Origin of the sequence: Shinella zoogloeoides (assembly GCF_033705735.1) — a bacterium.
Classification (GTDB): domain Bacteria; phylum Pseudomonadota; class Alphaproteobacteria; order Rhizobiales; family Rhizobiaceae; genus Shinella; species Shinella zoogloeoides_A.
Genome location: NZ_CP131130.1, coordinates 2796647 through 2851811 on the forward strand (window position 1 = coordinate 2796647; position 55165 = coordinate 2851811).

At 64.6% G+C, this 55165-nt stretch carries 56 protein-coding genes, 1 tRNA gene and 1 pseudogene (2 of these 58 cut by a window edge); 21 read left to right on the forward strand and 37 right to left on the reverse strand.

Going from position 1 to position 55165, the window contains the following annotated elements; translation table 11 throughout:
• Positions 1-169, forward strand: a pseudogene (locus tag ShzoTeo12_RS13810) (transporter associated domain-containing protein); its annotated part reaches 773 nt to the left of the window's first position; the annotation flags it as partial.
• Between the two features lie 3 nt (positions 170-172).
• Here the strand turns inward: ShzoTeo12_RS13810 and ShzoTeo12_RS13815 are convergent.
• Positions 173-454: a BolA family protein gene (locus ShzoTeo12_RS13815; RefSeq protein ID WP_318910106.1), complete on the reverse strand. Its 282-nt coding sequence runs from the start codon at positions 452-454 to the stop codon at positions 173-175.
• 113 nt (positions 455-567) lie between these two features.
• On the opposite strand from ShzoTeo12_RS13815, the gene ShzoTeo12_RS13820 reads away from it, so the two are divergent.
• The 4 genes from ShzoTeo12_RS13820 to ShzoTeo12_RS13835 all read left to right on the forward strand — a co-directional run bounded on the left by ShzoTeo12_RS13820 (position 568) and on the right by ShzoTeo12_RS13835 (position 5269).
• Positions 568-1200, forward strand: a complete 633-nt coding sequence (locus tag ShzoTeo12_RS13820) for a J domain-containing protein (protein WP_119259119.1) — start codon at positions 568-570, stop codon at positions 1198-1200.
• A 141-nt stretch (positions 1201-1341) separates the two neighbouring features.
• Positions 1342-2340, forward strand: a complete 999-nt coding sequence (gene cobS, locus ShzoTeo12_RS13825; protein ID WP_119259072.1) for a cobaltochelatase subunit CobS — start codon at positions 1342-1344, stop codon at positions 2338-2340.
• Positions 2341-2355: 15 nt separating this feature from the next.
• The gene (cobT, locus tag ShzoTeo12_RS13830) at positions 2356-4257 is read left to right on the forward strand and encodes a cobaltochelatase subunit CobT (RefSeq protein WP_318910107.1); all 1902 of its coding nucleotides are present in this window, start codon (positions 2356-2358) and stop codon (positions 4255-4257) included.
• On the forward strand, positions 4247-5269 hold the full coding sequence (locus tag ShzoTeo12_RS13835; protein WP_318910108.1) for an esterase-like activity of phytase family protein: 1023 nt from the start codon (positions 4247-4249) through the stop codon (positions 5267-5269). The genes cobT and ShzoTeo12_RS13835 overlap by 11 nt, the downstream gene beginning before the upstream one ends.
• 13 nt (positions 5270-5282) lie before the next feature.
• Here the strand turns inward: ShzoTeo12_RS13835 and ShzoTeo12_RS13840 are convergent, their stop codons facing one another.
• Together ShzoTeo12_RS13840 and rpmB are read right to left on the reverse strand one after the other, a co-directional pair.
• The gene (locus ShzoTeo12_RS13840; protein WP_318910109.1) at positions 5283-5921 is read right to left on the reverse strand and encodes a VUT family protein; all 639 of its coding nucleotides are present in this window, start codon (positions 5919-5921) and stop codon (positions 5283-5285) included.
• A gap of 114 nt (positions 5922-6035) precedes the next feature.
• On the reverse strand, positions 6036-6329 hold the full coding sequence (gene rpmB, locus ShzoTeo12_RS13845; protein WP_119259069.1) for a 50S ribosomal protein L28: 294 nt from the start codon (positions 6327-6329) through the stop codon (positions 6036-6038).
• Between the two features lie 342 nt (positions 6330-6671).
• On the opposite strand from rpmB, the gene ShzoTeo12_RS13850 reads away from it, so the two are divergent.
• The gene (locus ShzoTeo12_RS13850; RefSeq protein WP_119259068.1) at positions 6672-7448 is read left to right on the forward strand and encodes a DUF3108 domain-containing protein; all 777 of its coding nucleotides are present in this window, start codon (positions 6672-6674) and stop codon (positions 7446-7448) included.
• A gap of 36 nt (positions 7449-7484) precedes the next feature.
• A complete protein-coding gene (locus tag ShzoTeo12_RS13855) occupies positions 7485-8366 on the forward strand; it encodes a DMT family transporter (RefSeq protein WP_318910110.1) in 882 nt (293 codons plus the stop codon).
• A 2-nt stretch (positions 8367-8368) separates the two neighbouring features.
• Here ShzoTeo12_RS13855 and gloB read toward each other — a convergent pair whose 3' ends face one another.
• Entirely contained in the window at positions 8369-9133 is a 765-nt protein-coding gene (gloB, locus tag ShzoTeo12_RS13860) for a hydroxyacylglutathione hydrolase (protein WP_318910111.1), read from the reverse strand.
• Between the two features lie 91 nt (positions 9134-9224).
• Here gloB and ShzoTeo12_RS13865 point away from each other — a divergent pair, with 91 nt between their 5' ends.
• Together ShzoTeo12_RS13865 and ShzoTeo12_RS13870 are read left to right on the forward strand one after the other, a co-directional pair.
• Complete coding sequence (locus ShzoTeo12_RS13865; protein ID WP_318910112.1) at positions 9225-9992, forward strand: class I SAM-dependent methyltransferase; 768 nt, start codon at positions 9225-9227, stop codon at positions 9990-9992.
• A 32-nt stretch (positions 9993-10024) separates the two neighbouring features.
• Positions 10025-10957, forward strand: coding sequence for a prephenate/arogenate dehydrogenase family protein (locus ShzoTeo12_RS13870; protein WP_318910113.1), 933 nt, complete (start codon positions 10025-10027; stop codon positions 10955-10957).
• On the opposite strand, the gene ShzoTeo12_RS13875 is transcribed toward ShzoTeo12_RS13870, so the two are convergent.
• A complete protein-coding gene (locus tag ShzoTeo12_RS13875) occupies positions 10958-11968 on the reverse strand; it encodes a DUF2125 domain-containing protein (RefSeq protein ID WP_318910114.1) in 1011 nt (336 codons plus the stop codon).
• Positions 11969-12045: 77 nt separating this feature from the next.
• On the opposite strand from ShzoTeo12_RS13875, the gene ShzoTeo12_RS13880 reads away from it, so the two are divergent.
• On the forward strand, positions 12046-12597 hold the full coding sequence (locus tag ShzoTeo12_RS13880; protein WP_318910115.1) for a gamma-glutamylcyclotransferase: 552 nt from the start codon (positions 12046-12048) through the stop codon (positions 12595-12597).
• Here the strand turns inward: ShzoTeo12_RS13880 and ShzoTeo12_RS13885 are convergent.
• The 4 genes from ShzoTeo12_RS13885 to ftsE form a co-directional block, all read right to left on the reverse strand.
• Entirely contained in the window at positions 12576-13388 is an 813-nt protein-coding gene (locus tag ShzoTeo12_RS13885; RefSeq protein WP_318910116.1) for a 1-acyl-sn-glycerol-3-phosphate acyltransferase, read from the reverse strand. The genes ShzoTeo12_RS13880 and ShzoTeo12_RS13885 overlap by 22 nt on opposite strands.
• A 75-nt stretch (positions 13389-13463) precedes the next feature.
• Positions 13464-14171: a YdcF family protein gene (locus tag ShzoTeo12_RS13890; protein WP_313196303.1), complete on the reverse strand. Its 708-nt coding sequence runs from the start codon at positions 14169-14171 to the stop codon at positions 13464-13466.
• A gap of 71 nt (positions 14172-14242) precedes the next feature.
• A complete protein-coding gene (locus tag ShzoTeo12_RS13895) occupies positions 14243-15250 on the reverse strand; it encodes an ABC transporter permease (RefSeq protein WP_318910117.1) in 1008 nt (335 codons plus the stop codon).
• Entirely contained in the window at positions 15243-15902 is a 660-nt protein-coding gene (ftsE, locus tag ShzoTeo12_RS13900) for a cell division ATP-binding protein FtsE (protein ID WP_119259060.1), read from the reverse strand. Before ftsE ends, ShzoTeo12_RS13895 begins: the two co-directional genes overlap by 8 nt.
• 184 nt (positions 15903-16086) lie before the next feature.
• Here ftsE and ShzoTeo12_RS13905 point away from each other — a divergent pair, with 184 nt between their 5' ends.
• The 3 genes from ShzoTeo12_RS13905 (at position 16087) to ShzoTeo12_RS13915 (ending at position 17964) form a co-directional block, all read left to right on the forward strand.
• Entirely contained in the window at positions 16087-16755 is a 669-nt protein-coding gene (locus ShzoTeo12_RS13905) for a hypothetical protein (RefSeq protein WP_318910118.1), read from the forward strand.
• A gap of 101 nt (positions 16756-16856) precedes the next feature.
• The gene (gene hpt, locus ShzoTeo12_RS13910; protein WP_119259058.1) at positions 16857-17402 is read left to right on the forward strand and encodes a hypoxanthine phosphoribosyltransferase; all 546 of its coding nucleotides are present in this window, start codon (positions 16857-16859) and stop codon (positions 17400-17402) included.
• A 202-nt stretch (positions 17403-17604) separates the two neighbouring features.
• Positions 17605-17964, forward strand: a complete 360-nt coding sequence (locus ShzoTeo12_RS13915; protein ID WP_119259115.1) for a response regulator — start codon at positions 17605-17607, stop codon at positions 17962-17964.
• Between the two features lie 27 nt (positions 17965-17991).
• Here ShzoTeo12_RS13915 and ShzoTeo12_RS13920 read toward each other — a convergent pair whose 3' ends face one another.
• The 4 genes from ShzoTeo12_RS13920 to argH all read right to left on the reverse strand — a co-directional run bounded on the left by ShzoTeo12_RS13920 (position 17992) and on the right by argH (position 23751).
• Entirely contained in the window at positions 17992-20565 is a 2574-nt protein-coding gene (locus ShzoTeo12_RS13920; protein ID WP_318910119.1) for a TIGR02302 family protein, read from the reverse strand.
• A gap of 105 nt (positions 20566-20670) precedes the next feature.
• A complete protein-coding gene (gene lysA / locus ShzoTeo12_RS13925) occupies positions 20671-21939 on the reverse strand; it encodes a diaminopimelate decarboxylase (protein WP_318910120.1) in 1269 nt (422 codons plus the stop codon).
• A gap of 118 nt (positions 21940-22057) precedes the next feature.
• On the reverse strand, positions 22058-22243 hold the full coding sequence (gene lptM, locus ShzoTeo12_RS13930) for an LPS translocon maturation chaperone LptM (RefSeq protein ID WP_119259114.1): 186 nt from the start codon (positions 22241-22243) through the stop codon (positions 22058-22060).
• Positions 22244-22347: 104 nt separating this feature from the next.
• Positions 22348-23751, reverse strand: a complete 1404-nt coding sequence (argH, locus tag ShzoTeo12_RS13935; RefSeq protein WP_119259055.1) for an argininosuccinate lyase — start codon at positions 23749-23751, stop codon at positions 22348-22350.
• Positions 23752-23774: 23 nt separating this feature from the next.
• On the opposite strand from argH, the gene tlpA reads away from it, so the two are divergent.
• Positions 23775-24449, forward strand: coding sequence for a thiol:disulfide interchange protein TlpA (tlpA, locus tag ShzoTeo12_RS13940; RefSeq protein ID WP_318910121.1), 675 nt, complete (start codon positions 23775-23777; stop codon positions 24447-24449).
• A 4-nt stretch (positions 24450-24453) separates the two neighbouring features.
• Here the strand turns inward: tlpA and ShzoTeo12_RS13945 are convergent, their stop codons facing one another.
• The 11 genes from ShzoTeo12_RS13945 to ShzoTeo12_RS13995 all read right to left on the reverse strand — a co-directional run bounded on the left by ShzoTeo12_RS13945 (position 24454) and on the right by ShzoTeo12_RS13995 (position 33880).
• Positions 24454-25476, reverse strand: coding sequence for a sulfate/molybdate ABC transporter ATP-binding protein (locus ShzoTeo12_RS13945; protein WP_318910122.1), 1023 nt, complete (start codon positions 25474-25476; stop codon positions 24454-24456).
• Complete coding sequence (gene cysW, locus ShzoTeo12_RS13950; protein ID WP_318910123.1) at positions 25473-26369, reverse strand: sulfate ABC transporter permease subunit CysW; 897 nt, start codon at positions 26367-26369, stop codon at positions 25473-25475. The genes ShzoTeo12_RS13945 and cysW overlap by 4 nt, the downstream gene beginning before the upstream one ends.
• Before the next feature lies 1 nt (position 26370).
• Complete coding sequence (gene cysT / locus ShzoTeo12_RS13955) at positions 26371-27192, reverse strand: sulfate ABC transporter permease subunit CysT (protein ID WP_119259051.1); 822 nt, start codon at positions 27190-27192, stop codon at positions 26371-26373.
• Between the two features lie 76 nt (positions 27193-27268).
• Positions 27269-28252, reverse strand: a complete 984-nt coding sequence (locus tag ShzoTeo12_RS13960; RefSeq protein ID WP_119259050.1) for a sulfate ABC transporter substrate-binding protein — start codon at positions 28250-28252, stop codon at positions 27269-27271.
• A gap of 138 nt (positions 28253-28390) precedes the next feature.
• Positions 28391-29263 carry a 3-hydroxybutyryl-CoA dehydrogenase gene (locus ShzoTeo12_RS13965; protein WP_119259049.1) on the reverse strand — a complete coding sequence of 291 codons (873 nt, stop codon included), beginning with the start codon at positions 29261-29263 and terminating at the stop codon, positions 28391-28393.
• A gap of 147 nt (positions 29264-29410) precedes the next feature.
• Positions 29411-30340, reverse strand: coding sequence for an electron transfer flavoprotein subunit alpha/FixB family protein (locus ShzoTeo12_RS13970; RefSeq protein WP_318910124.1), 930 nt, complete (start codon positions 30338-30340; stop codon positions 29411-29413).
• 27 nt (positions 30341-30367) lie between these two features.
• Positions 30368-31117 carry an electron transfer flavoprotein subunit beta/FixA family protein gene (locus ShzoTeo12_RS13975; RefSeq protein ID WP_318910125.1) on the reverse strand — a complete coding sequence of 250 codons (750 nt, stop codon included), beginning with the start codon at positions 31115-31117 and terminating at the stop codon, positions 30368-30370.
• A gap of 182 nt (positions 31118-31299) precedes the next feature.
• Positions 31300-32085, reverse strand: a complete 786-nt coding sequence (locus ShzoTeo12_RS13980) for a rhomboid family intramembrane serine protease (RefSeq protein WP_318910126.1) — start codon at positions 32083-32085, stop codon at positions 31300-31302.
• Between the two features lie 67 nt (positions 32086-32152).
• The gene (locus ShzoTeo12_RS13985) at positions 32153-32731 is read right to left on the reverse strand and encodes a cob(I)yrinic acid a,c-diamide adenosyltransferase (protein WP_119258933.1); all 579 of its coding nucleotides are present in this window, start codon (positions 32729-32731) and stop codon (positions 32153-32155) included.
• Positions 32731-32931, reverse strand: a complete 201-nt coding sequence (locus tag ShzoTeo12_RS13990) for a twin transmembrane helix small protein (RefSeq protein WP_119258934.1) — start codon at positions 32929-32931, stop codon at positions 32731-32733. Before ShzoTeo12_RS13990 ends, ShzoTeo12_RS13985 begins: the two co-directional genes overlap by 1 nt.
• A gap of 100 nt (positions 32932-33031) precedes the next feature.
• The gene (locus ShzoTeo12_RS13995; RefSeq protein WP_318910127.1) at positions 33032-33880 is read right to left on the reverse strand and encodes an SDR family oxidoreductase; all 849 of its coding nucleotides are present in this window, start codon (positions 33878-33880) and stop codon (positions 33032-33034) included.
• Positions 33881-34072: 192 nt separating this feature from the next.
• Between ShzoTeo12_RS13995 and ShzoTeo12_RS14000 the strand changes: the two genes are divergently transcribed.
• Complete coding sequence (locus ShzoTeo12_RS14000) at positions 34073-35017, forward strand: YihY/virulence factor BrkB family protein (protein WP_318910128.1); 945 nt, start codon at positions 34073-34075, stop codon at positions 35015-35017.
• Here ShzoTeo12_RS14000 and gluQRS read toward each other — a convergent pair.
• Positions 34964-35887, reverse strand: a complete 924-nt coding sequence (gene gluQRS, locus ShzoTeo12_RS14005) for a tRNA glutamyl-Q(34) synthetase GluQRS (protein WP_318910129.1) — start codon at positions 35885-35887, stop codon at positions 34964-34966. The genes ShzoTeo12_RS14000 and gluQRS overlap by 54 nt on opposite strands.
• Positions 35888-36042: 155 nt before the next feature.
• Between gluQRS and ShzoTeo12_RS14010 the strand changes: the two genes are divergently transcribed.
• Positions 36043-36693 carry a DNA-3-methyladenine glycosylase gene (locus ShzoTeo12_RS14010; RefSeq protein ID WP_318912459.1) on the forward strand — a complete coding sequence of 217 codons (651 nt, stop codon included), beginning with the start codon at positions 36043-36045 and terminating at the stop codon, positions 36691-36693.
• Between the two features lie 104 nt (positions 36694-36797).
• On the forward strand, positions 36798-37355 hold the full coding sequence (locus tag ShzoTeo12_RS14015; protein WP_119258937.1) for an HNH endonuclease: 558 nt from the start codon (positions 36798-36800) through the stop codon (positions 37353-37355).
• Between the two features lie 63 nt (positions 37356-37418).
• On the opposite strand, the gene ShzoTeo12_RS14020 is transcribed toward ShzoTeo12_RS14015, so the two are convergent.
• The gene (locus tag ShzoTeo12_RS14020) at positions 37419-37922 is read right to left on the reverse strand and encodes a disulfide bond formation protein B (protein ID WP_318910130.1); all 504 of its coding nucleotides are present in this window, start codon (positions 37920-37922) and stop codon (positions 37419-37421) included.
• A 364-nt stretch (positions 37923-38286) separates the two neighbouring features.
• Here ShzoTeo12_RS14020 and ShzoTeo12_RS14025 point away from each other — a divergent pair.
• Positions 38287-38373, forward strand: a tRNA-Leu gene (locus tag ShzoTeo12_RS14025).
• Between the two features lie 48 nt (positions 38374-38421).
• On the opposite strand, the gene ShzoTeo12_RS28250 is transcribed toward ShzoTeo12_RS14025, so the two are convergent.
• The 7 genes from ShzoTeo12_RS28250 to ShzoTeo12_RS14055 all read right to left on the reverse strand — a co-directional run bounded on the left by ShzoTeo12_RS28250 (position 38422) and on the right by ShzoTeo12_RS14055 (position 48472).
• Positions 38422-38577 (reverse strand): 2-dehydro-3-deoxyphosphooctonate aldolase, encoded by a 156-nt coding sequence (locus ShzoTeo12_RS28250; RefSeq protein WP_080600489.1) that lies wholly within the window; start codon positions 38575-38577, stop codon positions 38422-38424.
• Positions 38578-38666: 89 nt separating this feature from the next.
• Entirely contained in the window at positions 38667-39860 is a 1194-nt protein-coding gene (locus ShzoTeo12_RS14030; protein ID WP_080692126.1) for an FAD-dependent oxidoreductase, read from the reverse strand.
• 92 nt (positions 39861-39952) lie between these two features.
• Positions 39953-40402 carry a MerR family transcriptional regulator gene (locus ShzoTeo12_RS14035; RefSeq protein WP_003500212.1) on the reverse strand — a complete coding sequence of 150 codons (450 nt, stop codon included), beginning with the start codon at positions 40400-40402 and terminating at the stop codon, positions 39953-39955.
• Positions 40403-40538: 136 nt separating this feature from the next.
• Positions 40539-43709 (reverse strand): efflux RND transporter permease subunit, encoded by a 3171-nt coding sequence (locus ShzoTeo12_RS14040; protein ID WP_318910131.1) that lies wholly within the window; start codon positions 43707-43709, stop codon positions 40539-40541.
• Positions 43706-44965, reverse strand: coding sequence for an efflux RND transporter periplasmic adaptor subunit (locus ShzoTeo12_RS14045; RefSeq protein WP_003500202.1), 1260 nt, complete (start codon positions 44963-44965; stop codon positions 43706-43708). Before ShzoTeo12_RS14045 ends, ShzoTeo12_RS14040 begins: the two co-directional genes overlap by 4 nt.
• A gap of 300 nt (positions 44966-45265) precedes the next feature.
• The gene (locus ShzoTeo12_RS14050; RefSeq protein WP_318910132.1) at positions 45266-48010 is read right to left on the reverse strand and encodes a heavy metal translocating P-type ATPase; all 2745 of its coding nucleotides are present in this window, start codon (positions 48008-48010) and stop codon (positions 45266-45268) included.
• A 132-nt stretch (positions 48011-48142) separates the two neighbouring features.
• The gene (locus ShzoTeo12_RS14055) at positions 48143-48472 is read right to left on the reverse strand and encodes an ArsR/SmtB family transcription factor (protein WP_003500195.1); all 330 of its coding nucleotides are present in this window, start codon (positions 48470-48472) and stop codon (positions 48143-48145) included.
• A 382-nt stretch (positions 48473-48854) separates the two neighbouring features.
• On the opposite strand from ShzoTeo12_RS14055, the gene ShzoTeo12_RS14060 reads away from it, so the two are divergent.
• Together ShzoTeo12_RS14060 and ShzoTeo12_RS14065 are read left to right on the forward strand one after the other, a co-directional pair.
• Positions 48855-49121, forward strand: a complete 267-nt coding sequence (locus ShzoTeo12_RS14060) for a glutaredoxin family protein (RefSeq protein ID WP_003500194.1) — start codon at positions 48855-48857, stop codon at positions 49119-49121.
• A gap of 10 nt (positions 49122-49131) precedes the next feature.
• Positions 49132-50148 (forward strand): 2Fe-2S iron-sulfur cluster-binding protein, encoded by a 1017-nt coding sequence (locus ShzoTeo12_RS14065; protein ID WP_003500193.1) that lies wholly within the window; start codon positions 49132-49134, stop codon positions 50146-50148.
• 322 nt (positions 50149-50470) lie between these two features.
• Here ShzoTeo12_RS14065 and ShzoTeo12_RS14070 read toward each other — a convergent pair whose 3' ends face one another.
• The 4 genes from ShzoTeo12_RS14070 to ShzoTeo12_RS14085 all read right to left on the reverse strand — a co-directional run bounded on the left by ShzoTeo12_RS14070 (position 50471) and on the right by ShzoTeo12_RS14085 (position 53097).
• Complete coding sequence (locus ShzoTeo12_RS14070) at positions 50471-51922, reverse strand: multicopper oxidase family protein (RefSeq protein ID WP_003500192.1); 1452 nt, start codon at positions 51920-51922, stop codon at positions 50471-50473.
• A 52-nt stretch (positions 51923-51974) separates the two neighbouring features.
• Positions 51975-52370, reverse strand: a complete 396-nt coding sequence (locus tag ShzoTeo12_RS14075; protein ID WP_035243490.1) for a hypothetical protein — start codon at positions 52368-52370, stop codon at positions 51975-51977.
• A gap of 122 nt (positions 52371-52492) precedes the next feature.
• Positions 52493-52888, reverse strand: coding sequence for a DUF305 domain-containing protein (locus ShzoTeo12_RS14080; RefSeq protein ID WP_003500191.1), 396 nt, complete (start codon positions 52886-52888; stop codon positions 52493-52495).
• Between the two features lie 14 nt (positions 52889-52902).
• On the reverse strand, positions 52903-53097 hold the full coding sequence (locus ShzoTeo12_RS14085; protein ID WP_003500190.1) for a heavy-metal-associated domain-containing protein: 195 nt from the start codon (positions 53095-53097) through the stop codon (positions 52903-52905).
• Positions 53098-53258: 161 nt separating this feature from the next.
• On the opposite strand from ShzoTeo12_RS14085, the gene ShzoTeo12_RS14090 reads away from it, so the two are divergent.
• Positions 53259-55165, forward strand: partial view of a heavy metal translocating P-type ATPase gene (locus ShzoTeo12_RS14090; protein ID WP_024899654.1) — the 5' portion only. 601 nt of this gene lie beyond the right edge of the window; only the first 1907 of its 2508 coding nucleotides appear in the window; its start codon is at positions 53259-53261; its stop codon lies off the right edge, out of view.

Here is a 55165-nt window from a genome sequence, read left to right on the forward strand (position 1 = left end):
GGAGGCGACGACCATCGCCGGCCTCGTCATCCACGAATCGAAATCGATCCCCGAGGAGCGGCAGGCCTTCACCTTCTACGGCAAGCGCTTCATCGTCATGAAGCGGGTGAAGAACCGCATCACCAAGCTGCGCATCCGCCCGGTCGAGCCCGGGCCGGCCGGCACGTAGCGACTACCAGCGCGTCGGCTCGCCCGGTGCGGCCGCCTCGACGGCGAGCGCATGAAGGCCCGCGTCGAGCTCCGCCTTCACCACCTCGTTGATCGCCCTGTGGCGCGCCACGCGGCTCATGCCGGCAAAGGCCGAAGAGACGATGCGGATACGCATATGCGTCTCGCCCTCGCCATCGAACCCCGGCTGGTGGCCGGCATGCAGGTGGCTTTCGTTGAGGACTTCGAGGCGCTCGGGCGAAAAGGCCGCTTCGAGCTTGCCGGTCATGCTGGATTTCATGGACATTGCGGAACCTTCGGCGGCCGGAAACGCCGGGCCGCGACGCAGAAAAATAGTCCCACAAAGCCAGCAACAATCCGCTTTGTCAATTCTTGTTGCGGGCCTTCCGGAGCCCCATAATTAGCGCCATGAAACTCGATTCCAAATACTTCGACCGCATCCGCACGAAGCGGCGCGTGGAGCGTCCCGAACGTTCCGCGCCGACCTGTCAGTGGGATGGCTGCGAGGAGAATGCCGTGCATCGCGCACCCGTCGGCCGCAATGCCGAAGGGCAGTATTTCATGTTCTGCTTCGAGCACGTCAAGGAATACAACAAAGGCTACAACTACTTCTCGGGCCTCTCCGACGGCGAGATCGCGCGCTACCAGAAGGAGGCCATCACCGGCCACCGCCCCACCTGGACGATCGGTGTCAACAAGGCCGCCAAGAACGGTCCGGCGCAGGGCACGGCGCGTTCCGGCACGGCCGGGGCAAATCAGCGCATCCGCGACCCCTTCGGCTTCTTCAACGAGGGCAAGGGCCGCAGGCCCCAGATGGAGCCGCGCGCGCGAAAACTGAAGACGCTGGAGGCCAAGGCCTTCGACACGCTCGGCCTTTCCGCCAGTGCGACGACGGAGGACATCAAGTCCGCCTATAAAACGCTTGTCAAAAAGCATCACCCGGATGCAAATGGCGGAGACAGGGGCTCGGAAGAGCGTTTTCGCGCGGTCATCCAAGCATATCAATTGTTAAAGCAGGCCGGCTTCTGCTAGAGCATTGGCGAAGTCGGGCGGAATCGCGCCCGGCCGCTTATAATGCGGTCAAGCACCCGCGTATAATGCGGTCTAGCAAAAGGCAAAGTTGGCGTGCAATAAATTTGGGGTGGAGGTAAGGCCGCCGCCCGCGGAGACGTGATGAGCAAGATGGATCTCGATATTTCCAACCTCCCGGATACCACTGTTTCCGTACGGGAGGTTTTCGGCATTGATACGGACCTTCGGGTTCCGGCCTATTCCAAGGCGGACGCCTACGTTCCGGACCTCGACCCGGACTACCTGTTCGACCGCGAAACGACCCTCGCCATCCTCGCAGGCTTTGCGCATAACCGCCGCGTCATGGTCTCCGGCTATCACGGCACCGGCAAGTCGACCCATATCGAGCAGGTCGCCGCCCGCCTCAACTGGCCGTGCGTGCGCGTCAACCTCGACAGCCATGTCAGCCGTATCGACCTCGTCGGCAAGGACGCCATCGTCGTCAAGGACGGTCTCCAGGTCACCGAATTCAAGGACGGCATCCTGCCCTGGGCCTACCAGCACAATGTCGCGCTCGTCTTCGACGAATACGACGCCGGCCGTCCGGACGTGATGTTCGTCATCCAGCGCGTTCTGGAATCCTCCGGCCGCCTGACCCTGCTCGACCAGAGCCGCGTCATCCGCCCGCACCCCGCTTTCCGCCTGTTCGCCACGGCCAACACCGTCGGCCTCGGCGATACGACCGGCCTCTACCACGGCACGCAGCAGATCAACCAGGCGCAGATGGACCGCTGGTCCATCGTCACCACGCTGAACTACCTGCCGCATGACAACGAAGTGAACATCGTCGCCGCCAAGGTGAAGCGCCTCGCTTCCGGCAAGGACGGCCGCGAGACGATCTCGCGCATGGTGCGCGTCGCCGATCTCACCCGCGCCGCCTTCATCAACGGCGACCTTTCGACCGTGATGAGCCCGCGTACGGTCATCACCTGGGCGGAAAACGCAGAAATCTTCGGCGACGTCGCCTTCGCCTTCCGCGTCACCTTCCTCAACAAGTGCGACGAACTGGAGCGCACGCTGGTAGCCGAACTCTACCAGCGCGCCTTCGGCATCGAGCTGAAGGAAAGCGCCGCCAACATCGTCCTGGAAGCGACGGCCTGACGGCAGGGTGAAGCAATGGCAGCCCGCGGAGACAATTCGAAGCCGAGACCCGGCGGCGTGGTGGACATGGAACCGTTCCGCCGCGCGGTGACCGGCTGCGTGCGCGCCGTCTCGGGCGATGCGGAGGTGGAGGTCGCCTTCGCCAACGAGCGCCCCGGCATGACCGGCGAGCGCATCCGCCTGCCCGAGCTTTCCAAGCGTCCCTCGCCGGCCGAAGTCGCGCTGACCCGCGGCCTCGGCGACTCGATGGCGCTGCGCAAGGCCTGTCACGACGCCCGCATCCACGCGACCATGTCGCCGCAGGGCGCCGATGCCCGCGCGATCTTCGACGCCGTCGAACAGGCGCGCGTCGAGGCGATCGGCTCCAACCGCATGCACGGCATGGCGCAGAACCTCAACGTCATGCTGACGGAGAAATACGCCAAGGCCAATTTCGGCGCGATCACCCGTCAGGCCGATGCCCCCCTTGAAGAGGCCGTCGCGCTCATCGTGCGCGAGAAGCTGACGGGCCAGGCCCCGCCGGCCTCGGCCGGCAAGGTGCTCGACCTCTGGCGCGATTTCATCGTGGACAAGGCCGGCAAGGACATGGAGGGCCTTTCCTCCGCCATCAACGACCAGCAAGCCTTCTCCCGCGTCGTGCGCAACATGCTCGCCTCGATGAACGTCGCCGAGCAATACGGCGAGGACGAAAACGAACCGGACGATTCGGAAACGCCCGAGGACGAAAACCAGCCGCGCAGCGACGAGCAGGAAGACAACGACAGCCAGGAAGACGCTGGCGACGATTCTGCCCCGGCCGACGAGAACGAGACGTCCGACGAGCAGATGGACGAAGGCGAGATGGACGGCGCGGAAATCTCCGACGACGATCTCGTCGAGGACGACGGCGACGAGGCGGAAAAGCCCGGCGAGGTCCGCCGCCCGAACCAGCCCTTCTCCGACTTCAACGAGAAGGTCGACTACGGCGTCTTCACGCAGGAATTCGACGAGACGATCACCGCCGAGGAACTCTGCGACGAGGCGGAACTCGACCGCCTGCGCGCCTTCCTCGACAAGCAGCTCGCCCACCTTCAAGGGGCTGTCGGCCGCCTCGCCAACCGGCTTCAGCGCCGCCTGATGGCGCAGCAGAACCGCGCCTGGGAATTCGACCTCGAAGAGGGCTATCTCGACAGCGCCCGCCTGCAGCGCATCATCATCGATCCGATGCAGCCGCTCTCCTTCAAGCGCGAGAAGGACACGACCTTCCGCGATACGGTCGTCACGCTCTTGATCGACAATTCCGGCTCCATGCGCGGCCGCCCGATCACCGTCGCCGCCACCTGCGCCGATATCCTCGCGCGCACGCTGGAGCGTTGCGGCGTGAAGGTGGAAATCCTCGGCTTCACCACCAAGGCCTGGAAAGGCGGGCAATCGCGCGAAAAATGGCTCGCCAGCGGCAAGCCGCAATCGCCCGGCCGCCTCAACGACCTGCGCCATATCGTCTACAAGGGCGCCGACGCCCCGTGGCGGCGCGCAAGGCGCAATCTCGGCCTGATGATGCGCGAGGGCCTGCTGAAGGAGAACATCGACGGCGAGGCGCTGATCTGGGCGCATGACCGCCTGCTGGCCCGCCCTGAACAGCGCCGTATCCTGATGATGATCTCGGACGGCGCCCCGGTCGACGATTCGACGCTCTCTGTGAACCCCGGCAACTATCTGGAACGGCACCTGCGCGCCGTCATCGAACAAATCGAGACGCGCTCGCCCGTCGAGCTGCTGGCCATCGGCATCGGCCATGACGTGACGCGCTATTATCGCCGCGCCGTCACCATCGTCGATGCGGACGAACTGGCCGGCGCCATGACCGAACAGCTCGCCTCGCTCTTCGCCGACGAAAGCACGGCCCGTCGCCCGGCCGGCCGGCGCCGTGCCGGCTAGGGCGCGGCACCGGGGACGGCCAGCCCTTCCCGCAATCGCTCTTTGCGCCCTGCTCTGCCTGCCGCTCACGCGGCCGGTATCTGCCGCGGATATTCCCGTCTCCAGCCGCACCATCACGCAATTTACGCCGGGCTCCGACCGGCGCATCTTCGGCAAGCTCGAATTCCTCGGGGGCATCGCCTATTCGTCGTCAAGCCCCCTGCTCGGCGCCGTCTCGGCAATCCGCTTCCGCGACGACCGTGAGCATTTCGTCTCGGTGCTCGATACCGGCCACTGGCTGACCGGCCGCATCGAGCGCGACAGCGAAGGCCGGTTGAGCGGCCTTGCGGGCATGAAGATCCGCTCGATGATCGACCGCGACGGACGCGACGGGAATCCCAAGGAGAAGATGGATGCCGAGGGCCTTGCGATAAGCAGGGGCGAACTCCTCGTCAGCTTCGAGGGACTTCACCGGATCGACGCCTATCCCGACCCCGGCTTCATGGACGCCGGTCCCAAGCGCCGCCTGCCGCTCCCCATCGAGCGGCGGGAAATCCGCCGAAACCGCGGCATGGAGACGCTTGCCATGTCCCCGGCCGAAGGCCCGCTCGGCAACATGCCGGTGGCCGTGACGGAGCGCAGCCTCGATGCAGCCGGCAATGTCTTCGCCGCCGTGCTCGCCGGCCCACGCGCCGGCCTCTTCGCGGTGAAACGCAGCGAACCCTGGGACATCACCGACGGCGCCTTCCTGCCGAACGGTGATCTCCTCCTTCTGGAGCGCCGCTTCCGCTTTTCGGACGGCATGGGCATGCGCATTCGCCGGATCGCCGGCGACACGATCCGCCCCGGCGCGGTCGTCGACGGCGAGGTGCTGATCGACGCGGACCTCCGTCAGCAGATCGACAATATGGAAGGGCTGGACGTGGTGGCGATGGCAAAGGACGATATCCGTATCATCGTCGTTTCCGACGACAACCACTCCATCCTCCAGCGCAACCTGATGCTGGAATTCCGCCTGCTTCCAGAAAAATAGGCGTTACGTCGTCTCAGGCCGTCTTCTCGACGCCCGGCATCGGCATCAGCCGGCTCATCAGGGCGCCATAGGGCAGCAGCATGACGAGGCCGACGAGAACCTTCACGGAAAGGTCACCCATCGCCCAGGAAATCCAGCGCGGCATCTCGGTCGTGAAGACGCCCAGCACCGGCGCCCATTCGATCGCGAAGGCGTCGTTGGGGCCGAAGATCGAGAAGGCCGGCGCGAAGGAGAAGGAAAAGAAGATCGCCGTATCGAGCACCGAGCCGATCAGCGAGGCGATCAGCGGCGCGCGCCACCAGGTCTGCCGCCGCAGCCTGTTGAAGACCGAGATGTCGAGCAACTGGCCGGCAAGGAAGGCCGAGCCGGAGGCGATGGCGATGCGCGGCGTGGATACGCCGATCGAGAACAGCACCGCCACGAGGAAGCCGACCGCCACGACGCGGCGCGCGACGCGCGGGCCGAACTGGCGGTTGGTGAGGTCGGTGATGAGGAAGGCGACCGGATAGGTGAAGGCGCCATAGGTCAGGAGATCGCCGAGCGCGATGCCGAACAGCTCGCCCGAAAGCGGGTACTGCACCAGCACGTTGGAGGCGACGACCACGGCCGTCATCAAGAGGACATAGATAAGGGTAACGCGGTTCGCGAGCATTTTTTTATCCTGGGTGATGCCACCAGTTGGAGTAACGATGTTGCGCGCAAAGCATTGAGGCCTGCCCGCAAAGCGGTCAAGCCTCAATGAGAATGCTTCGGCCTGTTGCCTGGATCAGGCGGCAGCAGCAGCCGTCTTCTTGGCGATCTGGCGGCGCAGCAGACGGGCGCGCATCGACAGTTCGTTCTCTTCAGCCTTCAGGAGGAAGGCATCGAGACCGCCGCGGTGCTCGACCGAGCGGAGAGCGGCTGCGGAAACGCGAAGACGGAAACGCTGGCCGAGGGCGTCGGAAATCAGCGTGACATTGCACAGGTTCGGCAGGAACTTGCGCTTCGTCTTGTTGTTTGCGTGGCTCACATTGTTGCCCGACTGGACGCCCTTGCCGGTCAATTCGCAACTACGGGACATGGTACACCTATTTTTTCTTGTTCAGGACAATACGTTTCCGGCACCGAAACCGGCCGCAGTCCGTCTGGCCTTTTTGGAAAGTTGCGGTTCTATAGTCACACTGGCCGACGACGTCAAGCCAAACCTGCCGTTCAGCGGGAATTCAGTTGCCAAGCGTCATGATTTGCAGGCAATAGCAGGCAAAGGCGCGATTTTCCACGGCGTAGAATCGCCGCAATGGCGGGCTAGGCGGGGCTTCTGCGGGACGTTTCCGGCACGGCTCGCGCGGTCTTGCCGGAACGGCCGGATCAGGACGGTACATTCGCCTTCCGAAGAAAACGGAAGGCTCCAGGAGTCGAGACGATGAACGGGCGGGGTTGGATTGCTGGCGCAGCGGCGTCGCTTGCGCTTCTGGGCGGTGTGGGCCCCCTGTCGGCTGCGGAAGTCCAACACCAGACGGACTACAGCATCCGCCTTTCCGGCCTGCCGGTCGCCACCGCCAGCTTCCGCTCGGCATTTTCCGGCAACCGCTATACCATTTCCGGCAGTCTGCATTCGGCGGGCCTTGTCGACATCTTCTCCCGCACGCAGGGCACGACCTCCGTTTCCGGCACCATCGGGCGCGACAACCTGCACGCCACCTCCTATTCGGTGACCTATCGCAGCGGCAAGCGCGGCCGCGCCATCGACGTGACCTTCCGCAACGGCAATGTCATCCATGCCAGCATGGTGCCGGCGCGCAAGAAGCCCGCCAACTGGGTGCCCGTCTCCAGCGCCGACATGCGCGCGGTGCTCGACCCGATCTCCGGCCTCATCATTCCTGCCGGCAAGCGCATCTGCCCCAAGACGCTGCCGATCTTCGACGGCGAATCCCGCATGGATTTCCAGCTGACATCGAAGGGCACGAAGCCCTACTCCACCAAGGGCTTCAAGGGCGAGGTCGTGGTCTGCGGCATCCGCTTCATCCCGAAATCAGGCTACAAGAAGGGCCGCGACGACGTCGAATACCTGCGCCGGCTGAAAACGATGGAAATCTGGTTTGCCAAGGCCGAGGAAGCGAATGTATATGCTCCGGTCTATGTGAGGATTCCGACCAAGCTCGGCCCCGTTACCGTCTCGGCCACGCGCTTCGGCGGTTGATGCGGCTGCCGGTCGGCAGACCGGCGGAGCGAACGCTTGAAGACACGTGCAACCCTGATCGGCTTTACGGCGATCCTGATGTGGGCGCTGCTGGCGCTCTTTACCGCGGCCTCCGGCAAGATGCCGCCCTTCCAGCTTTCCGCCATCTGCTTCCTGATCGGCAGCCTGCCGGGAATCGTCGCGCTCCTCGCGCGGCCGCAGCGCGCGCGCCTGCTGAGGCAGCCGGCGAAGGTCTGGGTCACCGGCATTCTCGGCCTCTTCGGCTATCACTTCCTCTACTTCACGGCCCTGCGCAACGCGCCGGCGGTCGAGGCGAGCCTGATCGCCTATCTCTGGCCGCTCCTCATCGTCACCGGCTCGGCGCTGCTGCCGGGCGAGACGCTGCGCTGGAACCATGTGGTCGGCACGCTGCTCGGCCTCGGCGGCACCGCGCTCATCGTCGGGCGCAACGGCGTCGCCTTTGAGAGCGCCTATCTCATCGGCTATGGCGCGGCCTTCCTCTGCGCCTTCACCTGGGCCGGCTATTCGCTGGCCACCCGCAGCTTCGAGGCCGTCTCGACGGATGTGGTGACCGGCTATTGCCTCGCCACCGCGATCCTGTCGCTCGTCTGCCACCTGCTGCTGGAAACGACGGTCTGGCCGCAGACGGGCTTCGAATGGCTCGCCGTCGCCGGTCTCGGCCTGCTGCCGGTGGGGGCCGCCTTCTACGTCTGGGATTTCGGGGTGAAGAACGGCGACATCCAGATCCTCGGCGCCGCGAGCTATGCCGCGCCGCTGCTCTCCACGCTGGTCCTCGTGCTTTCCGGCTTTGCCGAGCCAAGCTGGACCATCGCGCTGGCCTGCCTGCTGGTGACGGGCGGCGCGGTGCTCGCCGCCAAGGACATGATCTTCAGGCGGCGGGTCGCAAGCCCCGCCTGATCTCAGAACCGGTCCTTCCGCCCGCGGATTTCGGCGAAGACCTCGGCGTCGCTCGCCCCCTCCATGCCGAGATGGCGGCGGATCGCCGGATCGGCGGCACGCAGGAACGGATTGGTCGCCTTTTCGAGGCCGATGGTCGTCGGCGCGGTGAAGGCACCGGCGGCCCGCAACGCCTCGATCTCCTCGACACGGTGCGCGAGCGCCACGTTGTCCGGGTCCACCGTCTTGGCAAAGCGGGCATTCGACAGCGTGTATTCATGGCCGAAATAGACGGTCGTCTCCTCCGGCAGCGCCGCGAGCTTCGACAGCGAATCCCACATCTGCGCGGGCGTGCCCTCGAAGAGCCGGCCGCAGCCGAGCGCGAAGAGCGTGTCGGCGGCAAAGAGCAGCTTCTCCTCCGGCAGGTGGAAGCAGATGTGGCCGAGCGTATGGCCCGGCGTCGCGATGACCTCGACGCGCCGGCCGGCGAAATCGAAGCTGTCGCCGCCATCCACCTTGCGGTCGATGCCCGGAATGGTCTCGCGCGCCGGGCCGATGATCGTCGCGCCGAAGCGGTCCTTCAGCGCGAGATTGGCCTCCACATGGTCGCCATGGTGATGGGTGGTGAAGATATGGCTGAGGCGCCAGCCGCGGCGCTCCAGCGCCTCGAGGATCGGCTTTTCCTCCGGCGCATCGATGCTCGCCGTCGCGCCCGTCGCCGGATCGTGCAGGAGCACGCCGAAATTGTCGCTGCGGCAGGCAAACAGTTCGATTTCCAGCGGGGTCATGGTCCATTCCTCGTCATATCGGCAGGGCATCGCGGGCGAATGTAAGGCAATCGGCCTTGAAGTCCACCGGACCATCGCTAACATCTTGTCCATGCATGCAGATATCGTCGACCTCCGCGAATTCTACCACTCGCCCCTCGGCCGCCTTGCCGATCACTCGATCGCCATGGCGCTCGCCTCGCTCTGGGCGCGGCTGCCGGACGAGCGGCTGGTCGGGCTCGGCTATGCCGTGCCTTATCTCGACCGCTTCCGCGCCGATACGGAGCGCACCTTCGCCTTCATGCCCGCCGGCCAGGGCGCGGTGAACTGGCCGCCGGGCGAGCTTTCCTCGACGGCGCTGATCTTCGACGAGGAACTGCCCCTGCCGGACGCCTCGGTCGACCGGATATTGATGGTGCACTCGCTGGAATTCGCCGAGAACCCGCGCGAGACGATGAAGGAACTCTGGCGCGTGCTGGCGCCCGGTGGCCGCCTCGTCATCGTCGTGCCGAACCGGCGCGGCGTCTGGGCGCGCATGGAGCACACGCCCTTCGGCTCCGGCCGGCCCTATTCGCGCGGCCAGCTCACCGCGCTGCTGCGCGAGACCAATTTCACCCCCGGCGCCTCCGCCGAGGCGCTGTTCTTCCCGCCCTCCAAGCTGCGCGGCGTGCAGAAGCTGCGCGGCGCCTTCGAGCGACTCGGCCGCTCGCTCTGGCCGATGTTCTCGGGCGTCATCATCGTCGAGGCCCAGAAGCGGCTCTATCAGGGCCTGCCCGTCGCCGCCCGCGCCTCGCGCCGCGTCTTCGTTCCCGTGCTCGCCCCGCAGGGCATCCCCACGACGCGCGAGCGCACCCTCGACAAAAGCCGGCCCGCCCGCTAGAGCGGGCCCGAACGGCAAAAAGGGCAACGGGCATGACGGACGGACATTTCGACAAGATCGCGCTGATCGGCATCGGCCTCATCGGCTCCTCCATCGCTCGCGCCGTCAAGGCCAAGGGCCTTGCGAAGACCGTCACCATCTCCAGCCGCAGCATGGAGACGCTGGACCGCGCCCGCGCGCTGGAACTCGGCACCGACTATGTCCACGACGCCGGCAAGGCGGTCGAGGGCGCGGATATCGTCATCGTCTCGGTGCCCGTCGGCGCCTCCGGCAAGGTGGCGGAAGAGATCGCCCCGCACTTGAAGCCCGGCGCCATCGTCACCGATGTCGGCTCCACCAAGGCATCGGTCGTCGCGCAGATGCTGCCGCACATGCCGAAGAACGTGCATTTCATCCCCGGCCACCCGTTGGCCGGCACCGAGCATTCCGGCCCCGATGCCGGCTTTGCCGAGCTGTTCCAGGGCCGCTGGTGCATCCTGACCCCGGTGCACGGCACCGACAAGGACGCCAAGCGCAAGCTCGCCGCCTTCTGGGAAGCGCTCGGCTCGAAGGTCGACGAGATGGACACGGAGCACCACGACAAGGTGCTCGCCATCGTCTCGCACCTGCCGCACATCATCGCCTACAACATCGTCGGCACGGCGGACGACCTGGAAACGGTGACGGAATCGGAAGTCATCAAATATTCGGCCTCCGGCTTCCGCGACTTCACGCGCCTGGCCGCCTCGGACCCGACCATGTGGCGCGACGTCTGCCTGCACAACAAGGATGCGATCCTCGAAATGCTGGCGCGCTTTTCCGAGGACCTCGCCTATCTCCAGCGGGCGATCCGCTGGGGCGACGGGGACAAGCTGTTCGATCTCTTCACCCGCACCCGCGCCATCCGCCGCTCGATCATCGACGCCGGCCAGGACACCGCCGCGCCGAACTTCGGCCGCCCGGTCGACGACGACAAGAAGGGCTGATCAGAGGGGCGGGATTTCCGCGACGGGGAAGAGGCCGAGATAGACCGTCCCCTGCCGGATATTGACCTTCACGACGGCCCGCTCCTGCCCGCCCGAAAGGACCTTGACGGCCTCCGCGACACGCTTTGCCGTCTTCGCGGCTTGCGGAAACAGCTCCGAGACACGGTCGCGCCAGGCCGTGATGCCTTCGATGGTGAGGTCGAGCGCGCCGGAGACGGTGCCGTCATCGCCCACCGTCACGGGACCGGAAAGCGCCAGCGTCTGGCCTGCGCCGAGATCGAACGACAGGGTTCGCAATTCCGCGCTGGTGCCGAGCGGCAGGTTCGGCGGCGGGCCTTCGGCGGTCAGCCATTTGGCGGCATCGGCGATCGTCAGGTCGGCCGCGACGTTCATCGGCGGCAGCGCCTTGCCGTCAATATCCAGCGAAAGCGCATCGAGCGAGGCGGCAACATCGAGCGCGTCGCCGGACTGGCGGACATGCTTCTCGCCATGGGCCGCGGCAATGCCGACGGACAGTCCTTCCGAAGGCATGTTCAGCTTGCCCTTCAGCCCGTCATAGGCGGCGGAGAACCGGTCGAGCCCATCCGTCCAGGCGACGGCGCTGGCATGCATCAGGTCCCAGTCTGCATCGAAGACAAGGTCGGGCGTCACGCGCACCTGCGCCGGCCCGTCCAGCTCGAACACCGCGTGGCCAGGGCGATAGACCTGCGCCGCCGAGCGCAGCGCCCCGAAGGTCGCCGAAAGCCCGGAGGGACGGTCGTCGATCGCGACCGAATCGCAGAACACCCCGATACGGAACGGATAGCCGCGGACGGAAAGATCGCTGCACGCGGCCGAATGCATGCCCCGGGCGGAGGCAGCAAGCTCGCGCTCCACCCGGTCCTTGATCCAGCTTGCGGCATAGAACCAGACGCCCGTATAGAGCGCCACGAAGAGAACGACGGCGATGGCAAGCAGGATCAGCTTGCGCGTAACCCCGGAAGCGTCGGCGGCGCGGCTTGACGATGCCATAGTGTTCTCCAATGGTGACGAAGATGATTTGCGCGACAATGCCGGCAATTGCGGCGGCTTTTTGAGAGACGATCCAGGTGACGGTGGATATGAACGAATTCTGGGTCTTTGGCTACGGATCGCTGATGTGGAATCCGGGCTTCGAGTTCGAGGAGCGGCAGGCGGCCCACCTCTTCGGCTTCCGCCGGTCGCTCTGCGTGCGCTCCTGGGTGCATCGCGGGACGGAGGAGCGGCCCGGCCTCGTGCTCGGCCTCGACCGCGGCGGCTCCTGCCGCGGCGTCGCCTTCCGCGTCACGCCGGAAAAACGCGAGGCAGTGGTGGACTATCTGCGCGAGCGCGAACTGGTGACCCACGTCTACAAGGAACGCACGCTGCCCGCGACGTTGAGCGACGGCCGCCGCATCGCCACGCTCACCTATATCTGCGACCGCGCCCACCACCAGTTCGCCGGCTCGCTGACGGTGGCGGAAGCGGCCAGCACCGTCAGCGCCGCCACCGGAAAATCCGGTCACAACATGGATTACGTCCGCAACACGCTGGCGCATCTGCGCGAGATGGGCATCCGCGACCACTGGCTGGAGGATGTCGGCCGGACGGCGGAAGGCCTTTACGCCCGCGCCTCGGCCTGATCGCGCGCCTCTGTCTTCAGCTCCGCGAGACGCCGCTCGGCGGTGGGCGGCAGGATGAGATGCGGATTGGCCTCCACCGTCTCGACCAGCAGGCGGTCGCTCGCCGTCTCCATTACCTCTACGAGATGGGCGAGGAAGGCGTCGGGCTCCATGCCCGGCATGATCGCCTGCAGGATACGCACCTTGAAATGGCCGGGCTGGCGGATGAACTTGCGCCGCGGCCAGAACAGGCCGGGGTGCATGACGACCGGCACGACCGGCACCTGCAGGTCGCGGTAGAGGCGGGCGATGCCGTATTTGTATTCCGGCGGCGCGCCCGGCGGGCGGCGGGTGCCTTCCGGATAGATGATGAGCTCGCGGCCGGATTCCATCTCCGCCTTCGTGCGCTGCATGACGGCCGCCATGGCCTTGCCGCGCGCGCTGCGGTCCACCGGCACCATGCGCTGCTTCTTGATGTACCAGCCGAAGAGCGGGATCCAGGTCAATTCGCGCTTGAGGATGTAGAAGGGATCGTCGAGCCACGGCAGCAGCGCATAGGCATCCCAGAAGGACTGGTGCTTCGGCGCGAAGATGTAGCCGCCGCCCTTCGGAATGTTCTCCAGCCCCTCGATCTCGAAGGTGGTGCCGACGATCTTGTCGAAGAGCCAATGGTTGCTGCGCACCCAGTTCTTGGCGATGACATAGGCCTTCTTGCGCGGCAGCAGGAAGTAGACCGGCGTGAAGACGATCATCTGTAAGATGAGATTCACGTAGAAGACGGCATTGAAGAGCACGGAGCGGAAAGCGATCATCGGGCAGCCTGTAAGCGGGACGTGCTTTCGCCCTACACGATAATCCCCGGCGGGGAAACTCCCGTCACGGCGATCTCAACTGCCGGTCATGTCGGCCCGCAGCCCCGACCAGCTTCGCGCGCCGGCAAAGGCCCGCACATGCGCGAGGCAATATTTGAGATATTCGGAGAGCATGGCCTTCAGGATGCCCGGCTGGCGCAGCCAGTTGCCGTTCTTCAAGTCGGTGTTGACGACCGGATAGGCGATGAAGTCGGTCTCCGGATCGGCCGCCTTCAGTTCCAGCAGGCTGCGCGGCATGTGGTAGTTGTTGGTGACGACCAGCACGCGGCGGAACTGGTTGTCGCGGATCCAGCGCGCCGTCTCGTTGGCATTGCCTATCGTGTCCACCGCCTCGTAGCCCATGTCGACGCAGCATTCGAAGAGCGCGGAGGAGCTTTGCGTGAGCTTGCGGAGCTGATTGCCGCTCGTCGCAGGATTGACGCCCGAGATCAGCAGCCGCCCGCCGGCCCCCTTCTTCAGAAGCTCGATGGCGCGGTCGATGCGCTGGTAGCCGCCGGTCAGCACCACGATGGCGTCCGCCTTCGGCTCGGGCGGCGCCTCGAGCGCCGCGACGGTCTCGGCGAAATAGAGAAAGCCGCCGGCGCCGGCCATGGCGGCAAGCAGGATGAGCACCAGAAAGGCGCGCACGACCCGCCGCGCGGGCCGCCGGCGGCGCCGCCGCCTTGCCTCGCCACGCGAGATGCCCTCCGGCAATCCCTGCTTTGCCCGTTCCAGCGTGTTCATGATTCGACCCATAGAACCGGATTGCGGCAACGGATAGTCCGTTTCGGGGCGATGATCCACCCCGCGAGAGGTCATGAATCGGGCAATTGATCGGTGCGCGAGGGATCGGAGCGGATGAGATCGATTTCGTGGATCGTGCGCATGACGGTGAAGCGCGCCGTCAGCGTCGTCAGGAGCGCGATCACGACGATGGTGGCTGCAATGCCGAGATAGCCGGTGAGGCCCATGGAGAAGGAGCCGAAAAGCGCCGTCGCCTGGTCGCTCTGGGGCGTGGCGATGGACCGGCCCTGCCAGAAGCCCGCAATGGCGAAGAAGAGCGCCGCCAGGAACCCGCCGGCAAAGGAGCCCTTGAGGCTGATCATCAGGAAATGCTTCTGGAATTCCGAGGCGACGAAGCTCGCCTCGGCGCCGACGAAATGCAGCACCTCGACGATATGGCGGTTGCCGGAAAGCGCCCCGCGCGTGGCGAAGACCACGGTCAGCACCATGGCCGAGAAGACGAGGACGAGGACGCCCGTGCCGATGAAGGCTGTGGTGCGGGCCATGGCGACGAGACGGTCGACCCAGGTGCGGTGGTCGTCGAGCGAGGCCTGCGGGATCGCCTCCGACAGGGCCTTGCGCATCGCCGCGAAATCGGGCGGGCTCTGCTCGTCGATGGTGATGATGACGAGGCGCGGCACCGGCAGTTCGTCGATGTCCAGCCCCTCGCCGAGCCAGGGCTCGAGAAGGCGGGCGGTCGCCGTCTTGTCGACGATGGTGCCGCCGCGCGTGCCGGAGAAGGTGAGCGCGAGGTCGCGCGCATCCTTGAGCGCGGTCTCCATGTCGAGATTGTCGTCCGGCTTGATCTGGATGGTGATTTCGCGGGAGATCTGGCTCTGCCAGCTTGCCGCCGTCGCCCGCACCATGGTGACGGCGCCGAAGGTGAGGCAGGCGAGGAAGGCCATGATGGCGATGACGAACATCAGCGCCCGGCCGGAAACGTTGGCCGGCGGCACGATGGGCGCGGTGGGGCGCACGCGCATTTCCGGCCGGCGGGCGGCCGCGGCATTCTCGCTGGCTTCGCGGGGCGCGTCAGTCATAGATGTCGAGCCTGCCTTGCGAGAGGATCATGCGCCGCGCCTCCACCTGGTCCATCAGGGAAAGGTCGTGCGTGGCGATCACCACGGCGGTGCCGAGCCGGTTGAGCTCGAGGAAGAGGCTGAGCAGCCGGCGCGCCATCGGCGGATCGACATTACCGGTCGGCTCGTCGGCGAGCAGCAGCTCCGGCCGGTCGATGAGCGCGCGGGCGATCGCCGCGCGCTGCTTCTCCCCGCCCGAAAGCACCGGCGGCAGCACGTTGATCCGCTCACCGAGGCCGACCCATTTCAGGAGTTCGAGCACGTCGGCGCGGTAGCTGGATTCGTCCTTGCCGCGCACGCGCAACGGCAGCGCCACGTTCTCGTAGGTCGTCAGGTGATCGAGCAGGCGGAAATCCTGGAAGACGATGCCGATACGCCGGCGCAGCATCGGCAATTCATCGCGCGGAATGGTCGAGATTTCCCGGTCGAAGGTGCGGATGATGCCGCGCGTCGGCTGGAGCGACAGGAAAAGCAGGCGCAGAAGCGTCGTCTTGCCCGCGCCCGACGGACCCGTCAGGAACTGGAAGGACCGGCGCGGGATATCGAAGGTGAGGTCCCGGAGGATTTCCGGCCCCATTCCATAGCGCAGTCCGACATTCTCGAAGTGAATCAATGGCCAATCCGGTTCTAGAAACGGTCACCCCATCGGTACCGCGGCTGACGTCGCACAGGAAAGCGGCTCTTTCACGGTCGGGTTTCCGAAGCATTAACCAGTATGGTTTACGTTTCGTAAGGATTTCATTCAATGCCCGACTTTTCGCCATGGATTTTGCGAAGGGCGGCCAGCGGAGGTGGCGATGAACGCCTTCAGAGCGAAGCAGCAGGCAAGGGGCCGGATCGACCTCCTGCCCCCCGAGCCCAAGGCACCGGCCGCAAGGCAGCGCTTTACCAGGCGGCTCGAAGTGGTGGATGCCGACTTCGTGGTGATCCGCGCGTCCGGCGCGCGCACCTCGAACGACAACCACCGCCCCGCCCGTCCCGCGCGGACGCAGCCGCTTTCCCGGCATCTCCTCTTCCGCATCGCGGCCGCCTGCGCGCGGCTCGCGGAAACGGGATTGCAGCGTCTTCCCGGCCGCGCCTTCGCCGGCCTCGTCACGGCGTCCTTCCTCTTCGTCTTCGCCTATGCCGGCGGGCTCTCGGCGCTGAAGGCCGCCATGCCCGGGGCGGATGCGGCCGAACCGCTGCGTGTCGCCGGGCTCAGCGCCACGCTCGACGACCGCAACGGCATGAAGGTGCTCTCCGTCTACGGCCGCGTGGACAATGCCGGCGGCAAGGTGAAAATCCTGCCGCAGCTCGAAATCCGCGTCGACGGCGCCGGTACCGCGCTCCAGCGGCGCGTCGCGCTCGATGCCGCGACCATCGCCCCCGGCGGCAGCGAGCCCTTCGCCCTGCGCATCCCGCACAGCGGCGGAAAAGTGCCGAAAGTCTCGGTTTCCTTCGTCCGCGAGGGTGCGCCGGCCAATTGACTGTGCTAATCGGCTGCTTTGTTCCGGTGCGGTTCCGGGCGTCATTGCGCTCCGAATGGTGGCCGGAATTCTCTGTCACGACCCCAGGGAGCCGTCTCGCGATGCAGATTGTCCGCGGAAAGAAGATCGAAACGCTTTACGACGCCGCGCAGATCGCCAAGCGCAACGAAGAACTCGCGGCGCAGATCGCCGCCGGCCCGACGAAGGACCTCCTCGTCATCGCCGTGCTCAAGGGCTCGTTCATCTTCGCCGCCGACCTCACCCGCGCGCTGCACGCCGCCGGCCTTGCGCCGGAAGTGGAATTCATCACCCTTTCCAGCTACGGCGCCGGCACCGTCTCGCAGGGCGTGAAGGTGATCAAGGACATCGACAGCGACGTGCATGGCCGCGATATCCTGCTTATCGACGACATCCTCGAATCCGGCCGCACGCTCAGCTTCGCCAAGGAACTGATGTACGAACGCGGCGCGCGCAACGTCACGATCGCCGTGCTGCTCGACAAGCGCGAGAAGCGCAGGACCGATCTGGAGGCCGATTATGTCGGCTTCGAATGCCCGGACCATTTCGTCGTCGGCTACGGCATGGACGTCGCCTATGCCTTCCGCGAGCTGCCTTTCGTGGGCGTCGTCACCGGCGACGCGGAATAGAGCAATTCCAGCAAAAGTGCGCAGCGGTTTTGCGTCCGGAATTGCGCAGAACCAAGGAGCTGGAGCGTTTTCGCGATTCAGAGAAAGCGCAAACGTTCCAGCCAGCCCCACTTTCCTCCATCGGGCGTTTACGGATCGACAAGGAAAGTCTGGTCTTTTCGTTCCCATACCGGGGCCAATGAACAGGCCCGAAGGGGAAGCGATGGCGAAGATCCTGATCACCGAAGACGAAGACTCCCTGCGCCGTTTCGTGGCGCGGGCGCTGCGGATGGATGGTCACGAGACCGTCGAGGCACCGGACGGGGCCGCGGGCCTCGACGCGCTGACGGACGGAGGCTTCGACCTCCTGCTCTCCGATATCCGCATGCCCGTGATGGACGGCATCGAGCTCGCCCACAAGGCATCCGCCGCCCACCCGGCGCTGAAGATCCTGCTGATGACCGGCTATGCGGAGCAGCGCGAACGCGCCGACGACCTGACGACGAAAATCGTCGACGTCGTCAGCAAGCCGTTCAGCCTGCCGGATATCCGCCGGGCCGTCGCCATGGCGCTTGCCGCCTGATCGTTCGCTGCTGTGGAAGCCGCTGTTTCAGCGAATCCCGAGTAGTCGCTCCAGATAGTCCCGCTCAAGGGCCGGCGAACCGCCGGTGCCGAGGCGGCGGCGAATCTCGTCGAGGATCTCGCGGGCCCGCTGGATGTCGATCTCTTCCGGGACCCTGTTCCCGCCGGCCTCGCTGTTACCACCTTCGGCGTTGCGCTCGCGGCCGAGGGGATCGCGGCCGTTGCGTCCGGCCTGCGGCATGCCCTGCCCCTGTCCCTGGCCCATCGCCTGCATCTGGTTCATCATGTTCTGTGCACCCTGGCGCAGCGCCTCGAGCGCACGCCCCTGGCTACCGACGGCCGCTTCCCCCTCGCCCTCGCCGAGGGCCTTGCCGGCATCCTTCATCTCGCGGCCGGCCTGACCGAAGCCCTCGCCCGGCTCCATGCCCATGCCCTTGAGCGCCTGCTGCAATTCGCCGAGCTGCTTGCCGAGCCCGTCCTGCTGCTCGCGAAGCTTCTTCAGGGCATCGCGAAGCTGGTCGGCCGTCATCTTGTCGGACGGCTGTGGGTTGGCGCCGTCGTCGCCCGGCTGCGCCTCGTCCTCCTCGCCCGGCATCGGATCGCCGCGTTCCATGCGGTCGCGCAGCGCCTGATCGAGCTTGAAGGTCTCTTCCATCAGCTTCTGCTGCTTCAGCACCAGCTCGCCGAGCTTGTCCATCTGCTGGCGCATGGCGTCGTTCTGCTGGCCCTGCCCCTGCTGCGGCCGGCCGGCCTGAAGATTGTTCATCATGCGCTGCAATTCGGACAGCATCTGCTGCGCCTGGTCGCGCGCACCCGAGCGCGCCAGGTTCTCGATCTGGTCCATCATGCGCTGCAGATCCTGCTGGCGCAGGATGCGGCCCTGCTGCTGGGCATTCTGCTGCTGACCGTTCTTGGCCGCCTGCCGCGCCAGTTCCTCCATATAGGCCTGCATCGCATCGCGCAGCTCCTTCATGAGCCTGGCGATCTCCTCCTCGGAGGCATTGCGTTCAAGGGCCTCGGAAAGCGCCTTCTGCGCATCGCGCAGGCGCCGGTCGGCCAGCGAGAGGTTGCCGTCCTCGATGCCGAGCGCGATCTCCCAGAGATAATCCGCCGTATCGCGCATCTGGTCTTCACTGCGGGCAAGCCGCATGCGCGCACCGGCCGACTGGATCAACAGGAAATGCGTGAGGTTCGGAATCGTCTCCTCGGGACGGATCGTCAGCGCCTCATTGAGCGTGATGGCAAGCGGCAACTGCCTTGCATCGAGCGCGAAGACCTGCCGCTCCTCGGCGACGGCGGCGGCGAGCGGCTCGAAGAAGTTCTTCGCCGGCAGCACGATCTCGACGGGCTGGCTGCGCCCCTCCTGCCCCGCGGCATCCTTGGCGACGAGCGTGATCTTCACGCGCTTGCCGGAAAGCGGATGTTCGAAGAGGTTGCGGCTCGTCGTTCCCTTGGCCTCGCGCGCGGCGCGGCGCGGCAGGTCGAGCCTATATTCCGGCAGCGGATAGAGCGGGCGGGCGTCCTTCGGCTGGTCGACCGGCACGATCTCCGCATGAGCCTCCTGAAGCCCGTAATCGTCCCTCGCGATGAAGCTGATCTCGAGGGCCGAGGCAACCGTCGTCTTCGGAATGCCGTCGAAGGCGATTTCCGGCACGCGGTCCGGGATGACGGCGAAGGTCCAGCTGCGGCCGTCGACCGAGAGCGTGCCGTCCTTCAGGATCTTGTAATGCATGGTCCGCGCGCCGCCGACGGTCGCGGCCGGCGCCGTCCCGTCCTTCGGCTTTTCCACATCGGGACGGATGGCCGTGACGGCATTCTCGCCGGCCACCTGATAGCCGACCGTCTCATTCCCGCTGCCGCCGGTCACGCGCACCGTCAGGTCGCTGAATTGCGGAATGCGGATTCCGCCCTCCGCGACCTCGGCCGGCTGGCCCTGCGCGTTGCCGGTGAGGAACACGGGCGCCCGCGCGGTATGGGCCGGCGGCGTCACCCAGGCATCGATGCGCATGTCCGGCGCCGCCTCGGCGGGCGCCTGGAAGGAAACGACATCAACCAGCAGGCCGCCGCGGTTGGAATAGGAGAAGGCAAAGGCGATGGCGACGAGGAGCAGCGGCACCGCACGCAACGCATGGCGGTCGTGGCGGGCAATGTCGGGCTCGGGCGTGCCGGTGCGCAGCGCGCCGATCATGCGGGCCATGCGCGCCTGATGCTCGCGCCAGAGCGCTTCGCCGAAGGCGTCGCCGACCGCAGGCCTGTCGTCCTGCACGCGGATCGCCTGGTGCGTCAGCGCGTTGCGCGCTTCCAGCATGCGGTCGGCGCTGTCGACCGACGGCCAGGAAATGCCACGCAGCCGGGCGAGCAGAGCGACGAACCCGATCGTGAAGGCCGCGAGCGTTGCGACATGCAGCCACAACGGCGCATGGCGGAAATAGCCGAACCAGGTGAGCGCAAGGAAGGCGGCGACGAGGAGCAGGACCGGCAGCAAGCGCGGCGCGAGCGCTTCGAGATAGAGCACAGCCCTCGCGGCAAGGCGTTTGGCCGCAAGCCGGCGGGCCAGCGGATTGCCGGTCGCCCCCTTCTCGCGCTGCCTGTCAGATGCCATCGATCAACGCACTCCGCCGCTCTTTCTCACCATCCGAAAATAACATCCTTTGTGGCGAAGACGAGGGCGCGCGCAAAATCGTGAACGCTATTCCCCGCCTGCGGCTCAGGCGAGCCAATCCGGCAGCGAATCGAGGCCGATCAGGTCGTCATAGGAAAGCCGCGGGCGGATGACGTGGAACTCGGCCCCGTTGACCAGCACTTCCGGCACCAGCAGGCGGCTATTATAGGTGCCGGCCTGCACCGCGCCATAGGCGCCGGCAGAGCCGACGGCGATGAGATCGCCGGGCTTCGGCTGGGCCATCTCGCGGTCCTGCGCCAGATAGTCGCCCGTCTCGCAGACCGGGCCGACGACATCGGCACGGATGCGCGGCGCATTCGCCGCCGAGATGACCACCGGCTGGATCTCGTGCCAGGCCTCGTAGAGCGTCGGGCGGATGAGGTCGTTCATCGCCGCGTCGACGATGACGAAGGTCTTCTCGCCGCCGTCCTTCACATAGATGACCTCGGTGACGAGGATGCCGGCATTGCCGACGATCAGCCGGCCGGGCTCCGTGACGATCTTGCAGTTCAGGCCCTTGAGCTGGTTCTTGACGATCTCGGCATAGGCATCCGGCAGCGGCGGCGGCGCGTTGTCCGTCTTGTAGGGAATGCCGAGGCCGCCGCCGACATCGACATGGTCGATGGTGTGGCCGTCGGCGCGCAGCGTCTCGACCAGTTCGCGCAGCAGCCGGAAGGCGTCGTCGAAGGGTTGCAGCTCGGTGATCTGGCTGCCGATATGCATGTCGATGCCGGTGACCTCGATGCCTGGCAGGCTCGCGGCGCGGGCATAGACGGCGCGCGCGCGCTCCCAGGATATGCCGAACTTGTTTTCCTTCTTGCCGGTCGAGATTTTGGCATGCGTGCGGGCGTCGACATCGGGATTGATGCGGAAGGAGACATGGGCGACCTTGCCGGCCTTCACGGCACGGGCGTTCAGCACGTCCAGTTCCGGCTCGGATTCGACGTTGAAGCAGTAGATGCCGGCCTCCAGCGCAAGGTCCATCTCCCGCGGCGTCTTGCCGACGCCGGAGAACATGATGCGCGAGGCGGGAACGCCGGCGGCGAGCGCACGGCGGAGTTCCCCTTCCGAGACCACGTCGATGCCGGCACCCAGCCGGGCGAGCGTCTTCAGCACCGCCTGGTTGGAATTCGCCTTCATGGCATAGCAGACCAGCGCATCGACGCCCTCGAAGGCCTTGGAGAACACCTTGTAGTGCCGCTCCAGCGTGGCCGTCGAATAGACGTAGAAGGGGGTGCCGACCGCCTTGGCGATCTCCGGAACCGGCACGTCCTCCGCGTAGAGAATGCCGTCGCGATGCTCGAAATGGTTCACTGCCTGATCCGTAGAACTAGAGCAATTCCAGCAAAAGTGCGCAGCGGTTTTGCGTCCGGAATTGCGTAAAAACAAATGGATAGAGCGTTTTCGCGATTCGAAGAAAAGCGGAAATGCTCTAGAGAAGGGGGTCGAGGACGAAGGGCTTGTCTTCGACCTGCTCGACCTTCTTGCCCTTGATGGTCTTCACGACCGGCTGTCCGCCGCCCGGCAGGTCGAGATCGCCCTTGCGGCCACAAGCGGTCAGAACCGCTGCGGAAAGGCAGAGCACGAAAGCCAGCCTGCCGATATCGATGCGTGTCATGAAGCGTTCCCTGGAATTGCCGGTGATCGGGTGGGCATCATCCTTAGCGAATTCGCCCGCCCTGTGCACCCTTAATCTCTTGATGATTCCTGCAAGCGGTTTGATCAGTTCCGCTGCCGCCACCAGGCGATCTGCCGGCGGACTTCCGAGGGCGCGGTGCCGCCATAGCTCTTGCGGCTGGCGACCGAGGCTTCCACCGTCAGGACGTTGAAGATATCGGCCGTGATCGCGGCATGGATTGCCTGCAGCTCTTCGAGCGAGAGCTCGGCAAGGTCGCAGCCCTTGCTCTCGGCGAGCGCCACGGCCCGGCCGGTCACGTGATGGGCGTCGCGGAAGGGCAGGCCCGCCTCGCGCACCAGCCAGTCGGCAAGGTCCGTCGCAGTGGAATAGCCGGAGCCGGCCGCCGCCTTCATGCGGTCCGCGCGGATCGTCATGTCGCGCACCATGCCGGTCATGGCGGCGATGGCGAGTTCCAGGCTCTCGGCGGCGTCGAAGACCTGTTCCTTGTCTTCCTGCATGTCCTTGGAATAGGCGAGCGGCAGGCCTTTCATCACCGTCAGCAGCGCAATCAGCGAGCCGTTGATGCGGCCCGTCTTGGCGCGCACGAGCTCCGCGGCGTCGGGGTTCTTCTTCTGCGGCATGATCGAGGAGCCGGTCGAGAAGGCGTCCGACAGGCGGATGAAGCCGAATTGCGGCGTCGACCAGATGACGATCTCCTCGGCAAGGCGCGAGAGGTGAACGGAGGCGATGGCGGCGATGGAGAGAAACTCCAGCGCGAAGTCGCGGTCCGAGACCGTGTCGATGGAATTACGCGTCGGCTCGCGGAAGCCGAGGGCCTTGGCCGTCATGTGGCGGTCGATATTATAGCCGGTGCCGGCAAGGGCGGCGGCGCCGATCGGGCTTTCGTCGAGATGCTCGATGGCATGGCGCACGCGCTGGCGGTCGCGGCCGAACATTTCCACATAGGCCATGCAATGGTGGCCGAAGGTCACCGGCTGGGCCGTCTGGAGATGGGTGAAGCCGGGCATGACCGTCTCGGCGTGCTCTTCCGCGCGGTCGAGGAAGGCGGCGATGAGGCTCGTCAGCATCCTTTCTGTCTTCTGCAGCTCTTCCTTGACCCAGAGGCGAAAATCGAGCGCCACCTGGTCGTTACGCGAGCGGGCGGTGTGCAGGCGCCCGGCGGCGGGGCCGATCAGCGTCGCCAGCCGCGCCTCGACATTCATGTGGATGTCTTCCAGCTTGCGCGAGAACTCGAAGGTGCCCGCCTCGATCTCTGACAATATCGTGTCGAGACCGTGAACGATCTTTTCCTTATCGTCCGCCGAAATGATGCCCTGGTGGCTAAGCATTTCGGCATGCGCCTTTGAGCCGCGGATGTCCTGGGCATAAAGCTTCTTGTCGAAGCCGATGGAGGCATTTATCTCCTCCATGATCGCATCCGGTCCCGAGGCGAAGCGGCCGCCCCACATCTGGTTCGAGGATTTCGTCTCGGAAGTGCCGTCAGCCATGGGTGCCTATCCTGGAGAATGAAATGTCAGTGAAGAAGAAACTCGGCCTGCCGGCAGGAAAGCTGATCGCCATTGCCGGGCTCGCCGGACTTCTTGCCGGTGGTGCAGCGATATACGTGAAGGAAAGCCTGTCTGGCAATGGCGCGGTCGCGTCCGCCGGTTCCGCCGCCTGCCCGCTCGCCGCCGAAAAGGCCGCCGCGATCACGCCCTTCTCCAAGGGTCAGGTCGCCGCCATGCGCACGGTCGACGAGCACCGCCCCCTCCCCGACCTCGTCTTCGACGGCCCGGACGGCAAGAAGAAGACCATTGCCGACTTTGCCGGCAAGACGCTGCTGGTCAATCTCTGGGCAACCTGGTGCGTGCCCTGCCGCGAGGAAATGCCGGCGCTCAATGCGCTGCAGAAGAACCTCGGCAGCGACAAATTCGAGGTCGTGGCGATCAACATCGATACCGGCGACGACGAAAAGCCAAAGACCTTCCTCGACGAGACGAAGGTCCACGACCTCGGCTATTACCGCGACGCCTCCATGGGCGTCTTCAACACGTTGAAGAAGGAGGGCCTGGCCTTCGGCCTGCCCGTCACGCTGCTGATGGACGACAAGGGCTGCCTGATCTCCGCCATAAACGGCCCCGCCGCCTGGGACGGCGAGGACGCCAAGGCACTGATCAACGCCGCGCTGGCCGCGCCGAAGATCTGAGATATCATGCCGCCGCGTAGATCCGCGGCCGGCGGATCTCGATAAAGCCCGCCTCGCCCTTGCGGTGCGGAAATTCCGGCGCGGTATCGAATTCCACCGCTTGTCCGCTGCCGGTCATCGCCAGCACGCGCCGCGAATCCGGCCGGTCGATGACGCGGACGATCTTCGCGGCGATCCCCTCGCCGTCCTCGCGCCAGGTGACGTCGGCCGGGCGGAACAGGATCTGCCCGCCGCCATCGGCGACGCCCTCGGCCTCGAAGGCGACGTCCTCGACATAGGCCCTGCCGCCGCGGATATCCGCGTCGAGCCGGTTGGCATCGCCCAGAAAATTCATCACGAAGGCATCGGCCGGGTTGCGGCAGACAGCCTCGGGCGTGCCCTCCTGCACGATCCGCCCCTTGTTGAGGATGACGACGCGGTCGGCAAGGTCGAGCGCCTCTTCCTGGTCGTGCGTCACGAAGAGCGTGGTGATGCCGAGCTCGTCGTGGATCTTGCGCAGCCAGCGGCGCAGGTCCCGCCGCACATTGGCGTCGAGCGCGCCGAAGGGCTCGTCGAGCAGCAGCACGCGCGGATCGACGGCGAGCGCCCGGGCAAGCGCCACGCGCTGGCGCTGGCCGCCGGAGATCTGGCCAGGGAAGCGGTCCTTCAGCCCGCCAAGCTGCACGAGGTCGAGCAATTCCTTCACGCGCGCCTCGATCGCCTGCGGCGTGCGCTTCACCCTGGAAACCTTCATGCCGAAGGCGATGTTCTCGCCGACCGTCATGTGCGGGAAGAGCGCGTAATGCTGGAAGACGAAGCCGACGCCGCGCTCGCGCACCGGAATGTCCGTCGCGTTCTCCTCACCGAAATAGATCGCCCCGGCATCGGCATATTCGAGGCCCGCCACCATGCGCAGGATCGTCGTCTTACCGGAGCCCGAGGGGCCGAGCAGCGCGACCAGCTCGCCGCTTTCGATATCGAGCGAGACGCCGTGCACGGCGCGGAAGGTCTCGAACTCCTTGACCACATTATCGAGACGGATCTTCAAGGCTTGACCTCCGGAGTGATGCTGTCGGCCCCCACAAGGGCGGCGGGGCGCTGCACGCGGCCCGCGCCCTGCCGCTCCAGCGCCACCTTGGCAAGGAGCGTGACGATGGCGAGACCAGCAAGGATGGATGCGGCGGCAAAGGAGCCGGCCGCGTTATAGTCGTGATAGAGCAGCTCGATATGGAGCGGCAGCGTATTGGTCTGGCCGCGGATATTGCCCGAGACGACCGAGACGGCGCCGAACTCGCCCATGACACGCGAATTGCAGAGCACCACGCCATAGAGCATCGCCCATTTGATATTGGGCAGCGTGACCGAGAGGAAGGTCCGCCAGCCGCTCGCCCCGAGCGACGTCGCCGCCTCTTCGAGATCGCGGCCCTGCGCCTGCATCAGCGGGATCAGCTCGCGCGCCACGAAGGGCGCGGTCACGAACATGCTGGCAAGCACGATGCCGGGCAGCGCGAAGAGAATCTTGATCCCCGCCGCCTCCAGCGCATGGCCGAAGAGACCCTGCAGGCCGAAGACGAAGAGATAGGAGACGCCCGCGACGATGGGCGAGACCGAGAAGGGAATCTCGATGACGACGGTGAGCAACCGCTTGCCGGGGAAATCATGCTTGGTGATGGCCCAAGCCGCCGCGACGCCGAAGGCCGTGTTGATCGGCACGGCGATGAGCGCCGTGACCACCGTCAGCAGGATGGCGTGCCGCGTGTCGGGATCGGCGATGGATTTCGCAAAATAGCCGATCCCGCGCGAAAAGGCCTCGACGGCGATGACGACGAGCGGCGCGATGATCATCAGCGCCACAAGCAGGAGAACCACCGTCAGCAGGATACGGCGAAAGAGGGGATTGTCGCCGACGCGCGGCGGCTTGCCCTTTGCGTGATGCGTCATGTCAGCCCCTCACCGTGTAGCGCAGGGCGCGGGCCTGCATGAGATTGGTGATCGCCAGCATGACGAAGGCCGTCAGCAGCATGACGGAGGCGATGGCGGCGGAGGCCGGATAGTCGTATTCCTCCAGCCGGATGAAGGCGAGCAGCGCCGTGATCTCAGTCGAGAAGGGCTGGTTGCCGGCGATGAAGATGATCGCCCCGAACTCGCCGAGGCTGCGCGCGAAGGAAAGCGAGACGCCCGCCAGCAGCGCCGGCGCCAGAAGCGGCAGGATGACCTTGGCGAAGATGGAAAGATCGCTCGCGCCGAGCGTCTGCCCCGCCTCCTCCAGCGCCGGATCGAGCTCCTCCAGCACCGGCTGCACCGTGCGCACGATGAAGGGAATGCTGGTGAAGCTCATGGCGACGATGATGCCGAGCGGCGTATAGGCGACCTTGATGCCGAGATGGGAAAGCGGGCCGCCGAACCAGCCGTTGGTGGCAAAAAGCGTGGTGAGCGCGATGCCCGCGACCGCCGTCGGCAGCGCGAAGGGCAGGTCCACCAGCGCATCGACCAGCCGGCGGCCGGGAAAGCGGTAGCGCACCAGCACCCAGGCGAGCGCCATGCCGAAGAGGAGATTGAAGACCGTCGCCGCCAGCGCGCAGAGCACCGTCACGCGGTAGCTCGCAAGGGCGCGGTCGGAGGAGACGATGCGCCAGTAATCCGCAGGCCCAAGGCTTGCCGCCTTGAAGACGAGCGCCGCCAGCGGCAGCACCACGATGATGGCCACATAGACAAGGGTGATGCCGAGCGCGAGCGGCAATCCGGGCAGTACACGCCGTTTCAAACGGACGTTCCTTTCTCATACCACAACCGGCGGGTTTTGCGCCCGCCGGCTGCCTTGAAGGACGAAGGGGAGTGGATCAGCGGCTGCCGTAGATCTTATCCAGCGTGCCGCCTTCGGAGAAATGCTCCTTGGAGACCTTGTCCCAGCCGCCGAAGACGTCGTCGACATTGACGAGGCGGATGTCCGGGAACTGGTCCTTGAACTCGGCGGCAACCTTTTCGTCATGGACGCGGTGGCCGAATTCAGCGGCGATCTTCTGGCCTTCCGGCGCATAGAGGAAGTCGAGATAGGACTTGGCCAGATCCCGGCTGCCATGGGCGTCGGCCACCTTGTCGACCACCGCGACCGGGAATTCGGCGAGCAGCGAGACGGAAGGCACGACACTTTCGAACTTGTCCTCGCCATACTGCTTGGCGATCGACTTGGTCTCGGCCTCGAAGGTGATGATGACGTCGCCGATCTCGCGCTCGACGAAGGTCGTCGTCGCCGCGCGACCACCCGTGTCGAAGACCGGCACGTTGTCGAAGATCTTCTTGACGAATTCCTCGACCTTCGCCGGGTCGTCCTTGAAGGCTTCCTTGGCATAGGCCGTGGCGGCAAGATAGGTGTAGCGCGCATTGCCCGAGGTTTTCGGGTTCGGGAAGATGACCTTCACGTCATCGCGGGCAAGGTCGGACCAGTCCTTGATGTTCTTCGGATTGCCGGCACGCACGAGGAAGGACGGGAAGGAATAGAAGGGCGAGGCGTTGTTCGGGAACGCCTTCTGCCAGCCTTCGGCGACGAAGCCGTTCTTCACGAGGAAGTCGATATCCGTCACCTGGTTGAAGGTCACGACGTCGGCCTCGAGGCCTTCGACGATGGCGCGCGCCTGCTTGGAGGTGCCGCCATGCGACTGGTCGATGGTGACGCCCGGATGCGCCTTCACGAAGGCCTCGTTCTCGGCGGCGAAAAGCTCGCGCGCCACGTCATAGGAGGCGTTGAGCAGCTTGTCGGCGGCGTTGGCGGAGAGCGGAGCGGCAAGGCCGAGAAGGGCCACGCCGAGAAGGAGCAAACGTTTCATCTGAAAAACCCCGATGCGAGAGAATGGGGCAGACAATAACGAGCGGCCGGGCGGTCTCCGAGGCACGGGCCTGTCGCGCACGCGGCGACAGGCGGAACATTTTTCCCTGAAAGGGAAGGTTCGCGGATTCTCCGCCCGTCAGCGGGTCGGGACCGGAACCTCGCCGCGATAGTCGTAGAAGCCGCGGCCGGACTTGCGGCCGAGCCAGCCGGCCTCGACATATTTCACCAGCAGCGGGCACGGGCGATACTTGGAATCGGCGAGCCCGTCATGCAGCACCTGCATGATCGAAAGGCAGGTATCGAGGCCGATGAAATCGGCAAGCTGGAGCGGCCCCATCGGATGGTTTGCGCCGAGCTTCATGGCCGTGTCGATGGCCTCCACCGAGCCGACGCCCTCATAGAGCGTGTAGATCGCCTCGTTGATCATCGGCAGCAGGATGCGGTTGACGATGAAGGCCGGGAAATCCTCCGCAACCGTGATCGTCTTGTCGAGCTTGGTGACGAATTCCTTGGCGGCGGCAAAGGTGCCTTCCTCAGTCGCGATGCCGCGCACGAGCTCCACCAGCTTCATCACCGGCACCGGGTTCATGAAGTGGATGCCCATGAAGCGCTCCGGCCGGTCGGTGGCCGAGGCGAGGCGGGTGATCGACAGCGAGGACGTATTGGTGGCGAGGATCGCCTCCGGCTTCAGCACGGAACAGACCAGACCATAGATCTTGCGCTTGACGGTCTCGTCCTCCGTCGCCGCCTCGATGACGAGATCGGCGTCGGAAAGGTCGTTGATGTCCGAGGAGCCCTTGATCAGCGCGAGCGCCTTCTTGCGGTCCTCGTCGCTCATCTTGCCGGAGGAGACCTGGCGGGCGAGGTTGCCGTTGATCGTGGCAAGCCCTGTCTCGATACGCTCGGGCGACAGGTCGTAGATATGGACCTTGTAGCCGGCTAGCGCAGAAACATGCGCGATCCCGCACCCCATCTGGCCCGCACCCACAATACCGACGTTCTTGATCATAGCGCCAATCGCCCCGTCACTTCATTCCGCGCCCTCGGCGCAGGCAAAAAAATACCGGGCCGGTCGAGCCGGCCCGGTGAAGTGATAAAGCCCTGCGACGCATTTTTCCAGTGAAATCATCGTCGCAAAAAGAGGCATGAAACCGGCTCAGAGCGCCTTCTCGAGCTCCGGGAGGATTTCGAAGAGGTCTCCGACGAGGCCGTAGTCTGCGACCTGGAAGATCGGCGCCTCCTCGTCCTTGTTGATGGCGACGATGACCTTGCTGTCCTTCATGCCGGCGAGATGCTGGATGGCGCCCGAGATGCCGCAGGCGATGTAGAGCTGCGGGGCGACCACCTTGCCCGTCTGCCCGACCTGCCAGTCGTTCGGCGCATAGCCGGCATCGACGGCCGCACGGGAAGCACCGACGGCGGCGCCGAGCTTGTCGGCGACCGGAAGGATCACTTCCTGGAATTTTTCAGACGAGCCGAGCGCACGACCGCCCGAGATGATGATCTTCGCCGACGTCAGCTCCGGACGGTCGGACGACGACAGCGCATCCTTGACGTGGGTGGACAGGCCCGGGTTCGCTGCAGCGGAGATGGCCTCGATGGCTGCGCTTCCGCCTTCGCCGGCTGCGGCGAAGGACGCCGTGCGTACGGTGATCACCTTCTTCGCATCGGTGGACTGAACCGTCTGGATGGCATTGCCCGCATAGATCGGACGCTTGAACGTGTCGGCCGACACGACCTCGACGATCTCCGAGACCTGCGCGACATCGAGCAGGGCGGCAACGCGCGGCAGCACGTTCTTGCCGACCGAGGTGGCAGCCGAGACAATGGCATCGTAATTGCCGGCGAGCGACACGATGAGCGCGGCCAGCGGTTCTGCGAGATTGTTGCCGAGGCTGGCGTCGTCGGCGAGCAGGACCTTGGAGACGCCCGAGAGCTTTGCGGCTGCATCGGCCGCAGCCTTAGCGCCCGAGCCGGCGACGAGCACATGCACGTCGGAGCCGATCTTGCTCGCTGCCGTCAGCGCCTTGGCGGTCTGGTCGGAAAGGGTGGCGTTGTCGTGGTCTGCCAGAAGAAGAATGGCCATGTTCGTAATCTCCTCAAATCTCGCCGATCAAAGCACGCCGGCTTCGGTCTTGAGCTTTTCGACCAGCTCGGCAACCGACTTGACCTTGACGCCCGCCTTGCGGCCCGACGGCTCCTCGGTCTTCAGCACCTTCAGGCGCGGGCTCGTATCGACGCCGAAGTCGGCCGGGGCCTTCTTGTCGAGCGGCTTCTTCTTCGCCTTCATGATATTCGGCAGCGAGGCATAACGCGGCTCGTTGAGGCGAAGGTCGGTGGTGACCACTGCCGGAAGCTTGACCTCGATGGTCTGCAGACCGCCGTCGACTTCGCGCGTGACCTGGGCCGAGCCGGAACCGATCTCGACCTTGGAGGCGAAGGTGGCCTGCGCCCAGCCGAGCAGGGCCGAGAGCATCTGGCCGGTCTGGTTCGAGTCGTCGTCGATCGCCTGCTTGCCGACGATGACGAGGCCGGGCTGTTCTGCCTCGGCAACACCCTTGAGGATCTTGGCGACGGCAAGCGGTTCGACGGCGTCGTCCGTCTCGACCAGCACGGCGCGGTCGGCGCCCATGGCGAGCGCGGTGCGCAGCGTCTCTTCGGCCTTGGCAGGGCCGATCGACACCACCACCACTTCCTCGGCCTTGCCCGCCTCCTTCAGACGCAGCGCCTCCTCGACCGAAATCTCGTCGAACGGGTTCATCGACATCTTCACATTGGCAAGCTCGACACCCGAGCCATCAGACTTCACACGGATCTTTACGTTGTAGTCAACAACACGCTTGACTGGGACCAGGATCTTCATGGCTTCCTTCCTTCAAATGCCCGCGAGGGAAAATGCGCCTTTCAGAGGCGACCTGATTGCCGGTTGGCGACATCGATACGCGTTTTTTCCCCAATTACAATGCATCATCCGCCCTCCCAGGTGAAAACGGAAGGCTTATAAATTACCTTTACGTTCACGTCAATTTTCGCCGTATGCCGCCATCATCGACCCCAATGGCGCGGCGGCACCGGGGTGGGGTCCGGCACCGCCTCGGCGGGAACCGGCCCCGCTTCCACATGCCTGACGGCCTTCGGCGTCACGATGGTCCGGTCGAACAGCGGCACGCCGCGCCGGCGCAGGACGAGCACGAGAACCGCCCCCGCCAGGATGCCGCCGACATGCGCGCCCCAGGAGACGCCGCTGTCGCCGTCGGCCAGCAGCATGTAGAATTGCTGGGCGATCCAGAAGGCAAGCGGGATGACCGCCGGCAGCGGCAGCGGGATGCGGAAAAACACCAGAACCCAGACCCGCACCTTCGGATGCAGCAGGAAATAGGCCGCGACCACGCCCGAGATCGCCCCCGACGCGCCAATCAGCGGCGCTTCCGAATCCGGTTGCACCAGCCCGTGCACCAAGGCGCCCGCCGCCGCGCAGAGAAGGTAGAAGACGAGGAAGCGGAAATGCCCCAGCGCATCCTCGACATTGTCGCCGAACACCCAGAGGAACAGCATGTTCGAGGCGAGATGCATGAAGTCGCCATGCAGGAAGGCATAGGTGATGTAGGTCGCATCCTCCGGCACCAGGACGAGCCCCGGCTCCAGATCGGCGAAGTCGAAGACGACCGCAGGAATATAGCCGAGCCCCACCACCGCGGCATCGGAAAAGGCCTGCGTGGAGGCAAGGCCCGTCACCAGCCAGACGGCGACATTCGCCACGATCAGGCCGATCGTGACATATTGCACCTTGATGTATTTCAGGGCGTTCGCGTCATGCAGCGGTATGAACATGGATCCCCTTCCGGCCCGCGGCCCCTTGCGCGATTTCCGATGCGCTCGCAGGACCTTGCCGGAGAGCTTACCTGTTCTGCCCCGGCACCCACAATATGTCCGCACGCCCCTTGTCGTTCACCCAGCGCGCCGCGACGAAGAGGAAATCGGAAAGCCGGTTGATATAGGCGACCGCCGCCGCCGACACGGTCTCGCCTTCGCTGTCCTGCAGCGCGACGATGCGGCGCTCGGCCCGGCGCGCGACGGTGCGCGCAAGATGCAGCGCCGCCGCCGCGGGCGTGCCGCCCGGCAGCACGAAGGAGCGCAGCGGCTCGAGATCGGCGTTGAGCGCATCGATCTCCTTTTCCAGCCGGTCCACCTGCGCCTGCGCGATGCGCAGCGGCTCGTAGTCGAGCTTCCTGCCGGTCTCGGGGGTGGCAAGATCCGCGCCGAGGTCGAAGAGGTCGTTCTGGACGCGCATCAGCATCCGGTCGAGCGCCGGGAAATCGGCAAGATGCTGGCGGGCGAGACCGATAACGGAATTGGCCTCGTCCACCTCGCCGTAGGATTCCACGCGCAGGTCGTGCTTCTTGCGGCGCGGGCCAACGACGAGGCCCGTCGTGCCGTTGTCGCCCGTGCGGGTATAGATCTTGTTGAGCTTGACCATCAGCCGCGCCCACCGCCGGTGATCCACAAGGTCAGCATGATGAGGATGATGGCGATGGCCTGCAGCAGCACGCGCGCCTGCATCAGCTTGTTCGAGGTGTTGCCGCTGCCGCCCCTGGCCATGTTGACGAGACCGCGCACGAGCACGATGGCGACGAGGCCCATGACGAGCATGGTCAGGAAGGTGAGGAAGGAAGACATGCCAACGATCCGGTTTGATTTCTGTCAGCCCTATTCAAATAGGGCATTTCGCGCAAAGTGCACGCATTTTGCGGCGTGAAGCCTGCGACGCCGCGCCGCGTCAGCCGAGCCGCCCGATGATACGGTAGAAGAGCGCCGCCGGCAGCAGCTTCTTGAGAAGGACGCCCTGCCGCGCCGGCGCGGTCACGACATAGTGCGGACGGGGCGACCTTGCCGTCAACGCATGGCGCAGCACCGCATGCACTGCCTCCGGTCCGAGCTTGCCGCGCGCCGGCTTCGCCTCCCCGCGCAGCCGCCGCAACTGCCGGCAATATTCCTCCGCATGTACCGAATTCTCCAGATCGATGGTCTTCTCGATCTGCACGAGCGCATTGGCGGTGAAGCGCGAGGCGATGGGGCCCGGCTCGATGAGGCTGACATGGATGCCCGAGCCGGCAAGCTCCATGCGCAGCGTCAGCGACAGGCCCTCCAGCGCGAATTTCGAGGCATTGTAGGCGCCGCGCCAGCGATAGGGCACGATGCCGAGGATCGACGAGCATTGTACGATGCGCCCGTGCCCCTGCCGGCGCATCACCGGGATCACCCGCCGCGTCAGGTCGTGCCAGCCGAAGACATTCGTCTCGAACTGCGCGCGCAGCGCCTCGACCGGGAGGTCCTCCACCGCGCCGGCCTGGCCATAGGCGCCGTTGTTGAAGAGCGCATCGAGCCGGCCGCCGGTGCGCGCCAGCACGGTCTCCACCAGGGCGGCGATGGTTTCGGGCCTGGTATAGTCCATGAGCAGCGCCTCGATGCCGTCCGCCGCGAGCCCCGCAAGGTCCTCCTCCCGCCGCACCGTCGCGAAGACGCGCCAGCCCTCGGCCTTCAGCGCGCGGGCGCAATGGGCGCCGATGCCGGAGGAACAACCCGTGACGACGATGCTCGGCGGCACGGACGCATTCTCAGAAGACATGGCGGTTTCCTGTACAAATCCGCGCCGGTTTCCCATATTCACCGCCAGGCCCCGCGTTGCTTGCGCAACGCAAGGCGGCCTTCGAATGGTAAATCCGCGCGTAACCTTTAAACAAAAGCCGATGTAAGGGGTTATGACCGGAGAGACAATGAAAGAGGCGGCCGTGCGGCCGCAAGGGACTGGGATACGCCGATGCCGACCGCCATCCGTTGCGCCTACAAGGTCATTTTCGATGCGATCTGGCATTTTTCCGAGGACGATGGCTGGGCAATGGCGAGCCATGTGGCGCTTTCCACGCTGCTCGCCGTCTTTCCCTTCCTGATCTTCGGCACAGCGCTCGGCTCCTTCCTCGGCGCCGACCAGTTCGCCGAGACCGCCGTCCACCTCATCTTCGATACCTGGCCGGAATCGATCGCCGCGCCGATTTCCCGCGAGGTCGTCGCGGTGCTGACCATTCCGCGCGGCGGGCTGCTGACCGTCTCCGTGCTCGCCGCCGCCTATTTCGCCTCCAATGGGGTGGAGGCGTTGCGTATTTCCCTCAACCGCGCCTATCGCGTGGCCGAAACGCGCTACTGGTACATGACGCGCCTTGCCAGCCTCGGCTTCGTCATCGCGGGCGTGCTGGCGCTTGCCGTCATCAGCATCGTACTCGTCGCCGCGCCCCTTGCGGTGCGCGCCACCGGCGACTGGCTGCCCTGGCTTTCCTATGTCTATTCCTGGGTGGAAAGCTGGGGGCTCGTCGGCACCGTGCTGGTGCTGCTGATCGGCCTGCTGATCGCCCATCTCTGGCTTCCCGCCGGCCGGCGCAAGATCGCCGACGTGCTGCCCGGCATCCTGCTGACGCTGCTCTTCTGGGCGGTCGGCGCCTATGCCTTCGCTTCCTACCTCACCGCCTTCGCCAACTATGTATCGACCTATGCGGGCCTCGCCTCGATCATGATCGCGCTGGTCTTCCTCTACATGATCGGGGCGATCTTCATCATGGGCGCAGAGATCAACGCCGCGCTGCTGAAATACCGCGTCAAGCACCTGATCCTCGACCGCATCCGCGGCGTCAGGAAAGCGCAGCAAGCCGACGAGGAATCAATGGAGGACGAAGCCATAGCCCGCGAGCAGGGCGCGAATGCCGGCCGGTGAGACGCCCTTGTCGCGATAGGCCGCGATCCCCGTATCCTGATTGCTCTTGGAGAGTTTTCGCCCGTCCGGGCCCGGCACCAGCCCGTGATGGGTATAGCGCGGCGCGGGCAGGCCGAGCAGGCATTGCAGCAGACGGTGGACGGCCGTCGCATGGAAGAGATCCTGTCCGCGCACCACGTCGGTGACGCCCTGCGCCGCATCGTCGAGCACGACGGCAAGGTGGTAGCTTGCCGGCGCATCCGGCCGCGAGAGGATGACGTCGCCCCAGCGCTCCGGAAGGGCCGCGACCGTCCCCGTCTCGCCCTCCGGCCCCTCGCCGCTCTCCGACCAGTCCAGCGCCGCCGGCGCGAGCGCCCGGGCCCGCTCCATGTCGAGCCGCCAGGCGTGCTGCCGGCCTTCCGCGATGAGGGCGAGCGCCTGCGCCCGATCGAGACCGCGCTCCTCCGTCGGATAGAGCGGCGCGCCGTCCGGATCGCGCGGCCAAACACCGCCCGCCGCCTCATGCGCCTCGACGCGCGCCTTCACCTCGCCCCGGCTGAGAAAGCCGGGATAGAGCACGCCCATCGCCTTCAGCCGCTCCAGCGCCTCGGCGTAGAAGACGAGATGCTCCGACTGGCGCCGCACCGGCCTTTCCCAATCGAGCCCGAGCCAGGCGAGGTCGCGATAAATCGCCGCCTCGAATTTAGGCCGCGAGCGCGCCGGATCGATATCCTCGATGCGCAGCAGGAAGCGCCCGCCGCAGGCCGCGGCAAGGTCGTGGTTGAGGATCGCCGACAATGCGTGGCCGAGATGCAGCAGGCCGTTGGGGCTCGGCGCGAAACGGAAGACGCGATTTTTTGACAAAGGGCTTTGCATGAGGTCTTCTGGCATGAAGAGGCGTGTCGCGCCACCACCGCGCTAAAGCGCGTCGCGATCTTTCAGATTCGCTCCTTGCGCTTTAGCTCCTTGTTTTTACGCATGTCTTTGTCCCGAAACCGGTTCCCACTTTCGGCACACATGCTTTAGGACCGCTTGAAGCCATGCAACTGCACATGATCAGAACGGAGGCGGATGTCGCCGCGGGGCTCGTCGACCTCGCTCTGCTCGACGCGCGCCTTTTCACCGTCATCGACAAGGCAGGCCCGGTGCCGCTGCGCCGGCTTGCGCCGGGCTACCGCGGCCTTGCCGGCATTATCGTGGCGCAGATGGTCTCGCGGGCGAGCGCCGATGCGATCTGGCGGCGGCTGGAGGAGACGGCCGGCGACATCACACCCCACCACATGCTCGGCCTTTCCGACGAGGCTTGCCGCGCCGTCGGCCTGTCGCGCGCCAAGGCGGACACCCTGCGCCGGGCAGCCGAGGCCGTCGACCGCGGCGACCTCGATCTCGACGCCGTCTGCACGATGGAGGCGGTTGCCGCGACGCGCAAGCTCACCGCCATCAAGGGCATCGGCCGCTGGACGGCGGATGTCTACCTGCTCTTCTGCGGCGGGCATCCGGATATCTTCCCCTCGGGCGACATCGCCCTTCAGAACGCCGTCGCCCATGCGCTCGGCCTTGCCGTCCGCCCGAGCCCGCAGGAGCTCGACCGGATCGCGGAAAACTGGTCGCCCTGGCGCGGCGTCTCGGCCCGGCTTTTCTGGGCCTATTACGCGCGGGAAATGCGCCGCGAAGTGGCGCCGGTGCTGGAGGGCTGAGCCCTCAAAATACCTTGTTTTCGCTTTTTCTTTCTTGCTTCACAATGCTGTAACAACAGGCCTAATATAGAAAGGCAGATGCCGAATCGCGCGAGGAGACGCCCTTGACGATTTCTGTTTCACCACAGGCCCTGCCAGCCCTTGTATTGAATGCTGACTACAGGCCGCTGAGTTATTATCCCTTGTCGCTGTGGTCCTGGCAGGACGCGATCAAGGCCGTGTTTCTTGACCGCGTAAACATCATCGCCGAATACGAACATTCGGTCTCCTCTCCCAGCTTCACGATGCGCCTGCCGAGCGTCGTGTGCCTGAAAACCTACGTGCAGCCGTCACGCCACCCGGCCTTCACCCGGTTCAACGTGTTCCTGCGCGACAAGTTCGAATGCCAGTACTGCGGGTCGCCGGACGACCTGACCTTCGACCATGTCATCCCCCGCGCCCATGGCGGCGAGACGACGTGGCACAATGTGGTCGCGGCCTGCTCCCCGTGCAATTTGAGAAAAGGCAGCAAGCTGCCGAAGCAGGCGGGCATGCACCCGCATCAGAAGCCCTACCACCCCACGGTTCAGGATCTGCACAACAACGGGCGACTGTTTCCACCCAACTATCTGCATGAAAGCTGGATGGACTATCTCTACTGGGACGTCGAACTGCAACCCTGAGGCCTGCCGCGCGGGAGCGCTTTCGCGCACCTGCGGCATGCATCCGATATCAGGTTGCGGGCATCAAGCTTTCGCCGACCGCGCGCCCGAAAAGGCGATCGCGGCAAGGATCAGGCTTGCGATCACGTTCCAGCCGGCGAACGACAGGCCGAGGAGCCGGAAGGACGCTTCCGTGCAGGACGGGCCGTGCTTGGCATTGAGGTCGGAGAGGAGGTCACCGGCATTCTGCGTAACGCCCTGCGCGGAGGTGGCGCAGGTCGCAGGTCCCTCCCAGAAGCCCCATTCCACGCCCGCATGATAAACGCCCATGCCGGCACCGACGAGCATCATGATGCCCGCGACGGCGAGCAGCAGCCGCGTCAGCCAGGCCGGGCCGCCGAAGAGGGCGGAAAGCAGGGCCACGACGGCCACCGGAATGCCGTAGTAATAGGGATCGCGCTGGAGAAGGCAGAGCGCGCAGGGAATATAGCCGCCGATATGCTCGAAGGCGAGCGCCCCGCCCACGGTCGCGGCCATGCCGAGCGAAAGGAGGCCTGCGGATGTCTTGCGGGAAAGGGATACGGTCATCGGGCTCGTCCAGAAAGACCGGCGGACATGCCGGCGAAACGGCGCCGAGTTCTATCAGGTGGGCCGGCTTTGTAAATGCACCGCACGCATAAGTGATCGCACCCGCCCGCCGTTTTGCCGGTTGCCGCCCGCAGGCGCTTCGTGTAAACGCGGTTGCTGCAAGTGCCGTGCCCCATTGGCGGAACTGGTAGACGCGCTCGACTCAAAAAGGGATTTGTCTACCAATCCACAGAAAATCACGGTGAAGTGAAAGCGTCGTGTTTTCAACGGACTGGCGGTATGGAAGTGAAGTGAGAGGTTTCCGTCGAAATGGCGCTAGGGGTCGGCTAGGAGCCGAGACCTAGAGTAAGATCGGCGGCAAAGTGCGGGCGTGGCGGAATTGGTAGACGCAGCGGATTCAAAATCCGCCGTCCTTACGGATATGTCGGTTCGAGTCCGACCGCCCGCACCATTGTCTCATTCACTGCAAAAGGCGCTTCTTGATAACGCGAAGTTCGCACTACCTGTCGAAGGACTTCACCAGATCATCGACGGCCTTCTCCTGCGAAAGGGACGCGGGGAGTGCAGCGAGACACAAGGGGCTTGGACCGTCGCACAATGCGTGGTCAGGATCGGGATGGGCTTCAAGGAATAGTCCAGCCAGCGACAAGGCCATTGCCGAACGGACGAGTGAAGCCGGTGGCGCGTGTAAAAGACTTCGGGGTATCGCCCTCAATGGCTTCCCGGCGCTTCATCGCGTAGCATCTACCTAGCCGGGGCTCTCAATGAACACGTCCAATCGACGAGCCGCGTGCGCACATGTTCCGGTCGGAAGCCGATCCCAATGAGGCGGCCGGTCAGCCGCGGCAGTAGGTGTGACTGGGCAATCAGGCGCATGAAAAGCGGAGGTCTTCGAATTTGCGTGTTGCCCGCTTCACCGGCACGCTTCCGGCTGCGCATCATCAATTGCAGTTTCTGGGTTGCCTTGGTCGGGAAGTTGCGACGGCGCTGTACGGCTTCGAGCATGCGCGTTTGCAGCCGCCCCTCGCGAAGAGCCTCCGCCAGCGTGTTGGCGGTGGCGATCGCGTCCTGGATCGCGAGATTCACACCGACCCCGCCAATGGGCGACATGGCATGGGCCGCGTCCCCAATGCAAAGCACGCCGGGTTTCCACCACGACTTGAGACGGTCGATGCGAACACTGAGCAGATGGATGTCATCCCAGGAACGGATTTCTTCAAATCGATCCGCCGACAATGGTGCTACGTCGGCAATCCTGGCGCGAAGCGCCTCAAGCCCTTGCTCTTTCAGCGAATCAACGGTTCCCTTCGTGATTACATAACCGCATTGCCAGTAAACGCCACGATCGATCAAGACCAGCCCTTGGCTCGGACCGGCGTGGCCCATTGCCTGCTGCGGATCGCCTGCTTTTTTGGAGATCTTCATCCAGAGAATGTCGGTAGCGATACCGAAGCTCTGAACCTCAAGTCCAGCCGCCTTGCGGATGATCGAATTGCGTCCGTCCGCCCCGATGACGAGAGCGGCTTCCATGGCGAGTTCACGTTCGCCCTGGCGAGCATTCAGGCCGACAACCCGGCAATTGTCCCAACGGAGCGAAGTTGCCTCAGTGGACATGATCAACCGAAAGCGCGGAAACTCGCCTGCCTTTCGCGCAAGAAAATTCAGGAAGTCCCATTGCGGCATGAAGGCGATGAACTTAGCGCGCGTCGGTAGTCTGGAGAAATCGGCGATCGTGGCCTTGCGGCCGGCGATCTCAGCGTGGAGATGGTAGGCTCTCTGATGGGGGAGAGAAAGAAGCTCATCGAGCAAGCCAAGCTCATGAATCGCTTCGAGGGTCGATGGATGGATGGTGTCCCCGCGAAAATCGCGCAGAAAGTCTTGATGTTTTTCGATGACCGTAACATCGACGCCCGAGCGGGCCAGCAAGAGCCCGAGCATCAGGCCCGCCGGTCCCGCACCGACCACGACGCAGCTCTGGCTCCTTTTCACATGGGAATAGTATCTCAACGTCGTCGGTCCTTGGGATGAGGCTAGTGAATCGATTCGCGGCCTTTGCTTGAAGTTTTCACCTCAGCATCGCCATCGCGGCTGGTGTCTTTCAAGGGCAAAATATCGAGCGGGATCAGATCCCCGTCATTCTCGCTTTCGGCAACGAGCTGGATCATCTTTTCGAGTGTTTCCAGTTGAGCGATTTTTTCCTCGACCGCAGCGAGTTGCTCCTTTGCGATGCGGAGCGCTTCGGCCGGACTTGAGAACGAGACGTCGGCAAGTCGAAACAGGTCCTTGATCGCCTCGATGCTGAAGCCGAGATCGCGGGCGCGGCGGATGAAGAGAAGGCGATGGACCGCGCCGTGGTCATAGCGTCGCTGGTTTCCCTTGCTCCGCAAGCGCTCGCGCAGCAACCCAATCTGCTCGTAGTAGCGGATCGTCGGAATTTTGACGCCGGTGAGCTGAGAGAGTTCGCCGATGCCGATATCCATGTTTGAAGTCCCTTCCGGATAGCCGCGTGTTTATGATTTGCTGCGTGTTCGATCGCTGAGGCCCTGACGGCCCGACCGCGCCGGGGTGCGGCAGCAGCCATGGGCCGCCCCGGCGTGGAATTGTGTGTCGGCCTGCTCAGGTATGGACTTCGGTCGCCTGTTGGGGCGACGCGCTCCGCCTGATCGCGAGCCGCCGCACGACCACATAGAAGATCGGCGTCAGAAGCAGGCCGAATAGCGTCACGCCGAGCATGCCGGCAAAGACGGCGATGCCCATGGCGTGCCGCATTTCGGCGCCCGCTCCGGTGGCGATGACGAGCGGAATCACGCCGGCAATGAAGGCGAGCGACGTCATCAGGATCGGCCGAAGGCGCAGGCGGGCCGCTTCGAGAACGGCGGCCAACGGATCGACGCCTTCATCCTCCTTCGCTCGGGCGAACTCGACGATTAGGATTGCGTTCTTCGCGGCAAGTCCGACCAGAACGACAAAGCCGATCTGCGTGAAGATGTTGTTGTCGCCGCCAGTGAACCACACCCCGGCGATCGCCGAGAGGAGCGCCATTGGAGCGATCAGCAGCACCGCGAAGGGAAGCGACCAACTGTTGTACTGCGCCGCGAGGATCAGGAACGCGAGCAAGACGGACAGCGGGAAGACATACATCGCTGTGTCGCCGGCCTGCTTCTCCTGATAGGCGAGATCGGTCCATTCGAAGGCCATGCCCGCTGGCAAGGTTTCGGATGCGATGCGCTCCATGGCGGCGGTGGCCTGCCCGAACGAGTATCCGGGCGCGGGACTGCCGCTGATGTCCGCAGAGGGGAAGCCGTTATAGTGCATGACACGATCGGGGCCTGAGCTGTGCTTGATGGTCAGCAGAGCCGAAAGCGGAATCATGTTGCCGGTCGCGTTGCGGACCTTCAGGCGGCCGATGTCCTCGGGCTGCATGCGGAACGGCGCGTCCGCCTGCACCATCACGCGGTAGGTGCGGCCGAAGCGATTGAAGTCGTTCGCGTAGAGCGAGCCGAGGTTGACCTGCAACGTCTCGAAGATGGTATTGAGCGGCACGCCTTGCGACTTCGCTTTCACCCTGTCGATATCGACCTGCACCTGCGGCGCGTTCACCTGGAAACTTGCCAGCATGCCGGCCAGCTCGGGCGTCTGCATCGCTCTGCCCATGACCGCGCCTTGAGCCTGCGCGAGCGCCTCGAAGCCGAGGCCCGCTCGATCCTCGATCTGGATCTTGAAGCCGCCGGTCGAACCAAGTCCCGGAACGGGCGGCGGCGGGAAGATGCCGGCGAAGCCATCGGGAATCTGGCTGAACTTGCCCATGAGCTTGCCGGCGATGGCAAAGGCCGAAAGAGACGGGTCCTTTCGTTCGTCGAACGGCTTGAGCATCGTGAACATGACGGCCGCATTGGGGATGTTGACCATGCCGTTGACCGAAAGCCCTGGATACGCGACGACACTCTCCACGCCCGGCTCGGCCAGCGCGATCTCCGACATTTTCTTGACGACGGCCTCGGTGCGGTCGAGCGAAGCGCCAGTCGGGAGCTGGGCGATGCCGACGAGATAGTATTTGTCCTGGGCCGGCACGAAGCCGCCCGGCACCGTCTGGAAGCCGACCCACGTCATGCCGACCAGGCCGGCATAGACGAGCAGGACGAGAACACTGAGCCTCGCGGCACGGCGCACCGACCAGACGTAGGCGGTCGAAGCGCCGTCGAAGAAGCGATTGAACAGCCGGAAGAACCAGCCGAACAGGAAGTCGATCACGCGGGTCAGGAGATCGCGCTTCACGTCGCCGTGGTGGGGTTTCAGGAGCACGCCAGCAAGCGCGGGAGAGAGCGTGAGGGAGTTGATCGCCGACAGGATGGTCGAGATCGCAATCGTCAGCGCAAACTGGCGGTAGAATTCGCCCTGCAAGCCCGAGAGGAACGCCGATGGAATGAACACGGCCGACAGGACAGAGGTGATGGCTACGATCGGCCCCGTCACCTCGTCCATGGCCTTGCGCGCCGCCTCTTTCGGCGTTTCCCCAAGCGCGATGTGGCGCTCGACGTTCTCGACCACGACGATCGCGTCGTCGACCACGATGCCGATCGAGAGAACGAGGCCGAAGAGGGACAACGTGTTCAGCGAGAAACCGAACATATACATCAGCGCAAATGTGCCGACCAAGGAGACGGGAACGGCGACAAGGGGAATAATCGACGCCCGCCACGTCTGGAGGAACAGAACCACGACGATAACGACCAGCACGACGGCTTCGAGCAGCGTCATGACCACAGCTTCGAGAGACGCCTTGACGAACACCGTTGGATCGTAGGCGATCCGATATTCGATGCCTTCCGGAAAGCCCTTCTGAAGTTCGGCCATGGTGGTGCGGACGGCGCTCGATACGTCGAGCGCATTCGCGCCGGGGCTTTGGATGATCTGCATCGCGAGCGCCGGCTTGCCGTTGAGGAGGCTACGAAGGGCATAGGAGTCTGCGCCAAGCTCGATGCGGGCAACGTCGCGCAAGCGGGTGACCTGACCGTCGGTGCCTGTCTTTACGACGATCTCGCCGAACTGCTGCTCACTGGACAGCCTTCCGAGCGTGTTGACCGTCACCTGAAACGCGGCCGAGGCTTCGGGCTGCTGGCCGACCGAGCCGGCGGCCACCTGAACGTTCTGTTCCTGAATCGCCCCAACGACGTCGCTGGCGGTCAGCCCCCTCGCGGCCACCTTGGCCGGATCGAGCCACACGCGCATGGAATACTCGCCAGCCCCCCAGACGAGTACGTCACCCACACCTGACAGGCGCGCAAGCTGGTCGCGTACCTGCAAGGTGGCGAAGTTCGACAGGTAGACGGGATCGTAGCGATTGTCGGGCGAGACGAGATGGACGACCATCAGGATGTCTGGGGACGTCTTCTGCGTCACGACCCCGATGCGCTGCACTTCCTGCGGAAGCCTGGGCAATGCGCGCGAAACGCGGTTCTGCACCTGAATCTGCGCCATGTCGGGATCGGTGCCCTGCTTGAACGCAATGGTCAGGGTCATGCGTCCGTCGGTCGCCGCCTGTGAACTCATGTAGAGCATATTCTCGACGCCGTTGATCGCCTGCTCCAGAGGGGCGGCGACGGTTTCGGCGATCACGGCGGGATTTGCGCCGGGATAGCTGGCGGTGACCTGCACCGTCGGCGGCGTGACCTGGGGATATTCGCTGAGCGGGAGCTTCAGGAGCGTGAGGCCGCCAGCGATCAGCATCAGGACGGACAGAACGACCGCGAAGATCGGGCGGTCGACGAAAAAGCGCGGGATATTCATTGACGCGCCTCCTGCGAGTCTGCCGCAGCCCGGTCATCTGTAGCGGTGTCGCCGGGCGCCATGGAGATCATCTGCGGAACTACCTGCATGCCTGGGCGGACGAGTCCTTTTACGATGATCTTGTCGGCCGGCTTGAGACCCGCCGCGACGACGCGCAGGCCATCGATCATGGGTCCGATTTCGACCGGGCGGTATTCCGCCTTGTTGTCGGCGCCGAGAGCGAGAACGTAGCGCCGCCCCTGGTCGATACCGATCGCCTGATCGTCGATGAGCACGGTCTGGGCTGGTTCGGCCGTGACGAGCTTGACCCGCGCGAACAGGCCGGGCGTCAGCCTGCCGTCCGGGTTCTTGACGATGGCTCTTGCGCGGATCGTCCCGGTGCTCCGGTCCACGCGGTTGCCGAGGAAGTCGAGTTCGCCGGCATGCGGAAAACCCGTATCGGTCATCAAGCCCAGATGCACCGGGAGCTTGCCGGCAACCGTTCCCGTCTCGGGTGCGCGGGCATTGGCTACGAAGCCGAGATAGGTGGCTTCGTCGATGTCGAAATAGACGTAGAGCGGATCGGTCGCGACAATCGTGGTGAGGAGCGTCGCAGCGCCTGCATTGCCGCCGGTGACGAGATTGCCTTCCGTGACGAGGACCCGGTCGATGCGCCCAGCAATCGGCGCGGTGACGCGGGCAAAGGAGAGATCGAGTTCGGCGGCCGAGACGGCAACCTTGGCGATGTCGACTTGCGCCTGGCGTTGACGCCGCATGGCCAGCGCGTCATCGAAAGCCTTGCGCGGCGCGTTGCCGTTCGAAGCGAGCGCCTCGGTGCGCCCGAAGTCGATCTCGGCCTGATCGAGCAGGACGTTTGCCTGCTGCAACTGCGCTTTGGCCGCGTTCAGGACCACCTCGAACGGTCGCGGATCGATCTGGAAGAGAAGCTCGCCGGGCCGCACGAGACCGCCTTCGGGAACGCTGGCGGCGACGATCGCGCCGCCGACGCGCGGACGCAGCTCGATAGCCTTGGTCGCTTCCAGATGGCCGGTAAACTCAACGGATGGCGCGACCTTGCGCGTGATGACCTCGGCAACCGGCACCTGCGGAACAGGCATCTGTGCCGGCTGCGCGACAGCCTCCGACGCAGCGGTCGAGGAAGCAAGCGCCAGAACGCTTTTGGCGTAGGGTCCGATCTCGTCGCGATAGACGATGGCAAGCGTGCCACCGGCGATGACGGCGCCGGCTAAAAACAGGGCGGCGGCTTTATTACTCATTCTCGTTCACCTTCAAAAGGCGCGCGCCCCCGGCCAGCCGGATGCGGCGACGTTCATTTTCTGCGAAGGTGCGGTTTCCAACGATGGAAAGGTCAAGGGCCTTGCAGGATGTTTCCGAACAGACCCTTGACGCTGCCGCCTAGCCATGTCGTGGCCAACCGCATGTCTCGCTTCGCCGACGTCTTGGAAGAAGCGGAGTCCGTCCCCGAATGAGCGCGATGGATCAGCGTTACCTCGACGGGCTCCAGTTGTGTGAAGCCGCCAGACCGATCCGGTTGGCGGCTCCTTGAGTGCGAGCGACTAGTGGCTTTCGGCCGGGACGAGAGGGTGAGAACGCATGCCCTCATCGCGACCGTCATCGGCAGACTTCGCACCCTTGAAGCGCAAGAGCCGCAACGCATTCAGCGTGACGATCGCCGTTGCGCCCGTATCGGCAAGGACCGCGATCCAGAGGCCGGTGATGCCGAGGACGCTGGTAACGAGGAACAGGCCCTTCAACGCGAGAGCGAAGACGACGTTCTGGTGGATGTTCGCCATGGTGGCGCGGGACAGCGCGACGAGATGGGCGACGTCCGTGACACGGCTCTTGAGCAGGGCGGCGTCCGCAGTCTCGATCGCCACATCGGTTCCGCCGCCCATGGCGATCCCGACGTCGGCCGTCGCCAGTGCCGGAGCATCGTTGATGCCGTCGCCGACCATGGCCACCTTGGACTTCCGCTTCATCTCGTTGACGAGATCGAGCTTGTCCTGCGGAAGCAGCTCGGCGCTCCACTCGATACCGAGACCCTTGGCAATGGCCTGGGCGGTGCGCCGGTTGTCGCCGGTTAGCATGACGGAGCGGACCCCCATAGCTTTGAGCTGGGCGACACCCTCCCGCGCGTCACGGCGCGGTTCGTCGCGCAGGGCGATGAGGCCGAGGACTTCCTTCGCCTGCTCGTCGAAAAAGACGGCAACGGTATTGCCGCGATCTTCGAGCTTCTCGATGGCGCTGCGCTCAAGCACCCCGAGCGTCACCATCTGTGCGGCATGGGTCGGGGAGCTGACGGCGAGGCGACGTCCGGCAACGGTCGCATGTACGGCCTTACCCGCCGTCGCCGATGCATCCTGTGCAAGGGGAACGGCGATGCCATCGGTTTCGGCACGGCCGATGATCGCCTTCGCAAGCGGATGGCTCGAACCTGTTTCGACCGCCGCTGCCAAAGCGAGAACGTCGCTCTCCTCGTTCTTGCCAAAGGCGAAGACTTCGGTGACGCGCGGCTTGCCCTCGGTGAGCGTACCCGTCTTATCGAAGGCGATGGCGCTCACCTTGCCAATGGTTTCGAGCGCATTACCGCCCTTGATCAGGAGGCCGCGGCGCGTGCCGACGGCGAGGCCCGAGGCAATCGCAGCAGGCGTCGAGAGGACAAGCGCACAGGGACATGCGATCAGCAGCAGCGCGAGGCCGCGGTAGATCCATGTGTCCCAATCACCGCCCATCGCGAGCGGCGGGACGACGACGATCAGCGCGGCGATCAGCATCACCGCCGGGGTATAGTAGCAGCTAAAATTCTCAATGAAGCGCGCGGTCGGGGCCTTGGCGGACTGCGCCTGCTCGACGAGCTGGATGATGCGCGAGATCGTGTTGTCGGAAGCCGTCTTTTCAACGCGGACCTGAAGAACGCCATCGACATTGATGGAGCCGGCGAAAATGCTGTCTCCCTTGGCCTTCGAGCGCGGCACGGATTCGCCGGTGATAGGCGACTCGTCTAGGCTGGAAGCGCCCTGTATGATTTGCCCGTCCGCCGGCACGCGGTCGCCGGGCCGCACCAGAACTAGATCGCTGACACGCAAGGACGTGGCCGGGACGCTGCGCTGCCCGCCATTCGGATCGAGCAGGACGGCCGTCTTCGGCACGAGCGATGCAAGGGCCTTTATGCCGGCGCGCGCCCTCCCGGCCGCGACGCTTTCGAGCAATTCCCCGACCGCGAACAGGAATACGACCGCAGCCGCCTCTTCAGCCTCGCCGATCACGAGGGCGCCTATCGAGGCGACGACCATCAACGTCTCGATAGAGAACGGAGATCCAGAGGTCGCGAGCGCGAATGCCTTGCGAGCGAAAGGAATGACGCCCGCGACGACGGCGGCGGCAAAGATCCATTCCGCATAAAGGGGGAAGAATTGGGCAATGGCGTACGCCGAGCCCATCAGCAGACCGAGCCCAATGACATGCTTCCCCTTGCGGGTCTGCCACCAGCGCTGATTGGGCATCGCTGGCGCTGGCGCGACGTCGATGGCCGCATCCGACGAAGCCGAAAGCTCGCGTGTGTTAGACACACCGAAGCCGAGGCTCTTGATCGTCTTTTCGATGTCGGCGACCTTGGTGATCGCGCCGGCAGCGAGCGTCAGTTCAAGCGTTTCGGTCGTGAAGTTCACGCGCACGTCGGAGACGTCTGGCATCCGTGCCAAGGCGACCTCGATCTTGCCGACGCAGCTTGCGCAATCCATCCCCTCGACGCGCATGGAGACATTGGGCGGAGAGGCCGGTGCGGCGCGGGGAGTTGGCGCAAGGCCCGCGTGATCATGTCCAGAGCAACCACCGTGGCCGTGATCATGATCGTGATGAGCGTGGTCGTGGTCATGGTGAGCGTGATCGTGACCGTGACCGTCATGACCATGGTCGTGCTTGTGATCGTGGCCGCCGCAGCCGCTGTGATCGTCGTGGCTTGCGTGACCGTGATCGTGATCGCCGGCGCAGCCGTTGTGATCATGACCAGCATGGGCGTCGGAGCGCTGCTCAGGCGCGGCGGGAATCGCAGAAGACGGCAGCTCGGTCACGTCGAACCCAAGCGAGCGAATCTTCTTGGCGATATCCTTCGACGTCGTTTTGCTCGTGGCATCGCGTGAGAGCAGCAATGTCTCGGTCGCGAAGTTGACGGCAACGTCGGAGATACCCCCCAGACGGCCCAAGGCCGTCTCGATCTTGCCGACGCAGCTTGCGCAATCCATGCCGTCGACACGAAAGCCGAGCCGTTCACCAGCGTCCGGCGTTGAAAGTCCAGTTGTCATTCCGATCTCCTTTCCGGCCGCCGTAGCGGGCGCGCGTGCTCACACGCCCTGCGCGGCTTCGGAAGGAGTCAATAACACACTTGAACAGCTATTCAAGTGTTAGTGGTAAAATTATGCTCTTCTCCAGGCGGATCAGTCGTCCGCATGATCCTCTGAAATATGCGTCGCCATATCCTGAAGAACATGGCTGACGTGCTGGTCGGCGATCGCGTAGAAGATCTGCTTGCCTTGGCGATCGCCCTTGACGAGACGCGCGCCGCGCAGCAGGCGTAGATGGTGGCTGACGAGGGTCACGGACAGGTCGAGCCGCTCGGCGATATCGCCCACCGAAATGGGCGCCGGTACACAGCTCAGCAGGATCTTCAACCGTGAGGGATCGCCGAGCAGGCGAAACGTTTCCGCGAGGATCGTGATCTCGTTCTGCGAGAGTGAAGGGAGCAGGAGGTGACCTTCAACCTCCATATGCTCGGGGGTCGCACGATCGTCTGGCTTCGTGGCGTTTGTCTTCTTGAGAGCAGTCATCTGCGTGCTTTACCTGAGTTCGGGACGGAACCTGCCGGCATTTGATCGCCAAGAGCTGTCCGTGTTTGATTGGTCTCGCCCAGTTTACCGGATGGGCGCGCAATCACAATGCGAAACACGGTCGCTGTCGATCGGCGGGACAGTTGGCGCAGTCCTTCTCTGCCCCTGCGTCATATCTCGAATTTTCCTTTTCCGCGCACGAACAGTCTTGACCTTACAAGCGCTGGAAGCCGCACGCTGACGACAATCCTGCCAAATCCGCCTGCGGTTGGGCGGCCTGGCGGCGGGGCAACCGTGTCGAATTCAGAGAAAGGCAAGACCGATGACGGAGAGCAGCAAACCCCAGATTCTCATCTACACCACACCGACCTGTCCGGACTGCCACGCGCTCAAACGCTGGCTCGACCAACAGGGCCTCGCCTACGAGGAACGCGACCTCACCGACCCGAAGATCGCCGAGGAGGCAAAGGCCCGGACCGGCGTCCGGGTCGCTCCGATCACCATCATCGGATCGGAAGTCTTCTACGGGACCTTCCCGAGCCAGAAGCCGGGCCTCGTCAAGGCGCTCGGTCTCGCCGGGAGCCTGTGAGGAGACGCAGATGACGAGCAAGTTCGTTGATATCCGGCAAGCGCGGACCAGCCTTGAGGTCCAAGAGGACCAAACCATCCTCGACGCCGCGCTCGCCGTCGGCATTCCCTATCCTCACGGTTGCCGTTCCGGCCGCTGCGGCTCCTGCAAGTCCCGCCTGATCGAGGGCGAGGTGGAATTGCTCCAGCACTCGCGCTTCGCGCTCACCGAGGAAGAGAAGGCCGATGGCCTGATCCTCGCATGCCGCGCTATGCCGCAAACGGATGCGGCCGTCGCTTGGCTGGGCAGCGATGACGACGATTCCGTGGAGACGCCGCGACGCCTGGACGCGATTGTCACCGGCCTCGACGATCTCACGCACGATATCAAGCTGGTGCGGATTGCACCCGCGGATGGTAGCCCGTTGCTGTTTACCGCCGGGCAGTATGCGCAGGTCGGCTTCGATGGAGCGCCGGCGCGCAGTTATTCGATGGCCAATCGTCACGGCGACGACAGCCTTGAATTCCACATTCGTCGCGTTCCGGGCGGCGTCACCTCGGAGCATGTGCATTTTGGGCTGAAGACTGGCGACAGGGTGGCGCTCGAATTTCCGCTGGGCTCTTCCTACCTGCGCCAGCATCATTCCGGCCCGATTCTTTGCATCGCCGGGGGCTCCGGCCTGGCGCCGATCAAATCGATCGTCGAAACCGCTCTTGCGCACGGCATGAAGCAGCCGATCCATGTTTACTTCGGCGCACGCGGCGAGCGAGATCTCTATCTCGTGGAGCATTTCCAGGCCATGGCCGAGCGTCACTCCACTCTTGCCTTCTCGGCCGTGCTCTCGGAGGCAGAGTCAGCGCAGCACCGGCGCGGTTTCGTGACCCAGGCGGTGGCCGAGGATCTGGAGGATCTCGACGGCTGGAAAGCCTACGTCGCCGGGCCGCCGCCGATGGTCGATGCAGCGATGGAGGTCGCCTTCGGACGGGGACTGCGCAGGGAGGACATGCACGCTGACGTGTTCTTCACGCCTGACGATCAGGATGCGTGAGGACGCCAGCCAGCAAGAGGGCAAGTCGCGGGCGAAATGGGGGAGAGCAGCTCGCCAGAGCGGGCAAAGGAGACCGAGAGTTATGAGCAGCCATACCGGGCGCCGCCCGAAGCCGACCGTTGCAGAGCTTCTTTCCGATCCGATTGTCCGCGCTGTGATGTCGGCGGACGGAGTGGACGAGGCCCAACTGCGAGAGCTGCTTGATCGCGTTTCCCGAGAGCAGTCGATGTGCGCGCCCCCCCACGCGCACGAAGCTGTGAAGATAGTCGGGAGCGCTATCGAGCAAGCCTGCGCCGCGATCCCTCGCGGCGCAGGCGCCCTATCACGCTGATACGCTGAACTCGGTCATCATGCCAGTTTGAAGGTGCGGCATGTGGTGGCAATGCAGCATCCAGCGCGCCGCCTCGCCAGCATCGAGCGCCACCGTCACCATGCCCATCGGAGGAACATAGACGGTGTCGCGCCGCGCGCCTTCGAACCGCTTGCCGTTGATCTCCACGACCTGAAAAACGTGGCCGTGCAGGTGCATCGGATGGCCCATCATCGACATATTGTGGAACATGATCTCGACGCGCTCGCCAGTCGTTGCGACAATCGGCTTGTGCTCTCCCCAGACCTTGCCGTCGATGGTCCAGAGGTAGGGCTGCATTGAGCCGCCTAGCATGACCATCTGGGTGCGTTGCGCGGCACGCGGCGGCAGATTGTCCGTCGCCCGCAGCCTCTGCTCTTGCGAAAGCTCGATGTCGAATGCAGGCGTATCCGCGTCGCCGAGTGCGGGAACCTTCTGAATAGTCGCGCCCGGCGTTGCGAGGATCAGCCCGGTGCGCTCCTTTGCGCCCTCGCGCAACGCCAGCACAGGCCAGGCTCCATCTCCGGCAAGCTCCAGCTCAAGATCGAGACGCTGGCCCATGGCGACGCCGAACCGTTTGCCCTCAAGCGGTTGCACGGCATGGCCGTCGACAGCTACGAGGCGCGCCGAAAGCTCGCCGGTATCGATCCAGAAGACGGTGGCCGAAGCGCCGTTGATCACCCGAAGCTTTATCCGTCCGCCCTTCTCGACCCTGACGATCTGCGGATCGGACAAGGTGCGGTCGTTGGTGAGGTAGGCGTCCCAATCGTAGTCGTTCAGGTCCACGGCCATGCCCTGCATCGAGGACATATCCATCTTCATGCCGGAATGGTCCATCGACGCGCCGGGATCGGATTGGCCTCCCATCGCGCTCATATCATGGCCGCCACCATGTCCGCCGGTGATCTCCTGCATGACCTCTTCGGGCGTCTTGAACGAGAAATCATGAAGGAACATCACGACCTCCTGGCGGTCGGCCTTCACGTCTTCGGCGCTGCGCACGATCAAGGCCGCGGCGAGAAGGTTCATTTCTTGAAGCGGGATATGCGCGTGCATCCAGTAGGTGCCGGGAAGCGGCTCATAGTCATAGGAGCGCGTTTCTCCGGGTTGCAGCATCGGGCGCGGCACGTCCGGAACGCCGTCCTGCTCGTTGGGCGGGATCTGGCCGTGCCAATGGATCAGGGTCGGCACATCGAGACGATTGGCCAGGTCGACGCGAAAGCGTTGTCCGGGGTCGAGAACCAATCCTTGCCCGCTCGACCCTTCAAGGCCGAAGACTGTGGCGGCGCGCCCGTCGACGTCCAGCACGCGCGTTGCAGCGCTGAGGGCCATCGCGCTTTGGGCGTTGGCGAAGCGCGGTAGAGCTGCTGCGGATAGCGTGGCAGCGCCTGCGGCGAGAAAGCTGCGGCGTGAGATAAGCTTCATTTTCGGTCTCCTGGGAGGACTATGCTCCCTCTGAATTCAGATCGGCGTGCGACTAGGCAGGCCACTTGCGTTCAGCAAGACCGTCGTTGGGAGGGCGTTCGTTGCGTGCGGGGCCGATGCCGGCGAGGTCCGGCATCTCGGTAATGCTCCAGATCGCTGCGGTAGGAGCGGTGGCATTTGTCGGCGCCTTAGGCGCAAGCCAGTGCGTCATGCCTGAGCATAGGGCATAACAGAAGGCATTGTTTCCGTTGCAGATTCGATGTTCCTGGCACGGCACGGCAGCGGTATCCGCGGCCGGATGCTGCGATCCGTGTTCCGAAATCATTACGTGGGAGTTACTGGCCATGCGAGCACCGAGCGCCGGAACGGTCAACGCCACGCTGGCGAAGGAAAGGAGCATGAGCAGAGCGATGAACAGCCGTTGCATCGCCGTCAAAACGCCGTGCAAGACAACATCATCCGCACCCTCGGCTTGCGTTCATCCAGGGTGGTCCGCTCCCACCCGCTCGCCGCGTCCGCCGCCGAGCGTCTTTTTTGGTGACACACCACGGCGGTTCCAGGCGACACTGGTTACTTGCCTCGGTCGGCGAGCCACTTCTTCATCATGGCGATCTCGCCCTCCTGGGCCTTGACCACCTCTTCGGCGAGTTTGCGGACCTCGGGGTCCTTGCCGTACTGGAGCACGACCTTCGCCATGTCGATCGCGCCCTGATGGTGCGGGATCATACCGCGCATAAAGTCCACGTCGGCGTCGCCGGTATAGGGCACCATCATGTCCTTCATCATGGCATCCATGGCGGTCTCGTATGCCTTCGTCGACGGCGTGTCCGATCCTGGCGTCTGCATGCCTGACATGTCGTGACCTTGCATCGTGTTGTTGTCCGTTTTCATTTGGGTTTGAGCGAATGCCAGGCCGCCGGCGATAGCGATGGCCCCTGCGATGAAGATCGGAGTGAGCTTGTTCATGGTCTCGCTCCCGTTCAGTTTGAGGTCGCCGGATAGCCGGCTTCTTCCAGAACCTGCAAGATCGCGGACGGCGTGGCGGTCGTCTCGACCTTGACGGCGCGCGCGGCGGGATTCGTCTCGATCTTGGCTGCGGAGTCCACCGACTGGATCGCCTTGGTGACGGACTTGGCGCAACCGCCGCAGGTCATGTTTTCAATTTTGAGGTCCATGAGACTTCTCCTTGTTTTGATCTCATGTCGCCCAAGGTGGTGCTTCCAACCGTGGTAAGGTCAAGGGCCAAAAAAAAGAAAATGCGCTATTGACCTTCCCATGGTTGGAAGCCTCATTTTCCGTCCGAACGTGAATTTCGGAACGAGAAAAGGAGGCGGCTATGAATGCCCCCGTTCGAGCTGCGGACACCAGGAACGCGGCAATTTCCCTGTCAATAGAAGGCATGACCTGCGCCTCCTGCGTCGGTCGTGTCGAACGAGCCCTCAAGGCCGTCCCCGGCGTTGCCGATGCGGTCGTCAACCTGGCGACCGAAAAGGCAAGCATCACGACGAATGCTCCCGTCGATCGCGCTACGCTCGTCAAGGCCATCGAGGATGTCGGCTATGAGGTTTCGGAGAGCCCTGCCGCACAAGCGGCCGCCTCGCTTGAAGTCGCGATCGAGGGCATGACCTGCGCCTCCTGCGTGGGTCGTGTCGAGAAGGCCCTGAAGGCCGTGCCGGGCGTCACCAGCGCCGTCGTCAACCTCGCGACCGAGAAGGCCACGATCCAGGGAACCGCAGACACGGCAGCCGTGATTGCGGCCATCGAGAATGCGGGCTACGACGCCAAGGTCATCTCGGCGGCAACCGGATCGAGCCAGGCCGAGACGAATGACCGCGCAGAGAAGAAGGAAGCCGAACGCCGCGAGCTGACCCGCGACTTCACCATCGCGGCGGTGCTGACCGCTCCGGTCTTCCTTTTGGAAATGGGCTCGCACCTCATTCCGGGCGTGCATGGCGTGATCGAATCCACCATCGGCATGACGAACAGTTGGTATCTCCAGTTCGTGCTGACGACGCTGGTGCTGTTCGTGCCGGGCATCCGCTTCTATGACAAGGGGCTTCCCGCCCTCTGGCGTCTGGCGCCGGACATGAACTCGCTGGTGGCAGTCGGCTCGCTCGCGGCTTACGGCTATTCGCTGGTCGCGACCTTCGCGCCGGGCTTCCTGCCCGCAGGGACGATCAACGTCTATTATGAAGCCGCCGCGGTCATCGTCACGCTGATCCTGCTCGGCCGGCTGCTCGAAGCCCGCGCCAAGGGGCGTACCTCGGAAGCGATCAAGCGTCTGGTCGGCCTTCAGGCCAAGACGGCGCGCGTCCGCCGTGACGGCAAGACGGTCGATCTTCCGATCGACTCCGTGCTGTCGGGTGACATCGTGGAGGTCCGTCCCGGCGACCGTATCCCGGTCGATGGCGAGGTCATCGAGGGCGAAAGCTATGTCGATGAATCCATGATCACCGGCGAACCGATCCCGGTTTCCAAGACGAATCGTAGCGAGGTCGTCGCCGGCACCGTGAACCAGAAGGGCGCCTTCGCGATCCGCGCCACGGCGGTCGGCGGCAACACCGTGCTGTCGCAGATCATCCGCATGGTTGAGGAAGCACAAGGCTCGAAGCTGCCGATCCAAGCGCTGGTCGACAAGGTGACGATGTATTTCGTGCCGGCTGTCTTCGCCGTCGCGGCTCTGACCTTCGCGGCATGGCTCTATTTCGGGCCGTCGCCGGCGCTCACCTTCGCGCTGGTCAATGCGGTCGCCGTGCTGATCATCGCCTGCCCCTGCGCCATGGGTCTGGCTACGCCGACCTCGATCATGGTCGGCACCGGCCGGGGCGCGGAGCTGGGCGTACTCTTCCGCAAGGGTGAAGCGCTGCAACTGCTGAAGGACGCCAGGGTCGTGGCCGTCGACAAGACCGGCACGCTGACCGAGGGCAAGCCCGCCCTGACCGACCTCGAACTGGCCGCCGGCTTTGACCGTGCGACCGTGCTGGGTCTAATCGCGGCCGTCGAAGCCAAGTCAGAACACCCGATCGCCCGCGCCATCGTGGAAGCGGCCGAGGCGGAAGGCATCGCGCTTCCCGCCGTGTCTGGTTTCGAATCGGTAACCGGCTTCGGCGTGAAGGCCGTGGTCGACGGCAAGCGTATCGAGATCGGCGCGGACCGCTACATGGTCGAGCTTGGCCATGACGTGGCGGGCTTCGCCGTCGTGGCCGAACGGCTCGGCAACGAGGGCAAGTCGCCGCTCTATGC

Excerpts from the sequence above, each read along its gene's own strand:
- ShzoTeo12_RS13875 (WP_318910114.1), bottom strand. The coding sequence starts at position 11,968 with ATGGCATCGTCAAGCCGCGCCGCCGACGCTTCCGGGGTTACGCGCAAG.
- lptM (WP_119259114.1), bottom strand. The coding sequence starts at position 22,243 with ATGACACGCATCGATATCGGCAGGCTGGCTTTCGTGCTCTGCCTTTCC.
- cobT (WP_318910107.1), top strand. The coding sequence starts at position 2,356 with ATGGCAGCCCGCGGAGACAATTCGAAGCCGAGACCCGGCGGCGTGGTG.
- ShzoTeo12_RS14055 (WP_003500195.1), bottom strand. The coding sequence starts at position 48,472 with ATGGAGGTTGAAGGTCACCTCCTGCTCCCTTCACTCTCGCAGAACGAG.
- rpmB (WP_119259069.1), bottom strand. The coding sequence starts at position 6,329 with ATGTCCCGTAGTTGCGAATTGACCGGCAAGGGCGTCCAGTCGGGCAAC.
- ShzoTeo12_RS13905 (WP_318910118.1), top strand. The coding sequence starts at position 16,087 with ATGAACGCCTTCAGAGCGAAGCAGCAGGCAAGGGGCCGGATCGACCTC.
- ShzoTeo12_RS13865 (WP_318910112.1), top strand. The coding sequence starts at position 9,225 with ATGCATGCAGATATCGTCGACCTCCGCGAATTCTACCACTCGCCCCTC.
- ShzoTeo12_RS13970 (WP_318910124.1), bottom strand. The coding sequence starts at position 30,340 with ATGGCCATTCTTCTTCTGGCAGACCACGACAACGCCACCCTTTCCGAC.
- ShzoTeo12_RS14085 (WP_003500190.1), bottom strand. The coding sequence starts at position 53,097 with ATGGACCTCAAAATTGAAAACATGACCTGCGGCGGTTGCGCCAAGTCC.
- ShzoTeo12_RS13885 (WP_318910116.1), bottom strand. The coding sequence starts at position 13,388 with ATGATCGCTTTCCGCTCCGTGCTCTTCAATGCCGTCTTCTACGTGAAT.
- tlpA (WP_318910121.1), top strand. The coding sequence starts at position 23,775 with ATGTCAGTGAAGAAGAAACTCGGCCTGCCGGCAGGAAAGCTGATCGCC.
- ShzoTeo12_RS14080 (WP_003500191.1), bottom strand. The coding sequence starts at position 52,888 with ATGAACAAGCTCACTCCGATCTTCATCGCAGGGGCCATCGCTATCGCC.
- ShzoTeo12_RS13960 (WP_119259050.1), bottom strand. The coding sequence starts at position 28,252 with ATGAAACGTTTGCTCCTTCTCGGCGTGGCCCTTCTCGGCCTTGCCGCT.
- gluQRS (WP_318910129.1), bottom strand. The coding sequence starts at position 35,887 with ATGCCAGAAGACCTCATGCAAAGCCCTTTGTCAAAAAATCGCGTCTTC.
- ShzoTeo12_RS13915 (WP_119259115.1), top strand. The coding sequence starts at position 17,605 with ATGGCGAAGATCCTGATCACCGAAGACGAAGACTCCCTGCGCCGTTTC.
- ShzoTeo12_RS13965 (WP_119259049.1), bottom strand. The coding sequence starts at position 29,263 with ATGATCAAGAACGTCGGTATTGTGGGTGCGGGCCAGATGGGGTGCGGG.
- ShzoTeo12_RS14060 (WP_003500194.1), top strand. The coding sequence starts at position 48,855 with ATGACGGAGAGCAGCAAACCCCAGATTCTCATCTACACCACACCGACC.
- ShzoTeo12_RS13975 (WP_318910125.1), bottom strand. The coding sequence starts at position 31,117 with ATGAAGATCCTGGTCCCAGTCAAGCGTGTTGTTGACTACAACGTAAAG.
- ShzoTeo12_RS14020 (WP_318910130.1), bottom strand. The coding sequence starts at position 37,922 with ATGACCGTATCCCTTTCCCGCAAGACATCCGCAGGCCTCCTTTCGCTC.
- ShzoTeo12_RS13890 (WP_313196303.1), bottom strand. The coding sequence starts at position 14,171 with ATGAACACGCTGGAACGGGCAAAGCAGGGATTGCCGGAGGGCATCTCG.
- ShzoTeo12_RS13895 (WP_318910117.1), bottom strand. The coding sequence starts at position 15,250 with ATGACTGACGCGCCCCGCGAAGCCAGCGAGAATGCCGCGGCCGCCCGC.
- ShzoTeo12_RS14045 (WP_003500202.1), bottom strand. The coding sequence starts at position 44,965 with ATGAGTAATAAAGCCGCCGCCCTGTTTTTAGCCGGCGCCGTCATCGCC.
- ShzoTeo12_RS13870 (WP_318910113.1), top strand. The coding sequence starts at position 10,025 with ATGACGGACGGACATTTCGACAAGATCGCGCTGATCGGCATCGGCCTC.
- ShzoTeo12_RS13985 (WP_119258933.1), bottom strand. The coding sequence starts at position 32,731 with ATGGTCAAGCTCAACAAGATCTATACCCGCACGGGCGACAACGGCACG.
- ShzoTeo12_RS14050 (WP_318910132.1), bottom strand. The coding sequence starts at position 48,010 with ATGACAACTGGACTTTCAACGCCGGACGCTGGTGAACGGCTCGGCTTT.
- ShzoTeo12_RS14065 (WP_003500193.1), top strand. The coding sequence starts at position 49,132 with ATGACGAGCAAGTTCGTTGATATCCGGCAAGCGCGGACCAGCCTTGAG.
- hpt (WP_119259058.1), top strand. The coding sequence starts at position 16,857 with ATGCAGATTGTCCGCGGAAAGAAGATCGAAACGCTTTACGACGCCGCG.
- gloB (WP_318910111.1), bottom strand. The coding sequence starts at position 9,133 with ATGACCCCGCTGGAAATCGAACTGTTTGCCTGCCGCAGCGACAATTTC.
- ShzoTeo12_RS13815 (WP_318910106.1), bottom strand. The coding sequence starts at position 454 with ATGTCCATGAAATCCAGCATGACCGGCAAGCTCGAAGCGGCCTTTTCG.
- ShzoTeo12_RS14030 (WP_080692126.1), bottom strand. The coding sequence starts at position 39,860 with ATGCTCGGGCTCTTGCTGGCCCGCTCGGGCGTCGATGTTACGGTCATC.
- ShzoTeo12_RS14040 (WP_318910131.1), bottom strand. The coding sequence starts at position 43,709 with ATGAATATCCCGCGCTTTTTCGTCGACCGCCCGATCTTCGCGGTCGTT.
- ShzoTeo12_RS13920 (WP_318910119.1), bottom strand. The coding sequence starts at position 20,565 with ATGGCATCTGACAGGCAGCGCGAGAAGGGGGCGACCGGCAATCCGCTG.
- cobS (WP_119259072.1), top strand. The coding sequence starts at position 1,342 with ATGAGCAAGATGGATCTCGATATTTCCAACCTCCCGGATACCACTGTT.
- ShzoTeo12_RS13995 (WP_318910127.1), bottom strand. The coding sequence starts at position 33,880 with ATGTCTTCTGAGAATGCGTCCGTGCCGCCGAGCATCGTCGTCACGGGT.
- ShzoTeo12_RS13850 (WP_119259068.1), top strand. The coding sequence starts at position 6,672 with ATGAACGGGCGGGGTTGGATTGCTGGCGCAGCGGCGTCGCTTGCGCTT.
- ShzoTeo12_RS14000 (WP_318910128.1), top strand. The coding sequence starts at position 34,073 with ATGCCGACCGCCATCCGTTGCGCCTACAAGGTCATTTTCGATGCGATC.
- ShzoTeo12_RS13980 (WP_318910126.1), bottom strand. The coding sequence starts at position 32,085 with ATGTTCATACCGCTGCATGACGCGAACGCCCTGAAATACATCAAGGTG.
- ShzoTeo12_RS13840 (WP_318910109.1), bottom strand. The coding sequence starts at position 5,921 with ATGCTCGCGAACCGCGTTACCCTTATCTATGTCCTCTTGATGACGGCC.
- ShzoTeo12_RS14070 (WP_003500192.1), bottom strand. The coding sequence starts at position 51,922 with ATGAAGCTTATCTCACGCCGCAGCTTTCTCGCCGCAGGCGCTGCCACG.
- ShzoTeo12_RS13990 (WP_119258934.1), bottom strand. The coding sequence starts at position 32,931 with ATGTCTTCCTTCCTCACCTTCCTGACCATGCTCGTCATGGGCCTCGTC.
- argH (WP_119259055.1), bottom strand. The coding sequence starts at position 23,751 with ATGGCTGACGGCACTTCCGAGACGAAATCCTCGAACCAGATGTGGGGC.
- ShzoTeo12_RS28250 (WP_080600489.1), bottom strand. The coding sequence starts at position 38,577 with ATGGCCTTGTCGCTGGCTGGACTATTCCTTGAAGCCCATCCCGATCCT.
- ShzoTeo12_RS14035 (WP_003500212.1), bottom strand. The coding sequence starts at position 40,402 with ATGGATATCGGCATCGGCGAACTCTCTCAGCTCACCGGCGTCAAAATT.
- cysW (WP_318910123.1), bottom strand. The coding sequence starts at position 26,369 with ATGACGCATCACGCAAAGGGCAAGCCGCCGCGCGTCGGCGACAATCCC.